Annotated in this window: 49 protein-coding genes (2 of these 49 cut by a window edge); 35 read left to right on the plus strand and 14 right to left on the minus strand. The window is 68.7% G+C overall.

All coding sequences use genetic code 11. The features are described 5' to 3' along the window. The 7 genes from EJL01_RS08945 to EJL01_RS08975 form a co-directional block, all read left to right on the plus strand. On the plus strand, nt 1–53 hold the end of the coding sequence (locus tag EJL01_RS08945) for a sensor histidine kinase (protein WP_125107187.1). The gene continues 1,177 nt to the left of window position 1, outside the view; only the last 53 of its 1,230 coding nucleotides appear in the window; the start codon falls outside the window, past its left edge; its stop codon occupies nt 51–53. Continuing rightward, nucleotides 50–721, plus strand: coding sequence for a response regulator (locus tag EJL01_RS08950; protein WP_125107188.1), 672 nt, complete (start codon nt 50–52; stop codon nt 719–721). The genes EJL01_RS08945 and EJL01_RS08950 overlap by 4 nt, the downstream gene beginning before the upstream one ends. 22 nt (nt 722–743) lie before the next feature. Then, nucleotides 744–1,715, plus strand: coding sequence for an AraC-like ligand-binding domain-containing protein (locus EJL01_RS08955; protein ID WP_125107189.1), 972 nt, complete (start codon nt 744–746; stop codon nt 1,713–1,715). 3 nt (nt 1,716–1,718) lie between these two features. Further along, on the plus strand, nt 1,719–2,651 hold the full coding sequence (locus EJL01_RS08960) for an AEC family transporter (protein WP_125107190.1): 933 nt from the start codon (nt 1,719–1,721) through the stop codon (nt 2,649–2,651). Nucleotides 2,652–2,802: 151 nt separating this feature from the next. After that, entirely contained in the window at nt 2,803–3,294 is a 492-nt protein-coding gene (locus EJL01_RS08965) for a beta-class carbonic anhydrase (RefSeq protein WP_125107191.1), read from the plus strand. Then, nucleotides 3,294–3,776, plus strand: coding sequence for a methylated-DNA--[protein]-cysteine S-methyltransferase (locus tag EJL01_RS08970; protein ID WP_125107192.1), 483 nt, complete (start codon nt 3,294–3,296; stop codon nt 3,774–3,776). Before EJL01_RS08965 ends, EJL01_RS08970 begins: the two co-directional genes overlap by 1 nt. 3 nt (nt 3,777–3,779) lie before the next feature. Continuing rightward, nucleotides 3,780–4,583: an alpha/beta hydrolase gene (locus EJL01_RS08975; protein WP_125107193.1), complete on the plus strand. Its 804-nt coding sequence runs from the start codon at nt 3,780–3,782 to the stop codon at nt 4,581–4,583. Here EJL01_RS08975 and dnaE read toward each other — a convergent pair. The 3 genes from dnaE to EJL01_RS08985 form a co-directional block, all read right to left on the minus strand. Further along, nucleotides 4,531–7,506 (minus strand): DNA polymerase III subunit alpha, encoded by a 2,976-nt coding sequence (gene dnaE, locus EJL01_RS08980; protein ID WP_241209152.1) that lies wholly within the window; start codon nt 7,504–7,506, stop codon nt 4,531–4,533. The genes EJL01_RS08975 and dnaE overlap by 53 nt on opposite strands. Nucleotides 7,507–7,594: 88 nt before the next feature. After that, the gene (locus EJL01_RS13280; RefSeq protein WP_241209153.1) at nt 7,595–7,972 is read right to left on the minus strand and encodes a PHP domain-containing protein; all 378 of its coding nucleotides are present in this window, start codon (nt 7,970–7,972) and stop codon (nt 7,595–7,597) included. Between the two features lie 13 nt (nt 7,973–7,985). Next, nucleotides 7,986–8,306, minus strand: a complete 321-nt coding sequence (locus tag EJL01_RS08985; RefSeq protein WP_125107194.1) for a DUF6504 family protein — start codon at nt 8,304–8,306, stop codon at nt 7,986–7,988. A gap of 467 nt (nt 8,307–8,773) precedes the next feature. On the opposite strand from EJL01_RS08985, the gene EJL01_RS08990 reads away from it, so the two are divergent. Genes EJL01_RS08990 through EJL01_RS09000 form a run of 3 tightly spaced genes read left to right on the plus strand, consistent with a single transcriptional unit; the run spans nt 8,774 to nt 11,861 of the window. Continuing rightward, nucleotides 8,774–9,610: a DUF4956 domain-containing protein gene (locus tag EJL01_RS08990; protein ID WP_125107195.1), complete on the plus strand. Its 837-nt coding sequence runs from the start codon at nt 8,774–8,776 to the stop codon at nt 9,608–9,610. A 5-nt stretch (nt 9,611–9,615) separates the two neighbouring features. Continuing rightward, nucleotides 9,616–10,350, plus strand: a complete 735-nt coding sequence (locus tag EJL01_RS08995; RefSeq protein ID WP_125107462.1) for a response regulator transcription factor — start codon at nt 9,616–9,618, stop codon at nt 10,348–10,350. Further along, nucleotides 10,347–11,861 (plus strand): sensor histidine kinase, encoded by a 1,515-nt coding sequence (locus EJL01_RS09000; RefSeq protein ID WP_125107196.1) that lies wholly within the window; start codon nt 10,347–10,349, stop codon nt 11,859–11,861. The genes EJL01_RS08995 and EJL01_RS09000 overlap by 4 nt, the downstream gene beginning before the upstream one ends. A gap of 54 nt (nt 11,862–11,915) precedes the next feature. Here EJL01_RS09000 and EJL01_RS09005 read toward each other — a convergent pair whose 3' ends face one another. Genes EJL01_RS09005 through EJL01_RS09015 form a run of 3 tightly spaced genes read right to left on the minus strand, consistent with a single transcriptional unit; the run spans nt 11,916 to nt 14,668 of the window. Then, nucleotides 11,916–13,211: an App1 family protein phosphatidate phosphatase gene (locus EJL01_RS09005; protein ID WP_241209154.1), complete on the minus strand. Its 1,296-nt coding sequence runs from the start codon at nt 13,209–13,211 to the stop codon at nt 11,916–11,918. Between the two features lie 37 nt (nt 13,212–13,248). Further along, on the minus strand, nt 13,249–13,986 hold the full coding sequence (locus EJL01_RS09010; protein ID WP_125107197.1) for an SOS response-associated peptidase: 738 nt from the start codon (nt 13,984–13,986) through the stop codon (nt 13,249–13,251). A 10-nt stretch (nt 13,987–13,996) separates the two neighbouring features. Beyond that, complete coding sequence (locus EJL01_RS09015) at nt 13,997–14,668, minus strand: DedA family protein (RefSeq protein WP_125107198.1); 672 nt, start codon at nt 14,666–14,668, stop codon at nt 13,997–13,999. A gap of 195 nt (nt 14,669–14,863) precedes the next feature. Here EJL01_RS09015 and EJL01_RS09020 point away from each other — a divergent pair, with 195 nt between their 5' ends. From EJL01_RS09020 to leuS, 6 genes are all read left to right on the plus strand, one after another. Next, the gene (locus tag EJL01_RS09020) at nt 14,864–16,291 is read left to right on the plus strand and encodes a cytochrome ubiquinol oxidase subunit I (RefSeq protein WP_125107199.1); all 1,428 of its coding nucleotides are present in this window, start codon (nt 14,864–14,866) and stop codon (nt 16,289–16,291) included. Continuing rightward, entirely contained in the window at nt 16,291–17,343 is a 1,053-nt protein-coding gene (gene cydB / locus EJL01_RS09025; RefSeq protein WP_125107200.1) for a cytochrome d ubiquinol oxidase subunit II, read from the plus strand. The genes EJL01_RS09020 and cydB overlap by 1 nt, the downstream gene beginning before the upstream one ends. Nucleotides 17,344–17,401: 58 nt before the next feature. Beyond that, nucleotides 17,402–17,926: a YbhB/YbcL family Raf kinase inhibitor-like protein gene (locus tag EJL01_RS09030; RefSeq protein WP_125107201.1), complete on the plus strand. Its 525-nt coding sequence runs from the start codon at nt 17,402–17,404 to the stop codon at nt 17,924–17,926. Nucleotides 17,927–18,073: 147 nt separating this feature from the next. Continuing rightward, on the plus strand, nt 18,074–19,831 hold the full coding sequence (cydD, locus tag EJL01_RS09035; RefSeq protein ID WP_125107202.1) for a thiol reductant ABC exporter subunit CydD: 1,758 nt from the start codon (nt 18,074–18,076) through the stop codon (nt 19,829–19,831). Further along, nucleotides 19,828–21,501 carry a thiol reductant ABC exporter subunit CydC gene (gene cydC, locus EJL01_RS09040; protein WP_125107203.1) on the plus strand — a complete coding sequence of 558 codons (1,674 nt, stop codon included), beginning with the start codon at nt 19,828–19,830 and terminating at the stop codon, nt 21,499–21,501. Before cydD ends, cydC begins: the two co-directional genes overlap by 4 nt. A gap of 54 nt (nt 21,502–21,555) precedes the next feature. Continuing rightward, on the plus strand, nt 21,556–24,066 hold the full coding sequence (leuS, locus tag EJL01_RS09045) for a leucine--tRNA ligase (protein WP_125107204.1): 2,511 nt from the start codon (nt 21,556–21,558) through the stop codon (nt 24,064–24,066). 123 nt (nt 24,067–24,189) lie between these two features. Here leuS and EJL01_RS09050 read toward each other — a convergent pair whose 3' ends face one another. Beyond that, on the minus strand, nt 24,190–24,558 hold the full coding sequence (locus tag EJL01_RS09050; protein WP_125107205.1) for a hypothetical protein: 369 nt from the start codon (nt 24,556–24,558) through the stop codon (nt 24,190–24,192). A gap of 270 nt (nt 24,559–24,828) precedes the next feature. Next, nucleotides 24,829–25,773, minus strand: coding sequence for an ROK family protein (locus EJL01_RS09055; RefSeq protein WP_125107206.1), 945 nt, complete (start codon nt 25,771–25,773; stop codon nt 24,829–24,831). 88 nt (nt 25,774–25,861) lie between these two features. On the opposite strand from EJL01_RS09055, the gene EJL01_RS09060 reads away from it, so the two are divergent. From EJL01_RS09060 to EJL01_RS09090, 7 genes are all read left to right on the plus strand, one after another. Further along, nucleotides 25,862–27,094, plus strand: a complete 1,233-nt coding sequence (locus EJL01_RS09060) for an ROK family transcriptional regulator (RefSeq protein WP_125107207.1) — start codon at nt 25,862–25,864, stop codon at nt 27,092–27,094. A gap of 98 nt (nt 27,095–27,192) precedes the next feature. Next, on the plus strand, nt 27,193–28,710 hold the full coding sequence (locus EJL01_RS09065) for a sugar ABC transporter ATP-binding protein (RefSeq protein WP_125107463.1): 1,518 nt from the start codon (nt 27,193–27,195) through the stop codon (nt 28,708–28,710). Beyond that, entirely contained in the window at nt 28,707–30,077 is a 1,371-nt protein-coding gene (mmsB, locus tag EJL01_RS09070) for a multiple monosaccharide ABC transporter permease (protein WP_431834726.1), read from the plus strand. The genes EJL01_RS09065 and mmsB overlap by 4 nt, the downstream gene beginning before the upstream one ends. A gap of 73 nt (nt 30,078–30,150) precedes the next feature. Further along, a complete protein-coding gene (locus tag EJL01_RS09075) occupies nt 30,151–31,263 on the plus strand; it encodes a substrate-binding domain-containing protein (RefSeq protein ID WP_125107208.1) in 1,113 nt (370 codons plus the stop codon). 309 nt (nt 31,264–31,572) lie between these two features. Beyond that, nucleotides 31,573–32,379 (plus strand): helix-hairpin-helix domain-containing protein, encoded by an 807-nt coding sequence (locus EJL01_RS09080; protein WP_241209155.1) that lies wholly within the window; start codon nt 31,573–31,575, stop codon nt 32,377–32,379. A gap of 8 nt (nt 32,380–32,387) precedes the next feature. Further along, a complete protein-coding gene (locus EJL01_RS09085; RefSeq protein ID WP_164509768.1) occupies nt 32,388–34,823 on the plus strand; it encodes a ComEC/Rec2 family competence protein in 2,436 nt (811 codons plus the stop codon). Continuing rightward, complete coding sequence (locus tag EJL01_RS09090) at nt 34,820–36,400, plus strand: amidohydrolase (protein ID WP_125107210.1); 1,581 nt, start codon at nt 34,820–34,822, stop codon at nt 36,398–36,400. Before EJL01_RS09085 ends, EJL01_RS09090 begins: the two co-directional genes overlap by 4 nt. An 8-nt stretch (nt 36,401–36,408) precedes the next feature. Here EJL01_RS09090 and EJL01_RS09095 read toward each other — a convergent pair whose 3' ends face one another. The 4 genes from EJL01_RS09095 to EJL01_RS09110 form a co-directional block, all read right to left on the minus strand. Continuing rightward, a complete protein-coding gene (locus EJL01_RS09095) occupies nt 36,409–37,797 on the minus strand; it encodes an NAD(P)/FAD-dependent oxidoreductase (RefSeq protein WP_125107211.1) in 1,389 nt (462 codons plus the stop codon). Nucleotides 37,798–38,014: 217 nt separating this feature from the next. After that, on the minus strand, nt 38,015–38,923 hold the full coding sequence (locus tag EJL01_RS09100; protein ID WP_125107212.1) for a beta/alpha barrel domain-containing protein: 909 nt from the start codon (nt 38,921–38,923) through the stop codon (nt 38,015–38,017). Continuing rightward, complete coding sequence (locus EJL01_RS09105; protein WP_125107213.1) at nt 38,920–40,137, minus strand: CaiB/BaiF CoA transferase family protein; 1,218 nt, start codon at nt 40,135–40,137, stop codon at nt 38,920–38,922. The genes EJL01_RS09100 and EJL01_RS09105 overlap by 4 nt, the downstream gene beginning before the upstream one ends. A 22-nt stretch (nt 40,138–40,159) precedes the next feature. Then, nucleotides 40,160–41,626 carry a GntP family permease gene (locus tag EJL01_RS09110; RefSeq protein WP_125107214.1) on the minus strand — a complete coding sequence of 489 codons (1,467 nt, stop codon included), beginning with the start codon at nt 41,624–41,626 and terminating at the stop codon, nt 40,160–40,162. A 103-nt stretch (nt 41,627–41,729) separates the two neighbouring features. On the opposite strand from EJL01_RS09110, the gene EJL01_RS09115 reads away from it, so the two are divergent. The 5 genes from EJL01_RS09115 to EJL01_RS09135 all read left to right on the plus strand — a co-directional run bounded on the left by EJL01_RS09115 (nt 41,730) and on the right by EJL01_RS09135 (nt 45,660). Beyond that, nucleotides 41,730–42,485 carry an IclR family transcriptional regulator gene (locus EJL01_RS09115; protein ID WP_125107215.1) on the plus strand — a complete coding sequence of 252 codons (756 nt, stop codon included), beginning with the start codon at nt 41,730–41,732 and terminating at the stop codon, nt 42,483–42,485. 215 nt (nt 42,486–42,700) lie between these two features. Beyond that, the gene (gene holA, locus EJL01_RS09120; protein ID WP_125107216.1) at nt 42,701–43,717 is read left to right on the plus strand and encodes a DNA polymerase III subunit delta; all 1,017 of its coding nucleotides are present in this window, start codon (nt 42,701–42,703) and stop codon (nt 43,715–43,717) included. 164 nt (nt 43,718–43,881) lie between these two features. Continuing rightward, on the plus strand, nt 43,882–45,048 hold the full coding sequence (locus tag EJL01_RS09125; protein ID WP_125107217.1) for a glutathione-independent formaldehyde dehydrogenase: 1,167 nt from the start codon (nt 43,882–43,884) through the stop codon (nt 45,046–45,048). Between the two features lies 1 nt (nt 45,049). Continuing rightward, on the plus strand, nt 45,050–45,361 hold the full coding sequence (locus EJL01_RS09130; protein WP_125107218.1) for a DJ-1/PfpI family protein: 312 nt from the start codon (nt 45,050–45,052) through the stop codon (nt 45,359–45,361). Then, nucleotides 45,358–45,660 carry a putative quinol monooxygenase gene (locus tag EJL01_RS09135; protein ID WP_125107219.1) on the plus strand — a complete coding sequence of 101 codons (303 nt, stop codon included), beginning with the start codon at nt 45,358–45,360 and terminating at the stop codon, nt 45,658–45,660. The genes EJL01_RS09130 and EJL01_RS09135 overlap by 4 nt, the downstream gene beginning before the upstream one ends. 246 nt (nt 45,661–45,906) lie before the next feature. Here the strand turns inward: EJL01_RS09135 and rpsT are convergent, their stop codons facing one another. Next, nucleotides 45,907–46,173, minus strand: coding sequence for a 30S ribosomal protein S20 (gene rpsT / locus EJL01_RS09140; protein ID WP_125107220.1), 267 nt, complete (start codon nt 46,171–46,173; stop codon nt 45,907–45,909). Between the two features lie 257 nt (nt 46,174–46,430). On the opposite strand from rpsT, the gene lepA reads away from it, so the two are divergent. Continuing rightward, nucleotides 46,431–48,281, plus strand: coding sequence for a translation elongation factor 4 (lepA, locus tag EJL01_RS09145; protein ID WP_125107221.1), 1,851 nt, complete (start codon nt 46,431–46,433; stop codon nt 48,279–48,281). 60 nt (nt 48,282–48,341) lie between these two features. After that, the gene (locus tag EJL01_RS09150; protein ID WP_125107222.1) at nt 48,342–49,853 is read left to right on the plus strand and encodes an Hsp70 family protein; all 1,512 of its coding nucleotides are present in this window, start codon (nt 48,342–48,344) and stop codon (nt 49,851–49,853) included. 31 nt (nt 49,854–49,884) lie between these two features. Here EJL01_RS09150 and trmB read toward each other — a convergent pair whose 3' ends face one another. Continuing rightward, nucleotides 49,885–50,817, minus strand: coding sequence for a tRNA (guanine(46)-N(7))-methyltransferase TrmB (gene trmB, locus EJL01_RS09155; RefSeq protein WP_125107223.1), 933 nt, complete (start codon nt 50,815–50,817; stop codon nt 49,885–49,887). 132 nt (nt 50,818–50,949) lie between these two features. Here trmB and dapA point away from each other — a divergent pair, with 132 nt between their 5' ends. The 5 genes from dapA to EJL01_RS09180 all read left to right on the plus strand — a co-directional run. After that, a complete protein-coding gene (gene dapA, locus EJL01_RS09160; RefSeq protein WP_125107224.1) occupies nt 50,950–51,924 on the plus strand; it encodes a 4-hydroxy-tetrahydrodipicolinate synthase in 975 nt (324 codons plus the stop codon). A 72-nt stretch (nt 51,925–51,996) separates the two neighbouring features. Continuing rightward, nucleotides 51,997–53,700: a ribonuclease J gene (locus EJL01_RS09165; RefSeq protein WP_193127933.1), complete on the plus strand. Its 1,704-nt coding sequence runs from the start codon at nt 51,997–51,999 to the stop codon at nt 53,698–53,700. Nucleotides 53,701–53,775: 75 nt separating this feature from the next. Continuing rightward, entirely contained in the window at nt 53,776–56,613 is a 2,838-nt protein-coding gene (locus tag EJL01_RS09170) for an FtsK/SpoIIIE family DNA translocase (protein ID WP_125107225.1), read from the plus strand. After that, a complete protein-coding gene (gene pgsA, locus EJL01_RS09175; protein ID WP_125107226.1) occupies nt 56,606–57,262 on the plus strand; it encodes a CDP-diacylglycerol--glycerol-3-phosphate 3-phosphatidyltransferase in 657 nt (218 codons plus the stop codon). Before EJL01_RS09170 ends, pgsA begins: the two co-directional genes overlap by 8 nt. After that, nucleotides 57,259–57,671, plus strand: partial view of a CinA family protein gene (locus tag EJL01_RS09180; RefSeq protein WP_241209156.1) — the 5' portion only. Its footprint extends 343 nt past the window's final position; only the first 413 of its 756 coding nucleotides appear in the window; its start codon is at nt 57,259–57,261; its stop codon lies beyond the right edge, outside the window. Before pgsA ends, EJL01_RS09180 begins: the two co-directional genes overlap by 4 nt.

Below are 57,671 nucleotides of genomic sequence, written 5' to 3' on the forward strand. Positions count from 1 at the left end.
AGGTGCTCGCGAGCATCCCCATCCCCGCCATTGCATCGAAGGGCCAAGCATGACCATCCGAGTTCTCATCGTTGACGACCAGTCGCTCGTGCGCGAGGGGCTCGCGCTCATCGCGGGGTCCGTCGACGACATCGAGGTGGTCGGCAAAGCCGAGAACGGCCGCGACGGCGTCAACCTCGGCCTCAAGCTGCGGCCCGACGTCGTGCTGATGGACGTGCGCATGCCGGTCATGGACGGCATCGAGGCGACCGCGCGACTGCTGCAACACTCGGGCGAGCGCTCCGAGCTCCGCGTGCTCGCGCTGACGACGTACGACTCCGAAGATTTCGCGGTGCGGATGCTCGCCGCCGGCGCCTCGGGCTTCCTCCTCAAGGACGCACCGGGGGAGGACCTGATCCGCGCGATTCGGACAGTGGCCGCCGGTAATGCGATTATTGATCCGAGCATGACGCGCACGCTGCTGCACCGACTCACCACCGAGCGGCCGCAGCAGACCGCGGCGGCCGACCGGGATGCCCTGGTCGCCCACCTGACGGACCGCGAGCGCGATGTGCTCGCGCAACTCGTGCAAGGCGTCTCGAATGCGCAAATCGCGAAGGAATTGTTCCTTGCGGAGGTCACCGTAAAGACCCACGTTGGTCGGATTCTCGACAAACTTGGGTTGCCAGATCGCGTGCACGTTGTGATTTGGGCCTACGAAAGCGGTTATATAGACAGGTAGTGCACGTGAGAAGGAAGCAGCAATGACGCAGAAATCGGTCACCGACCTCGAGGTCGTCGGCGTCGAAGAGTGGGGTCACATCATGACCCAGCTGCTGTTACCGATGGCCGTCACGGCGCCCGACCCCGAGAAGTATCGGGCGCGCATCCGCGCCGCGGTCGTCGGCGGCATTCGCTTCTTCACGATCACGTCGACCCCGCACTCCTCTGGCCGATCGTCGCGCCTGTTCGCTGAGGGTGGCGACCCCTTCTATGCCGTCGTCAATCAGATCGAGGGCCAGTCGCGCCTGCGACAGCTCGGCCGCGACTCGGTGCTCGAAGCGGGCGACTTTGCGATTTATGACACTGCGCTGCCATATGACCGCGACTTCGCCGATGGCACGTACATGGTGATCATGGTGCCGCAGCAGCTGCTCACGCTGCCGCCGCGCGCGTTCATCGAGATCGCCGGCATGAAGGTGCCCGCCGATGAGGGCATCGGCCGCGTCGCCGGCCCGATGCTCGCGGGCGTCGCGAAAGACATGTCGGTGCTGCTGGGCCACGGCGGGCTCGCGCTCGCCCACACCGTTGTCGACCTCATCGCGGCGGCCGTCGCCGAGCGCCTCGGCATTGAAGCGCCGACCCGCGCGAACGCGCAGCTCGCACAGCTCATGGAGGTGCGCGACTACATCATGGCGCACCTGTCCGACCACGACCTCACGCCGCAGACGATCGCCGACGCGCACTTCATCTCGGTGCGCACGCTGCACTCGCTGTTCAAGGAGCAGGGCAGCTCGGTGTCGACCTGGATTCGCGAGCGCCGCCTCGAGATGGCGCGCCGCGACCTCGTTGACCCGGCACTGACCGACGCGATTCGCGCTGTGGGCGAGCGCTGGGGCTTTGCCGACGCGACCCACTTTTCGAATGCGTTTAAGCTGGCATACGGTGTCTCACCGCGGCAATACCGCAAGACGGCACTCGACGAATTGCGGCGCAGCAGCATCGACAGGGAGTAGTGCGTGACGGGAGTACTTGAAGGCTTCAGCGTCATTGCCCTCATTATTCTCGTCGGATTCATCATGCAGCGCGTCGGTCTACTCGGTGACCGCGGCCGCGAAATGCTCAACAAGCTCGCGTTCAACGTCGCGACACCGGCCCTGCTGTTCGGCCTCATGTTCAGCGCCGACCTCAACGTGCTCTTCAGCGGCCAGTTTCTCGTCACCGCGATCTGCATGGTCATCATGGCGGTGCTGTTCGCTGTCGTGGCGATCATCTTCCGCTGGGGCACCGGCAACGCTGCGGTCGGGGCCCTCGCCTCGAGCTTCGTGAACTCGGGCAACCTCGGTATTCCGATTGCCGTCTACGTGCTCGGCGACGGCACGCTCGTCGCGCCCGTCATGCTCGTGCAGCAGCTCATCCTCGCGCCGGTCATGCTCTCGGTGCTCGACATCGCGGGTCGCGACCCGCAGGCGCCAACGCTGCGCTGGTGGCAGATGCTCTATCGCCCGTTCACGAACCCCGTCGTCATCGGCGCGCTGTCGGGCCTACTCCTGAACATCTTCTCGGTGCCCGTGCCGAACTTCCTGCTCGACCCGATCGAGCTCGTCGGTGGCATCAGCGTGCCCGCCGTGCTCATGGCGTTCGGCATGTCGCTCCACGACAACGCGATGCCCCTGCGCGGCCAGAATCGCTGGCAGGTGCTCACCGCGACGTTGCTCAAGTCGTTCGTGCACCCGGTGCTCGCGTGGCTCCTCGGCAAGTTTGTCTTCGGTCTCGACGACGCGATGGTCCTCGTCGTCGTCGTGACCGCCGCGCTGCCGGCCGCCCAGAACATCTACAACTACGCTGCGAACTACCACGTCGGTGAGTCGCTCGCGCGCGAGAGCATCCTGCTCACGACCATCCTGTCGGTGCCGGTGATTCTCGTCGTCACGCTGCTGCTGCACCCGTAGCGCGCGCCGCGCTCACGGCGAGAGGGCGGGCGGATGCGCTGGCCGGCCCGGCTCGCGGTGGCCCGGTTGCGCAGCCCTACCGGCCGCCAGCCGTCGCGTACGATTAGCCCGACTGGTCAATCGCGCCAGCGGCCACACGAAAGGGAGGCTCATGTCGGAAACCGACAAGATGCTCGAAGCAAACCGCGTCTATGGTGAGGGCTACCCGGGGCCGCGCGAACTTCGACCCAAGCGCAAGGTCGCCGTCGTCGCCTGCATGGACTCCCGCCTCCAGATCTTCCCGATGCTCGGCCTCGACCTCGGTGAGGCGCACATCATTCGTAACGCGGGCGGCGTGATCACCGACGACATGATCCGCTCGATCACGATCTCGCAGCGCATGCTCGGCACCGAAGAAGTCGTGCTCATTCACCACACGAACTGCGGTCTATCGACCTTCAGCGAGGACGAATTCGACGAATTGCTGATGCGTGAGACCGGCGCGCGGGCGCACTGGAAGGCCGAGTCGTTCAAGGACGTCGATGCCTCGGTGCGCGAGTCGATTCGGCGCATCATGCAGTCGCCGTTCATTCAGCATAAGAACGTGCGCGGCTTTGTCGCCGACGTCGACACCGGCCTGCTCCGTGAGGTCGAGGCTGGCTAGTGTTCGCAGCGCGGGTCGTCGACAGCCTCATCGGCGAGGTCGGGGTCGAGGCAACGGATGCGGGCATCTGCCGCGTCTGGCTACCCGGCTCGGCACCGCTCGGCTTCGGCCCGCACGTCGGCTCTGAGATCGCAGAGGCCCACCTCGAGCGCGGCGTCGCCCAGCTCGGGGAGTTTTTCGCTGGCGAGCGGGAGCGCTTCGAGGTCACCCTCGATTGGTCGCAGGCCTCCGACGGCTTCGGCGGCGAGGTGCAACGCGCGCTCGTCGACATTCCCTACGGCGAGACGTACAGCTACGGCGAGCTCGCCGACCGGCTCGGCCGCCCGCGCGCGGCCCGGGCGGTCGGCACCGCCTGCTCACATAACCCGCTGCCGCTGTTCGGCGGCTGCCACCGGGTGATCCGCTCGAACGGCGATGTCGGGCTCTACGGCGGCGGTGAGCATATGAAGCGCGCGCTCCTCGACCTCGAGGTGCGTGACTGAGGCGTGGCGAAACCCTGGCGGCAACGGCTGCGCTGGGCGCGGCTGAAGACGATTTCGGTCGTGGTCGACAGCGCGTTTTGGACGCTCCACCAGCTCGATGGGCTGCTCGGCATGGCCCCGCTGCTGACGTCGGCGGGCGTGCGCACCCGGTATTCGCCGCGGTCACGCGGCTGGCGTGACGGCGGCCCGGCCGTCGTCGTGCTCGCGGGTCTGTCGACGCCGTGGCGATACATGCGGCCGGTGCTCGACGCGCTGTCCGACCGCGGCTATCGCGTCATCGTGTTGCCGCAGCTCGGCTGGAACCTCAAGTCGGTCGCGTCGCTCGCCGCGATCGTCGAGCGGGCGCTGCTCGCGCATCCCGAGTACGGGCGGGTGCTGTTCGTCGGCCATTCGAAGGGCGGGCTCATCGCGAAGCAGGTGCTGCTCGACGACTTCGTGGGCGAGCACACGATCGGCGCCGTCGCGATTTCGTCGCCGTTCGCGGGCGCGAAGGCGGCTCGGTACATCCACGGCTCAAACCCGATCGCGCGCGAGATGATCGGCCTGCGCGCCGGCACGCCGATGCAGCTCGCGTTGTCGATGCGCGACGAGGTGGATGCGCGCATCACCTCGATCATGCCGCTCTACGACCAGATCGTCGGCTATCCGGGCGTGCTGCCGAACGGCCGCAACCGCACGGTGCGCGCGCTCGGTCACAATCTGCTGCTCGCCGACCGCCGCGTGCACGACATCATCGACCGCGAGCTACGGGCGATTATGGAACGCGATGCTGCGCGAGCAGCGAGTACTCCTCCCACGCTCGCTTGAGGTCGCGGGCCGACTCGGCCTGTACCGACACCCCACGCTCGCCGGTGCGTCGCACGGTGCCGTGGATGAGTAGCAGGGGGGTGCCGAAGAGCACGTCGCCGCTGCGCTCCTGTGCCTCGTCGAAGAACGCGGCGTCGGCGCAGCCCGTGCCGTCGTCGACCGAGATGAACACGACCCGCTTGCCGGTGCGCATCGGCGGGGTCTGCGTCGCGACGCGCACGCCCGCGACGATGACCTCGGCGCCGCCGCGCAGGCTCGCGAGCTGCTCGGCCGGCGTCACCCCGAGCTCGTCGAGCAACGGCCGGTAGCCGTCGATCACGTGCTCCGACAGGTCGAGCGCGAGCACCTCGAGTTCGGCCTGCACGCGCTCGCGCGAGTCGAGTTCGGGCGCCCCGCTCGCCTCGACCGCCGCGTGGGAGCCGTGGAGTTGCAGCGGCAGTTCGAGCGCATCCGGGCTGGTCTCTCGCGGTTTCGCGCGCGGCGCGCGGCGCACGGCCGCGAGCAACTCGCCGCGCGTGAGCGTCTGTGACTCGAGCGAGTCGAGCGCGCCGATGAGCGCGAGCCGCTCGGCGAGTGGCCGCGAGGGGCGGGCGCGGGCGATGAAGTCGCCGAGTGACTCGTAGGGGCGCTGCTGCAGAATGCGGTCGATCTCGGGGTCGGTGATGCCGCGGATGTCGCTCAGCGCGAGTCGGATGCCGAGGTCGCCTCGCCGCGTTGCCCATCCCGGCGGCGTCGCGCGCACTCGCTCGACGACGAACTCGCGTGTCGAGGCGTTGACGTCGATGGGGAGGATCGGCACTCCCATGCGCCGCGCGTCGCCGAGCAGCAGCCGCTTCGGGTACATGCCCGGGTCGTGGGTGAGGATGCCCGCGAAGAACTCGGCAGGGTAGTGGGTCTTCAGCCACGCGCTCTGCCAGGTGGGCAGCGCGAAGGCGGCCGCGTGGGCCTTACAGAAACCGAACGAGCCGAAGCCGCGCAGCACCTCCCAGATCGCGTCGATCTGCGCATCGGTGAAGCGTCGTCGCCCGCGCTCGTCGACGTTGCGCCGGGTCTTCGTGCGGAATAGCTCCTCGATGTCCTCGCCCTGTTTCTCCATGCGCCGCCGCAGCTCGTCGGCGTCGGCGAGCGAGATGCCCATGCAGGTGTGGAGGATGCGCAACACCTGCTCGTGGTAGACGACGACCCCGTACGTTTCGCGCAGGAACGGGCGGAACGAGGGGTGCAGCCAGTTCGGCGTCGCGAAGCCGTGTTTCACCTCGAGGAACGGGGTGACCATGTTGCCCTTCATCGGGCCGGGGCGGAACAGCGAGATGTCGGCGATGAGGTCGTCGTAGACGTCGGGCTGCATCTTGCCGATGAGCTCCCGCTGCCCGGGCGACTCGATCTGGAACATGCCGAGCGTGTGCGTCGTGCGGATCTGCTCGAACGTCGCCTCGTCGTCTTTCGGGATCTCGTCGAGTACGAGCTTGCCCTGCGCCGACACGTACGGGGTGTCGGGCGCAAGGCCGCCGCGCACCGCCGCCTGCGGCCCGTGCAACCGTTCGATCTCGCCAACCGAGTACGCGAGCGTTGACTGCATCCGCACGCCGAGCACGTCGAGCTTGAGCAGGCCGAGGTCGTCGATGTCGTCCTTGTCGAACTGGCTCATGGGCAGGCCGATGCCGCTCGGCTGCACCGGCGTTGTCGAGAGCAGGCTTGCGTTGCCGAGCAGCACGCCGCACGGATGCATCGAGAGATGTCGGGGGAGCCGGTCGAGCCGCTCGGCGAGGTCGATGAGTAGGTTGAGGTCGCGGTCGCCACGCGCCTGCGTCGCGAGCTGCGCGAGTTCGGGCTTCTGCTCGAGCACGGCCCGGAACTCGCCCGCATTGAACCGCCAGAGCGACTTCGCGATCTCGTCGACCCGGTGTTCGTCGAGGCCGAGCGCGAGGCCAGCGTCGCGGGCGGCGCCGCGCGCCCGGTAGGTCGAGTGCATCGAGAGCAGCGTCACCCGGCTCGAGCCGTACTTCGCGAAGATCGCGCGGTACACCTCGTGCCGGCGGGCCGACTCGACGTCGATATCGATGTCGGGCAGCGTCGAACGCTTGTGGCCGAGGAACCTCTCGAACAGGAGGTCGTGCTCGATCGGGTTCACGTTCGACACCCGCAGCAGGTAGTTCACGAGGCTTGAGGCACCTGAGCCGCGGGCCTGGGCGCGGATGCCGCGGTCGCGGATGAGTTCGGCGACGTCGGCGACCGTGAGGAAGTAGGTGGCGAAGCCGAAGCCTTCGATCGTGCCGAGCTCGTCGCGCAGCCGAACGTCGAGCACGCGCCGAGATTCACCGACGGCGTCGGGGAACCGCTCGCTGAGCGCCGCCTCGCAGCGCCGCCGGAGCACGAGGTTCGGGTCGTCGCGGATGCCGAGCGCCTCGGGCTCGGGGGTCTTCGGTTGCCGCCAGCGCACATCTTTGTCGGGGTCGAGCATGCAGCGTTCGGCGAGCTCGCTCGTGGTCGCGAGCAGGCGGTCGCGAGCGTGGCCGCCGAGCCCGGTGCGCGCGACGATGAGTTCGGCGAGGGCGTGCATTCGCTTCGCCGGCTTGAGCCAGGCTTGCCCGTTCGGCTGCACGGGCAGCTCGTCGAGGGGGCGCAGCGCGCCGGCCGCGTCGAGCACGTCGCCGGTGAGGGCGTCGTCGGGGTCGAGATAGCGCACCTGATTGGTGAGCACGGCGGGGATGCGCAGCTCGCTCGCGAGCTCGAGCATCGCGGCCGCGTGGCCGAGGGATGCGGAGGAGCCGGGCTCGGTGAGGTGGCAGACGAGCTCGACCGCGATGGCCCCGGGCAGTTGCTGCTGCCAGCGCTGCAGCCGCGCCCGCGCGACGACGTGGTCGCTGCGCACGAGCGCGCGCCCGACGTCGGAGTTCGGGCCGAGCAACACCGTGCCCTGCACCTCGTGCTCGCCGAGGAGGAACGGCGCGAACCGCGACGCCGGCAGCTTCGGCCGCCACTCGCGCGAGGGGGGCGTACCGCGCGGCGGCTTATGCGCCGCCGAGATGAGCCGGCTCAGGCTCGCCCAGCCGGCGCCGTCGAGCCCACCGTGCGCGAGGACCGTGACGCGGGGGAGGTTGGCGTCGGCGGGTGGTGTTTTGGGGGGGGGTGGCTGATGCCGGGGTGTGTTCGTGCTCCTGCCCGTGGCTCTCGGCGCGCGGCTGCGGCGCGAGCGCGAGGTCGACCCCGACGATCGGCGCGATGCCGGCGGCGATGCAGGCGCGGATGTGCCGCACCGCGCCGTAGAGCCCGTCGCGGTCGGTGAGCGCTGCGGCGGGCGCACCCCAGCTCGCCGCCCGGGCAACGAGTTGCTCGGGGGTGTTGGTGCCGTGGTGATTCGAGTGCGCCGAGGCCACGTGCAGGTGCACGAAATCAGGCATCTTATGCGAACAACCGTTCGTCAAGTTCGCCGCTCCATGCCTGCTCGAGCTGCCAGCTGCCGTCGCGCTGACGGCAGAGGTCGAAGCTCGTGTCGCCGGGCTGCAGCATGCCGCGCAGTGGCACGGCGTCGACCCGCCACATCTCACGTTCGAGGGGAGTGTTTGACCCGCGGGTGGCGCGGTCTGTCGTCTGCCACCAGGCCTCGCGGGCCAGCCAGGGTTCGGGTGCGCTGATGATGCCGTAGGTGCTGCCGCGCCAAAAAAATCGCACGGGCGCACCGCTCGGCGAGAGTTCAACGTCGACGGGTTCGCCGATGAGCATGGGTCCTCCAAGGGTGAGTGTTTCAAACATCTGTTCGATTCACCGTACGAGTAGCCTACGACACGAGCTCCCGACCCGCTAGCCGATTCTGCGCCGCTCCCGCGCCCATGCGCGGCTCCCTTTTCACACCCGCCCCACCCGTCACATCCGCCCCGCTCATCCGCGCTGCGCGGCCCCGCCCATCCGCGCTGCGTGCCCCGCCCATCCGCCGCATCCGCGAAAGCTCCGACGCAGTTTTCTACGAACGATGCACCCACAACCGCAGCCCTCGTAGAAAACCGCATCACACGCGTGGGCGGATGCGCGGGGTGGCAGCGCGGGGATCGCGGGCACGGGCACGAGTCGGGCAACACCGGATGCGCACCTAAGCGAGCCATGCGCTCGGCATAGCTCGCGCATAGCTTCACGCCGCTTACTAAGAGCGTCGCACGACAGCGGCACCCCCAAATCCGAGGGAAGGACTCACCATGATCGCGCTGCTACTTCTCACCGCGAACCTTGCTGCCATTGGCGTGCTGAGCTTCGCCCTGTTCACCCGTCGTCGGCACCGCACCGAGCTCATCCTGCCGCTGCTCAGCGTGAACGTCCTCGCCTTCGCTGCCACCACCCTCCTCACGGTCTCGTCGCTCGCCGCGGGCGCCGAGGTCATCGCCGCACTCGCGGCGACCCTCGCCGGCCTCCTCGGCTTCGTGCACCTTCAGTTCACAACGCTGAGCACCCGCGACGTGCTCTACGCCTCGGCCGCCGTCGTCATCGGCTTCGCCGCCGGACTCACCACGGTCGTGCCGTTCGCGCAGCTCGCCGCGGTGCTCGTGACCGTCGCTGCTACTGGTCTGCTCGACTGGGCCCTCGCGATCGCAACCCGCTCATCCCGCGCGAAGGCGGATGCGCAGGCTGAGGCCGAGCCCGCATCCGCAGTCGTCGTTGGTACGTCCGTCACCGCCCAGGCATTCGCCCGAGTCGCCTACGCGGCCGCAACCCCCGCACCCGCCGCCGCAAGCTTCGCAAGCGCCGCGCCCGCGTACGGAACCGCAACCCCCGCATCAGCGGGCAGGGCATTCGCAACCACAGACGCCGCAGCCGCAGCGACCCCCGCAGCCGCAGCATCCTCCGTAACCCCCGCATCCGACCCGATCTTCGACGCGCCCTTCGACGACGCCGAGCCCATCACGCTGCCGCTCGACTTCATCCCCGAGCCCGACCCGGTCGTCGACTACGAGCCGGCAGCCCCGAAGCCGCGCCAGAAGAAGCCGGTCGTGCCGGTGTTCCTCCCGCCCATCACCGCGCCCGAGCAGGTTAAATAATGACCATGGCTCTAACCGGCGCACGCCCACAGCTCATCCGCCCTGACGGCACCCCCGCCAGGGCGGTGGTTGCCGATGACGAGGAATACCTCGCCGACCTGCTGCGGATGACCCTTGCCGCCGAGGGCCTCGAGGTGCGCGTCGTCGCGACCGGCCGCCAGGCGCTCGACGCGATCACTGAGTTCTCGCCCGACATCGTCGTGCTCGACATCATGATGCCCGGCCTCGACGGCATGGAGGTCATGCGTCGGGTGCGCGAGCGCGGCAACTCGGTGCCGATCCTGTTCCTCACGGCGAAGGATGCGGTCGAGGATCGGATCGCAGGCATCGGTGAGGGTGGCGACGACTACGTGACGAAGCCGTTCAGTCTCGAGGAGGTCGTCGTGCGCGTGCGCGCCCTGCTGCGCCGCAACCTCGGCGCGATCGAGGCCGAGGCCGAGTCAGTGCTGCGCCTCGCCGACCTCGAGCTCAACGAGCAGACTCACGACGTGACGCGAGCGGGCGAGCGCATCACCCTCACCGGCACCGAGTTCGAACTGCTGCGCTACCTCATGCAGAATCAACGCCGCGTGCTCTCGAAGGCGCAGCTGCTCGACGAAGTGTGGGGCTACGACTTCGGCGGCAAGACGAGCGTCGTCGAGCTCTACATCTCGTACCTGCGCAAGAAGATCGACGCGGGTCGCCCGCCGCTCATCCACACCCTGCGGGGCGTCGGCTACACGATCCGCGAAGAGGCATGACCCGCCAGCCGCGCACCCTGCGCCGGCGGCTCGTCGTGAGCATCGTCGGCATCGTCGCGCTGTTCGCGATCGCGGTCGGCGTGCTCTCGATCACGGTGCTCTATCGCAGCCTGAGTGATCGCCTCGACGACCGGCTCGACCAGCTGCTGCGCGCGCCGTTCATCACGAGCATCGACCAGTCTGGCCAGCAGCCCGAGACCGACCCGCTCGATCAGGCGGGCCAGCAGCTCGACACGATCGTCGTGCAATTGCTCAGCACGGGCTCGGGCAGCGGCACGGTGCTCAAGGCGAAGTACACCGACGGCTCGGGCGATACTGCCGATCTCACGACCGCGCAGCTGCAGCAGGTGCTGCAGGCGGTCGCCGACTCCGAGCCGGGCACGCCCGAGACCGTCGATGTCGATGACATCGGCGTCGTGCGAGTGAAGGCAGACTCGATGCCGTCCGGCGTCATCGCGGTCGTCGGGGTGCCGACGGATGAGGTGCTCGCGACGACCTGGCTGCTCGCGGCGATCTACACGCTCGTCGCGGCCGTCGCCATAGCGCTCGTCGGGGCCGGTGCGTCAGCGCTCGTGGCGCGACAGCTGCGCCCGCTCGAGCGGGTCGCCGACACCGCGGTGCGCGTCTCGCAGAAGGAACTTGCGGCTGGCGAGGTCACGATTCCCGAGCGCGTGCCGGCCGAAGACACCGACCCGGGCACCGAGGTCGGCCGCGTCGGCGCATCCCTGAACCGCCTGCTCGTCAGCGTCGAGGATGCGCTCGGCGCCCGCGAGGCGAGCGAGGCAAAGCTGCGCCAGTTCGTTGCCGATGCGAGCCACGAGCTGCGCACCCCGCTCGCCGCCGTGCGCGGCTACGCCGAGCTTGCCGCCCGCGAGCCCGAGCGTCTCAGCGAGCAGCAGCGCACGAGTCTCGACCGCATCCAGGGCTCTTCGCAGCGCATGTCGTCGCTCGTCGAGGACCTGCTGCTGCTCGCGCGACTCGATGCCGGCCAGCAGCCGACGCACGTGCGGCTCGACGCGAACGAGGTCGTCTTGGGCTGCTTCGAGGATGCCGCGGTCGCGTATCCCGACCACGAGTGGCGGCTCGACGCCGAGGCAGAGTCGCTCGAGGTGATCGGCGACCGCACGGCGCTCGCGCAGGTGCTCGGCAATCTGCTACGCAACGCCGCGGTGCACACGGATGCGGGCACACGGGTGACGCTCGCGACGTCGTTCGCCGACGGCGCGACCGGCCCGCGCACCGACAGCGGCCGCTGGGTGCGGCTCACGGTGACCGACACTGGCGGTGGCATCGACCCCGACGTCGCCCCGCACATCTTCGAGCGCTTCGTGCGCGGGGATGCGTCGCGCACCCGCGCATCCGGCCAGGGATCGAGCGGCCTCGGCCTCGCGATTTCGCAGGCGATCGTGCAGGCGCACGGCGGCTCGCTCGAGGTCGCGAGTCGGCCCGGCCACACCGTGTTCACGGTGCTGTTGCCGGCGGCGCCGGCGGCTGCGGCGCCTGCGTCTTGACGCGGTTTTCTACGATCGCTGCGGTTGTAACCGCGTCATTCGTAGAAAACTGCATCAAAGGGCGGGCGGATGCGCTGCTACGGCAGCGCGCAGAACTCGCGCACCAGCAGCAGCACCAGCACCAGCGACCAAGCGCCGCCTAGACCTCACCCTCGCGCCGCACGAGCGGCCGCGCGAGGCGCTTGTCGGCAAGTGACCTTGAGAGATCGACCAACTCGGCGGCCTGCTCGTCGTAGTCGAGGATCCCGTACTTCGCGAGCTCCTGCACGAGCGCGGCACCGTTCGGGCCGTGCACCCACGGCACCCGCACGCGCCGACGCCACCGCGCCGAACTGCCCGCCCGCCACCCGCGAGCACCGACTCGGTGTTCGACAGCTGGCGAATCACGACGGCGAGCACGTGGTCGGGATACTCGGCGGCAAACTCGCCGTAAATCGACTCGTCGTGCTGACCGTCGTCGCCAATGAGTATCCACTTCACGTGCGGCAGCGTCTCGACGAGCAGTCGCAGGCTCGTGCGCTTGTGCTCGGTGCCCGAGCGAAACAGTCGTTTCGTCGTTGGGCCCCAGTCGGTGAGCAGCAGCGGCCCGTAGGGGTAGAGGTTGCGGCTGAGAAAGCGGCTCAGCGTCGGCGCGACATTCCAGGACCCCGTCGAGAGATAAATAAACGGGGTCGACCCGGCGCCGAACTTCTCGATGAGTCGCTGGTAGAGCACGTTCATGCCGGGCACCGCCATGCGGGCATGCTCGTCGAGGACGAATGTGTTCCAGGCCGCGAGCAGCGGACGCGGCAGCGAGGTCACCATGACGGTGTCGTCAATATCCGAGATGATGCCCACCTGCTGATCGTCCGGCGCGACGATCACCTGCGACGTCGACAACTGATCGTCGACGGTCTCGAAGACGACGTCGTGCGATCCCGGCTCGAGCTGTACGTCGAAGGTGCCGTCGAGCACGCCGCCGCGATCGGCCTTGAGGTCGAACTCGTGCCCCTCAATTCGCACCTTCACGGTCGAATTCGGCACCGCGACGCGCACGAAGCTGCGCCAGCCGCGCACCGAACGCTCTTTGCTGCGACGCAGCCGCAGCAGCACGAACCGCCGCATCAGCCCATACCGTCGCACCGCCTCGGGCACCATCTGCACGCGCCCGAGCACGCGCACCTGCCTCGTCGAACCGTAGCCGGTGTAGGCCTCGACCTGCTCGACATCGCCGCGTCGTCGCGCCCGCCGCATCCGCCATTGCTTGAACGAGTCCTCCATGCGAAACGCATTGCTTACGGCGAGTTCGACGAACGGAATGCGCTCCAGCATGGAGCGTCGCGTGCGGGGTTGCTTCGCGGCTGGAGTCACTGCGACATCCTTGCACGCCCACGCAAACGAGCGAAACTCACTCGGCGGACTCCGCCGCGGCCTCGGGCTTGACCTCGTCGATCAGGTGTTCGTCGTTCTCCCGCACGTTGCCGACGCGCTTGCCGACGGGCCGCAACTGCAGCGTCTCCGATACCGCGAGCGCACGGTCGGCGAAGTCGGTGACGAGCTCGCCGTTGCCGGCCACCGCCGGGTCGAGCCACTCGTCGACGTCGCCGCGGTCGAGAAACACTGGCGTGCGGTCGTGCAGCCACTGCAGCTTGTCGGTCGCAGACGCCCGCGTGAGGATCGTCGCCGACAGCAGCCAGGCATCCTCGCCTTCGGCCACGTCGGGGCGCTTCCACCACTCGTAGAGGGCGGCGAACAGGAGTGAGCTCTCGCCGGGCGGATGCACGTAGAACGGTTGCTTGCTGCCGTCGGCCCGCGTGTGCCACTCGTAGTACCCGTCGACGGGAATCACGGCGCGGCGCTGCTTCACCGCGGCCCGGAATGTGGGCTTCGACGCTGCCGTCTCGCTACGGGCATTGAAGGCACGCACGGCGACCGATTCATCCTTTGCCCAACTCGGCACGAGCCCCCATTTCGCGGTTTCGAGGCGCCGCACGGGCTCGTCGGCGGGCGCGTCGACGACCACGCGAATGCGCGTGGTTGGGGCCACGTTGTAGGAGGTACCGGGTGCGTCGTCGCTGACCCGTTCGATGTCGAGCTCGGCGGTGAGCTCGCCGGTGGCGCGAGCCACCACAAATCTGCCGCACATGGCGCCGAGCTTAGGGCACCGTGCTTGGGTCGGGCTTCGTGTCGGCCGCGAGCTGGGTGGCGACTCGCTTCGAGAGCCACCGCTTGGCGAGCCACATCACGAGCACGAACACGGCGATGATCGCGGCGAAGATGAACCCGGCCCAGTGCAGTTGCGTGCTGAGCTGCTGGAAGCTCGACGTGGCGAAGGCGCCGACCGAGACGTAGGCGACCGCCCAGAGCAGGCAGGCGGGCAGAGTCCATGCCATGAACTTGCGGTAGCGCATCCGTGCCATGCCGGCCGTGACCGGCACGAGCGAGTGGAACACCGGCAAGAACCGCGAGACAAACACCGCGAGCCCGCCGCGCTGCGCGAGCAGGGTCTCGGCCTGCGCCCAATTCTCGAGGCCGATGCGCCGACCGAGCCACGAGCGTTTCAGCGTTGGCCCAAGCCAGCGGCCGAGCGCGTAGCCGATCGATTCGCCGGCGAGTGCGCCGAGCACGGCTGCGATGACGATGAGCCCCCAGCGCTCGAAGCTCGTGACGCTCGTCGCGGTGACGAGCAACGTCGCATCGCCCGGCACGAGGAAGCCGACAAAGAGGCTCGTCTCGAGCAGCAGGCCAAGAAATGCGATGCCAGCAACGAGCCACAGGTTCATGCCCTGCACCGTGTCGATGACGGTGTTGAGCAGGTCGGCGAGCATCTCGACAGCCTAGGCAACAAGCATGAGAACGAGGTGTGGATGCGCCCGCTCTGCCGCGCTACAACGCTCGAGTTCGAGATTCTCGAGGTCGAGATATCTAAACGTTTGCTGACGAATTGCTCTACAATTTGTAGTTGTTCGGCACGGCGTCTCCGAACGTCACTTTCCCACTCATGTTGATTGTAGGGAGCGCTTGTGGAAGCACTATTGGATCCGCTCATTCTGTCGCGTTGGCAGTTCGGTCTCACGACGCTGTACCACTTCCTATTCGTGCCGATCACGCTCGGCGTGGTGCTCTGCGTCGCGATCTGGCAGACCGCGTGGCTGCGCACCGGCAAGGTGCAGTACCTGCAGCTGACGAAGTTCTTCGGCAACATCTTCCTCATCAACTTCGCGATGGGCATCGTCACCGGCATCGTGCAGGAGTTCCAGTTCGGCATGAACTGGTCGAACTACTCGCGCTTCGTCGGCGACATCTTCGGCGCCCCGCTCGCCTTCGAGGGCCTCGTCGCCTTCTTCATGGAGGCGACCTTCATCGGCCTGTGGATCTTCGGGTGGGACAAGCTCAAGCCGGGTCTGCACCTGCTCACCATCTGGATGACCGTGCTCGGCACCTGGATCTCGGCCTACTTCATCCTCGCCGCGAACGCGTTCATGCAGAACCCGGTCGGCTTCGAGTTCAACCCCGACACCGGCCGTGCCGAACTCGTCGACTTCATGGCCGTGCTCACGAACCCGGTCGCGCTGACGCAGCTGCCGCACACGCTCGCCGCCTCGGTGATGCTCGCCGGCACGATCATCGTCGGCGTCGCGGCCTGGCACCTGCGCAAGGGCCAGCACTTCGACGTGTTCCGCCCTGCCATGCGATTCGGGCTCTGGACCGTGCTCATCTCGGGCTTCGCCGTCATGCTCTCGGGCCACGAGCTCGGCCTCGCAATGACCGCAACGCAGCCGATGAAGATGGCGGCGGCCGAGGCGATGTGGAACACCTCGTCGGGCGCCGACGCCTCGTTCTCGCTCTTCTCGATCGGAACCCCCGACGGCACCGAGGAGGTGTGGTCGCTGCGAGTGCCCTACGTCTCCGCCTTCCTTGCGACGAACAGCTTCAGCGGCACGGTCGAGGGCATCAACGACCTCCAGGCGCAGTATCAGGAGCTCTATGGCGCCGACCAGATCTATTACCCGGTCATCTGGGTCACCTACTGGTCGTTCCGCTGGATGATGTTCTTCGGCATGGCGTCGATGGCCATCGCGCTCGTGGGCCTTTGGGTGACACGCAAGAACTACGCGACAAAGAACTGGCACTACCAGATCGCGATCTGGACGGCGACGTTCCCGCTCTGGGGCATCCTCATCGGCTGGGTCTTCACCGAAATGGGCCGACAACCGTGGCTCGTGTTCGGGCTCATGCCCACCGAGGCCGGCGTCTCGCCGAACGTGTCGGGGCTGAGCGTGCTCATCTCGCTCATCGCCTTCACACTCATCTACGGCATCCTCGCCATCGTCGAGGTGAAGCTGATCCTGCGCGCGGCGCAGTCCGACCCCATCCAGGTGCCCGGCGTGAATGACGAGGGCATCGTCGAGAACGTCGAGGACGTCAAGGTGAAAGCGAGCGTCTACTAATGGAACTTCAGGTCGTTTTCTTCTGGATTATCGCCTTCATGTTCATCGGGTATTTCGTACTCGATGGCTTCGACTTCGGCGTTGGCATCGCGCTGCCGATCATCGGCAAGGACGACACCGACCGGCGCATCCTCATCAACACAATCGGCCCGATCTGGGACTTGAACGAGACCTGGGTGATCGTCGCTGGCGCGCTCATGTTCGCCGCGTTCCCCGAGTGGTACGCGACCGTGTTCTCGGGTGCCTACCTCGTGCTGCTGCTGATTCTGCTTGCGCTCATCCTGCGCGGCGTCTCGTTCGAGTACCGGCACCAGGGCAAGGGCGTGCGGTGGACGCGCAGCTTCGACTGGATGATCTTCATCGGCTCGGCCCTGCCCGCGCTGCTCTGGGGCGCGGCGTTCGCGAACATCGTGCGCGGCATGCCCATGGAGTCGGTGCAGCAGACAGTCGGTGACCTCAACTTCGAGTTCCACTTCAACTACACCGGCACGCTGCTCGACCTGCTCAACCCCTACGCGCTGCTCGGTGGGCTGACGACGCTTGCGCTGTTCAGCTACCACGGCCTCACCTTCATTACGCGCAAGACGGATGGGGAACTCCGGGAGCGCGCGCACCGCGCGGCTACCTGGGTCGGCGTCGCGGTCGCGGTGCTCGCGCTCGCGTTCCTCGGCTGGACCGTTGCCGCGTACTTCTCGGTCGCCGGGCTCATCCTCTCTCTCGTGGCGGTCGTGTCGTTCCTGGCGTCGTGGGTGGCCAACCTGCTGCGCCGCGACTCTGCCGCGTTCGCGCTCGGCTGCGCCACGGTGATCACCGCGGTGTGGTCGCTGTTCGCGGCGCTGTTCCCAGTGCTCATGCGCAACCTCGCGGGCGGCGACGACCTCACGATCTGGAACGGCTCGGCGAGCGACATGACGCTCTCGATCATGTTCTGGTCGTTCGTCGTGATCATGCCGCTCGTGCTCGGCTACCAGGGGTGGAGCTTCTGGACGTTCCGCAAGCGGCTGCGGCGCACCGACTTCGAGTCGCACGCCGAGGCGCCCGCGATCGCCTGAGCCGGTTGCGCTCAGGCGGCCGCGGGAGGATGTTCGCAGCCAATTTCAGGAGGTAGCAATGGCTGACAACGTCTACGGTTCAACTCCCGAGGTGCCCGCGCTCGCGGTGTCGTCGCCCGATTTCGCCGACGGCGACCGCCTGCCGGATGCGCAGGTGAGTGCCGGCGTGCTCGCGACGGGCGAGGACCGCTCGCCCGCGCTCGAGTGGGGCCCCGCGCCCGAGGGCACGCAGAGCTTCGCGGTGACGTGCTGGGACCCGGATGCGCCGACCGGCTCGGGCTTCTGGCACTGGGCCGTCTACAACATCCCAGCCGACGTGACGTCGCTGCCGGCTGGCGCCGGTGCCGCCGACTCGGATGCGCTGCCGAGCGCCGCGCGCAGCGTGCGCAACGACGGCGGCGTGTTCAACTTCGTCGGCGCGGCCCCGCCCGTCGGTCACGGCGACCACCGCTACATCTTTGCGGTGCACGCGCTCGACACGACGCTCGACCTCGGCGAGGGCGCGTCGCCGGCAGCGCTCGGCTTCAACATGTTCGGCCACACCCTCGCGCGCGGCCTCATCACCGCCACCTGGAACCGCTAGCCGCAGGCAGTTGAGTGGTCAGTTTTTGTAGTTCTGGCACCGCCAGAACTACAAAAACTGACCACTCAACTGCCCTCAGTACCGAGAGGAGATGGGGTGGTCGTGTGGGGCCGGCGCGCAGGTGCGATCGGGTAATCTGAGGGCACCGTGAAGCCCCTTGATCCGCGCCTGCTTCGATACGCCAAATCGTCGCGAGCCTTTCTCGTCATCGGCGTGCTGCTGGGGCTATTCCAGACCGCCGCGATGGTCGGCGTCGCGTGGGCCATCGCCCGCGGCGTAACCGGCGCGATCGCCGGCGAACCCCTCGCCGAGCTTGCCTGGGCGCTTTGGCTGCTCGTCGGCTGCGTCGTCGTGCGCGGCCTCGCGCAGTGGGGCATGGAGTGGGCCGGCGCCCGCGCCGCCGCCACCGCGAAGTCGGAGCTCCGCGGCCATGTCGTCTCGGCGCTCGCGCGACTCGGCGGGCGCTCGGGCGTCTCGAGCGCCGAAGCAACGACGCTCTCAACGCACGGACTCGAGGCGCTCGACTCCTACTTCGCGAAGTACCTGCCGCAGTTGCTGCTCACCGCCATCGCGATGCCGCTGCTCGTCGTCGTCACCTTCTTTGCCGACCCGGTGTCGGCCATCACCGAGATCATTACGATCCCGATCATCCCGCTGTTCATGATCCTCATCGGCCTCGCGACGCAGCGCGTGCAGCGCGCCCAGCTCGACTCGCTGACGCGCCTCGCGAACGCGTTCCTCGAGATTGTTGAGGGCCTGTCGACGCTGAAGATCTTCGGCCGCGCGCGTCGCCAGCGCGACCGCATCCGCGAGGTCACCGATGACTACCGCCGCTCGACCATGAAGGTGCTGCGGGTCACGTTCCTCTCGGGCTTCGCGCTCGAGCTGTTCGCGTCGCTCTCGGTCGCGCTCGTGGCCGTGCAGATCGGCATTCGCCTCATCGACAACGAGATGTCGCTCTTCGTTGGCCTGTTCGCGCTGATCCTCGCGCCCGAGGTGTTCGCGCCGCTGCGGCAGGTCGGCGCCCAGTTCCACGCCGCCTCCGAGGGAGTCGAGGTGTCACAGCGCGTCTTCGAGCTCGTCGAACGCGCCGACGCGGAGGCCAGCGCAGCGCCCGCCCACGCCACCAACCTGCCCGCATCCGCGTCCGCATCTGCGGCGCCCGCAGACGGAAGCACCGTGACCTCGACCGCCGCGCCCACAACTACCAGGGCGGCGGCGACCAACACCACAACCACACCGCCGACCACCAGCAGCCCCACCCCGCGGCCCCAAGCCGAGCTGCGCATCCGTGACGCGCGGGTGCGCTACGGCGACCGCGAGATCCTCGCGGGCCTCGACTTCACGGCGAAGCCCGGCGAGATCACGGCGATCGCGGGGGAGTCGGGCGCCGGCAAGTCGACGCTGCTCGACCTCATCCGCGGCGAACATGCTGCCGACCGCGCGCTCGGCGCCACCCCCATCCCCGACGCCGAGGCCGCGACGCATGTCGCCTGGATGGGCCAGTCCGCCGGCCTGATCGAGGGCACGGTGCGCGACAACGTCGCACTCGGCCAGCCCGCGCTCGCGCCCGAGGCAGTCCAGGCCGCGCTCACGCGCGCCGGCGCGACCGGCATCAGCGCTGAGCTCGAACTCGGCGTCGGCGGCGACGGCCTCTCGGGCGGCCAGGCGCAGCGCGTCTCGCTCGCCCGCACGATTGCCCGCGCCGAGGGCCGCGACTGCCCGATCGTGCTGCTCGACGAGCCGACCTCAGCCCTCGATGCCGAGCGCGAGCAGCGCGTTATCGAGGCGATGCGCGGGCTCGCCGACGAGGGCCGCATCGTCATCGTCGTGAGCCACCGCCGGCCGGTGCTCGCCGCAGCCGACCGCACCGTCACCCTCGCGGCCGCGGAGGTGCACGCATGAGCATCGCCGAACGACTTGTCCCCGGCCTCGGCGCCGATGAGGCCCGTGTGCTCGACGCCGCGCTGCCCGCGCCGCGCCGCATCTGGCCGGCCATCGCCTGGGGAATCCTCTGGGGCCTCAGCGTCGTACTGCTGCTCGCGACGAGCGCCTACCTCATCACCCGCGCGTCGCTCATCATTCACATCCTCTGGCTCGGCTGGGCGATCGTCGCGGTGCGCGCCTTCGCGCTCGGCCGCGCCGTGTTCCGCTACCTCCGGCAGCTCATGGGCCACGACGCGTCGTTCCGGCAGCTCGCCGAACTGCGCGTCGACCTGCTCGACCGACTCATCCCGCTCGCGCCCGCGGGCCTGCGCACGACCCGCCGCGGCGACCTGCTCGCGCGCCTCGTCGACGACGTCGACGAGTTGCAGTTCTATCCGCTCCGCGTCGTCGAGCCGCTCGTCTCGTCGCTCGCCGTCGCCGTGCTCGCGGTCATCGGCGTCGGCCTCGTCTCGTGGCCCGCGGCGCTGACGCTGCTCGCGTGCCTCGTTGCCGCGCTGCTCGTTGCGACGGGCGCGCAGCTGCGCATCGCGGGCCAGGCAGACCGCGCCGTCGCGCCCCTGCGCAGCGCCCTGAGCGACCGCATCCACGACACCGTGACGAACCTCGCCACCCTGCGCGCCTACGGCGCCCTCGACGCGCAGCTCGCGAAGGTGCGCGACGCCGACGCGCAGCTGCGCCGCGCCCTCGTGCGCCGCTCGGTCGGTGAGGGCGTCGTCACGGGCACCGTCACCGTTTTCGCCGGGCTCGCGACCGCCGGCGCGCTGTTCTGGGGCATCGACCCGACGGTGCGCGGCGAGCTCGCGCCCGAGCTGCTCACCCTCACCGCGCTCGTGCCGCTCGCGCTGTTCGAGGTGTTCGCGCAGGTGCCGCAGGCCATCGCCGCGTGGCGCCGCGTGCGGGTCTCGGCGCAGCGTGTCGCCTCGGCCGCGCCGGCCGAGGTGCCCGCCGAGCTGCCGCAGGAGTTCGAGGGCGGCGCCGAGCTACCCGACGGTCCCCTCGACCTCGAGCTGCGCGGCGCATCCGTGCTCTGGCCGGGCGCGAGCGAGCCGGTGCTCGACGGCCTCGACCTGCGCATCCCGGCCGGCAGCCGCCTGCTCGTGACGGGGGAATCCGGCGCCGGCAAGACCACGTTCGCGAACGCGCTCGTGCGGTTCCTCGACTACCGCGGCAGCTACACGATCGGCGGTGTCGAGGCGCGCGAGCTCTCGCCCGACGCGGTGCGCCGCGGCATCGGCCTCATCGAGCAGCGCGCGCACCTCTTTGATGAGTCGATTCGCCAGAACCTGCTGTTCGCGAACACCGAGGCGACGGATGCGCAGCTCACGGCCGCGCTCGAGCGCGTCGGCCTCGGCGCGTGGGTGCGCGAGCGCGGCGGCCTGGATGCGCCGGTCGGCGAACGCGGCACGCTCGTGTCGGGCGGGCAGGCCCAGCGCATCGCGCTCGCCCGCGCGCTGCTCGCCGACTTCCGGGTGCTGATTCTCGACGAACCGACCGCGAACGTCGACCCCGGCCGGGCCGACGCGCTCGTCGCCGACCTGCTCGGCGCGGCCGCCGCCGACCGCACCGTGATTCTCATTTCGCACACCCCGGTTGACCCCGCGCTCGTCACCGCCACACTTCGGCTCTAGCGGCGGCTTAGAATAGGGAGCTTGTAGGCTCCGGCACATTCGAAAGAGGACGCAGTGACCACTGAGGTGACCCGCGAAGACGAGTACGACTTCCGTCGTCTCGAGGCAAAATGGCGACCCATCTGGGACGACCTTGCCCTATTCGACGTGGACCGCGCCGACGCCGAGCTTCCCCGCAAGTACGTGCTCGACATGTTCCCGTACCCCTCGGGCGACCTGCACATGGGCCACGCCGAGCAGTACGCCCTCGGCGACGCCTGCGCGCGCTACTGGCGCCACCGCGGCTTCAACGTGCTGCACCCGGTCGGCTGGGACTCGTTCGGCCTGCCTGCCGAGAACGCCGCGATCAAGAACGGCGGCGACCCGCGCGACTGGACGTACGCGAACATCGCGCAGCAGGCCGAGTCGATGCAGCGCTACGGCGTGAGCTTCGACTGGTCGCGCGTGCTGCGCACCTCCGACGAGGAGTACTACCGCTGGAACCAGTGGCTGTTCCTCAAGATGTATGAGAAGGGTCTCGCGTACCGCAAGTTCTCGGCGGTGAACTGGTGCCCGAACGACCAGACGGTGCTCGCGAACGAGCAGGTGCTCGCCGACGGCACGTGTGAGCGCTGCGGCGCCGTGGTCGAGAAGAAGAAGCTCAACCAGTGGTACTTCCGCATCACCGAGTACGCCGACCGCCTGCTTGACGACCTCGACCAGCTCGAGGGTCACTGGCCGCACAAGGTGCTCGTCATGCAGCGCAACTGGATCGGCCGCTCCGAGGGTGCCGATGTCGAGTTTGAGATCGAGGGCCGCAGTGAGCCGGTGACGGTGTTCACGACGCGTCCCGACACGCTCTACGGTGCGACCTTCATGGTCGTCGCGCCCGACAGCGACCTCGCGGCCGAGCTCGTCGCGGGCGCCTCCGCCGAGGTGCGCATGAAGTTCCAGGACTACCTCGAGACGACGCAGAAGCTCAGCGCGATCGACCGCGCGAACGCCGAACGCCCGAAGACGGGCCTGTTCATCGAGCGCTACGGCGTCAACCCGCTCAACGGCGAACGCCTGCCGATCTGGGTGGGCGACTACGTGCTCGCCGACTACGGCCACGGCGCGATCATGGCCGTGCCGGCGCACGACCAGCGCGACCTCGACTTCGCGCGCGAATTCGACCTGCCGGTGCGCGTTGTCGTGCGCCCCGACGAGGCCGAGGGTGAGCTCGACCCGAAGGCGAGCGGCGAGGCCCTCGCGGGCGACGGCGAACTCGTGAACTCCGGCGAGCTCGACGGCCTGCGCAAGGTCGAGGCGATCGCCCGCGCGATCGAGATTCTCGGCGAGCGCGGCACGGGCCGCGCCGCGAAGAACTTCCGCCTGCGCGACTGGCTCATCTCGCGCCAGCGCTACTGGGGCACGCCCATCCCGATCATGTACGACGAGGACGGCACCGAGATTCCGGTGCCCGCCGAGCAGCTGCCGGTGCGCCTGCCCGACGGCGCGGGCCTCGACCTCAAGCCGAAGGGCAAGTCGCCGCTCGCCGCCGCCGAGGGCTGGGTGCAGACGACGACGCCCGACGGGCGTGCGGCCACGCGCGACTCCGACACGATGGACACCTTCGTCGACTCGTCGTGGTACTTCCTGCGCTTCGTGTCGCCGAACAACGCCGACGCGATCCTCGACCCCGAGCAGCTGCGCAAGTGGGCGCCGGTTGACCAGTACATCGGCGGCGTCGAGCACGCGATCCTGCACCTGCTCTACGCCCGTTTCATCACGAAGGTGCTCTACGACCTCGGCATCGTGCCGTTCGAGGAGCCCTTCACTGCGCTGCTCAACCAGGGCATGGTGATCATGAACGGCGCAAAGATGTCGAAGTCGAAGGGCAACTCGGTGAAGCTCGGCGACGAGCTGAACAGCCACGGCGTGGATGCGGTGCGCACGACCATGCTGTTCGCCTCGCCGCCCGAAGATGACGTCGACTGGGCCGACGTGTCGCTCGCCGGTTCGGGCAAGTTCCTCGCGCGCGCCTGGCGCATCTCGGGCGAGGTCACCTCGCCGGCCGGGGTGGACTTTGGCGAGGGTGACCTCGACACGCGCCGCGCCGTCGCCCGCTTCTGGGACGACGTGCGCCAGCTCGGCGAGGGCTTCAAGTACAACGTCGTTATCGCGCGCCTGATGGAGCTCACGAACACGATCCGCAAGGCGATCGACCAGGGCCCCGGCGCCGCCGACCCGGCCGTGCGCGAGGGTGCCGAGGCGATCGCGCTCGTGCTCGACCTGTTCGCGCCCTACGTCGCCTCCGACATGTGGGAGCGGCTCGGCCACGCGGCCGACACCCGCGACGGTGCCCTCGCGCACATCGCCTGGCCCGAGGCTGACCCGGCGCTGCTCGTGGCCGACACCGTCACCGCGATCGTGCAGGTCAACGGCAAGCTGCGCGACAAGCTCGAGGTGTCGCCCGACATTACGGATGCGGAGCTCGAGCAGCTCGCGCGCGACGCCAAGGGCGCCCAGCGTGCGATCGGCGACGCGACCATCCGCAAGGTGATCGTCAAGGCGCCGAAGTTCGTGAACATCGTCGCGAAGTAGGCGCAGCGGCGTCGCACCTACGACGCCGCGTCCCACCCCATAGGTGTTGCGTTTAGCCCCAAGGTTCGGCGAAATCAGCCGCGAAATGGGGCCAAACGCAACACCTATGGCGTTGGAGCTTCGTTAACCGTTCACGATTGTGGCGAGTACATCGACATCAGATTTGTCGTCGCCGACGACGATCCAGTCGTCGCCATACACAATCTCGTCGCCGTCCTGGTAGAACATGAGGTCTCCGCCCTGCACCTCGTCGGAGGAGTCGAACACGATGAATAGGGTCTCCTGGTCGTCGGCATTGCGGCAAGTGGTGATGGTCGTGACCCGCTCGTCATTTGGCGCCGTCGCAGTGCATCGATACCCCGCGTCGGCCGCAGCTTCGATGAAGTCGTCCTGGCTGATTGCCGTCGATGACGCGCAACCAGCGAGCAGCGTGAGCGCGCCGACGGCTGCGATTGATGAGAGGAGTCCGCGTGACGATTGGTTTGAATACATACGGTCGAACTCCTACTTGCGGCAGCTTCGGCGGTCTGTGTCGACGCTAGCTTTTTTTGTGGCCGAGTCCATGGCTGGTTGCGGAATCCGTGAGAAGTCAGTTCAGGAAGGAACAACTGGACTGCCCGCTCGCCGCCCGCCCGCGGTGCTGCACACATAGGTGTTGCGTTGAGGCCCAAGTTTCGGCGAAATCAGCCGCGAAATGGGGCCAAGCGCAACACCTATGGATTGATGGGGTGGGATGGGCCCCGTGTCGGCGAGCAGGCAGGCTTAGGCGAGCAGCTCGGGGTGGAGCAGCTGGGCGGCGGCACCGACGAGCGGTGCCTCGTCGCCGAGGCCCACGCGCACGACCCGTAGCGCTCGGCCGAACTCGTTGACGGATGCGGTGTGCGCGGCTCGCTCGACGCGCGCCGGGTAGTCCTCGGTCACGTGCGCAAAGCCGCCGCCCATGACGGCGAGCTCGGTGTTGAGCAGGTTTGCGCAGCTCGCGAGGCCGCGCCCGAGCGCCTGCACCGACCGCTCGACCGCGGCGAGGGCGATCTCGTCGCCCGCGGCGTGCGCGGCGGCGAGATCCTCGCCGGTCGAGCCTGACCAGCCGTGCGCGCGCGCCCAGGCGACCGTGTGCATCCCCGAGGCCTGGCCCTCGACCGTCGCGCGCTCGGGATGCTCGGGGTCGACGACGTCGACGACCATCTGCCCGAGGTGGCCGGCATTGCCGCTCGCGCCGGCGACGACGCGGCCGTCGGTGACGACGCAGCCGCCGATGCCGGTCGAGACGACGAAGATCACGGCGTTGCGCACACCCTGCGCGGCGCCCTGCCAGAGCTCGGCGAGGCCGAGCGAGGTGCCGTCGAGTCTGAGGCTCACGCGCTGCAGGCCGCTCGCCTCGCGCGCGGTGCGCACGACGGGGAACGCGCGCACGCCCGGTAGGTTGATGGGGCTCACGGTGCCGGCGCCGAGGTCGAGCGGCCCGGCCGAGCCGATGCCGACGCCGACCACATCGTCGAACGCGGGGTGCGCGCTTGCCTGGGCCACGGCATCCCGCAGCGCCGAGTCGAAGCCCTCGGCGGAGTTCGCGGCCGCGCCGGTCGCGACGCGCACGCGCGAGTCGGGCAGCAGCGCGCCCTCGGCCGTGACGATGCCCGCCTCGATTTTCGTGCCGCCAATGTCGATGGCGAGCACACTGCCGCGCTCGGTCGGGGCAGTCGATGACATCCGCGAGCCTCTTCCTTGAAGTTCGAGTGAATTCGGTCAGTTGTGTTCATGTCTTGACAGCAACGACCGCAGGAACCACTATAGCCACATGCGTTCCGGCCATCGACGTCCAGGTTCAACCGCCGCCCTGCGGGTGAGCAATGAGCGCGCCATCTTGCGCGAGCTCATCAGTGCGGGCCCGGCCACGCAATCCGAACTTGCCCGGCGAACGCAGCTCTCGAATGCGAGTGTCTCGTCGATCGTGCGCACCCTGCGCGAGCGGGGGATGGTCGACACGAGCGACACCGTCTCGTCGGGTCGCAAAGCCACCCTCGTCACGCCGCGCATCGCGAGCCGACGCGTCGCCGTCGGGGTCGATATCGGCCGCAGCCACGTCGGCCTCGTGCTCGCGACGCCGGGCCTCGAACTCGTCGCCGAACGACGGGTGTCGATGCCCTCCGGCAGCGCGGCCGAGGAGTCGCTGCGCCGGGTGCGCGAGCTGCTCAGCGCATCCCTCGCCGAGTACGAACGCGACGATGACGACGTCGCCGCGATCGTCGTCGCAATCCCCGGCCCCATCGACGGCGCGAGCGGCCAGGTGCTCGACGGGACGATCCTGCCCGAGTGGCTCGGGCGTACCGCGAGCGACGTCGAACGCGCCCTCGGCATGCCCGTGCAATTCGCGAACGACGCCGATGCTGGCGCGCTTGCCGAGCGCACCTGGGGCGCCGCGATCGACGAGCGCGACTACATGTTCGTCAAGGTCGGCACAGGCATCGGCGCGGGCATCGTCGTCGGCGGCTCGCTCTACACGGGCGGCTTCGGCATCGCGGGCGAGCTCGGCCACTCGACGGTCGACTCGTCGGGCAGCCACTGCCGCTGCGGCAACCGCGGCTGCCTCGAAACCGTCGCCTCGACCCCGGTCGTGCTGCAGCACCTCACCGAGGCGCTCGGCCGCGAGGTGAAGCGGGATGAGCTGGTCAAGCTCGCGAACGAACGTCACCGCGCGACGGTGCGCGTGCTGCAGGATGCGGGCACCGCGCTCGGCCAGTCGATCGCGTCAGCGGTGAACCTGCTCGGGCCCCGGCTCGTCGTCGTCGGCGGGCCGCTCAGCGAGACCGGCGACGTGTTCATCGAGGCGATTCGCGATGGCTTCGCGCGGTTTGCGATTCCCTCGGTGGCCGAGCGCACTCGGGTCGAGCTCTCGACGCTCGGCGAGGGCGGCGGCGCGCGCGGCGCGGCGGCAATCGCGTTCGAACGCGCCGACGAACTGGCCTACCTCGTGCAATCCGACGGCACGAGTTTGCATTCAGGAGTTGACAGCAACAAACCACGGCCGTAGGTTTTTTCATTGAACGCATCACGCCGACGTGCTGCGAAACATCCCTAACACTGCACGAGGAGGTGCCGGTGTCCACGAGTCAGGCGAACCTGCTCGAAATGGTGAATATCACCAAGGAGTTCCCAGGTGTCAAGGCGCTCGAGAACGTGAATCTTCGCGTTCGCGAGGGCGAGATCCACGCGATCTGCGGCGAGAACGGCGCGGGCAAGTCGACGCTCATGAAGGTGCTGTCGGGCGTCTACCCGGCCGGCACCTACACGGGCGACATCGTCTTCCAGGGTGAGGTGCGGCGGTTCAACAACATCGCCGCGAGCGAGGCCGCCGGCATCGTGATCATCCACCAGGAGCTCGCGCTCATTCCCGAGCTGTCGATCACCGAGAACATCTACCTCGGCCACGAGCTGCGCCGCGGCATCGCGATCGACTGGGACACGGCGCGCCGTCGCACCATCGACCTGCTGCACCGCGTCGGGCTGAACGAAGACCCCGACACCCCGATCAAGTACCTCGGTGTCGGCAAGCAGCAGCTCGTCGAGATCGCGAAGGCGCTCGAGAAGGACGTGAAGCTGCTCATCCTCGACGAGCCCACCGCGGCGCTCAACGACAACGACTCGCAGGCGCTGCTCGAGCTGCTCGAGGAACTCAAGGCGGGCGGCATGACGTCGATCATGATCTCGCACAAGCTCGGCGAGATCGAGCAGATCTCCGACACCATCACGATCATCCGCGACGGCCACAGCATCGAGTCGCTCGTCGTCGACGGCACGATCGACGAAGACCGCATCATCCGCGGCATGGTCGGCCGCACGCTCGGCAATCGGTTCCCCGAGCACGAGCCCACCATCGGCGACGTGCTGTTCGAGGTGCGCGACTGGACGGTGCAGCACCCCGTCGATCCCACGCGCCTCGTCGCGAAGTCGTCGAACTTCACGGTGCGCGCGGGCGAGGTCGTCGGCTTCGCGGGCCTCATGGGCGCCGGCCGCACTGAGCTCGCGATGAGCATCTTCGGCCAGGCCTACGGCAACAAGCTCGAGGGCGAGGCGTTCATGCACGGCAAGCCCGTGAAGCTGCGCACCGTCAAGGAGGCGATCAGCGCGGGCATCGCCTACGTGAGTGAGGACCGCAAGTCGCTCGGCCTCAACCTGCTCGACCCGATCAAGACCTCGGTCGTGAGCGCGAAGCTTTCGCGCATCTCGCACGGCCCGGTCGTCGACGACCTCGCCGAGGCGAAGTACGCCGAGCAGTACCGGCAAGAGCTGCGGATGCGCGCCCCCTCGGTCGAGGTCGGGGTCGACACGCTCTCGGGCGGCAACCAGCAGAAGGTCGTGCTCGCGAAGTGGATGTTCACCGAGCCCGAGCTGCTCATCCTCGACGAGCCCACCCGCGGCATCGACGTCGGCGCGAAGGCCGAGATCTACCAGATCATCCGCCGCCTCGCCGACTCGGGCAAGGCGATCGTGCTCATCTCGTCCGAGCTGCCCGAACTCATCGGCATGGCCGACCGCATCTACACGATTTTTGAGGGCGAAATCACGAGCGAACTCGACGCCAAGGGCGTCGACCAAGAAGAGCTCATGCGCCACATGGCACCAGTAAAGAAAGGCACTCCGGCATGATGGCCGACAACTCGACCGAAAAGCGCGGATTCCGATTCGGCGACGTCTGGCAGATCTTCGGCCAGCGCGGTTCGCTGAAGAAGCTCGGCATCCTTTTCGCGCTCGTCGCGATCATCCTCATCTTCCAGGTGTGGACCGGTGGTACGACACTCTCGCCGGGTAACGCGATCAATCTCGTGCAGGCGTACTCGTTCATCCTGCTGCTCTCGGTGGGCATGGTGATGGTGATCATCGCCGGCCACATCGACCTGTCGGTCGGCTCGGTCGCCGCGTTCGTCGGCATCGTGGTCGCGACGTCGATGCGCGACTGGGGCCTGCCCTGGTGGGGCGGCATCCTCCTCGGTATCCTCCTCGGCGCCGCGATCGGCGCGTTCCAGGGCTTCTGGGTGGCCTACGTCGGCGTCCCCGCGTTCATCGTGACGCTCGCCGGCATGCTCATCTGGCGTGGCGCGCAGCAGTGGGTCGGCCAGGCGCAGACGGTGGCCGTGCCCGACGAGTTCAAGCAGGCGCTCTACGGCTTCATGCCCGAGGTCGGCCCCTACACCGGCTTCAACAACCTCACGCTGCTGCTCGGCGCGATCATCATCGCGGCGATCATCTACAGCCAGGTGCGCAACCGCGCGAAGCGCAAGAACATGGAGGCGGTGCTCGAGCCGAGCTGGGTGACGGTCACCCGCACGGCGATCCTCGTCGCGATCGTGATCTACGCGACCCTGCTGTTCGCCTCCGGCCGACTCGGCACGAGCTTCCCGATCTCGGGCATCATCCTCGCCGTGCTGATCATGTTCTACGCGTTCATCACCTCGCGCACCCGCACCGGCCGCCACATCTACGCCGTCGGCGGTAACCGCCGCGCCGCGCAGCTGTCGGGCGTGAACGACCGCCGCACCGACTTCTTCGTCATGATGAACATGTCGACGCTCGCCGGTATCGCCGGGATGCTCTGGGCGGCCCGCGCTGGCGCGGCCGGCCCCGCCGACGGCACGGGCTGGGAGCTCGACGCCATCGCCGGTGTGTTCATCGGTGGCGCCGCGGTCGCCGGTGGTGTCGGTACCGTCATGGGCTCGGTCATTGGTGGTCTCGTCATGGCCGTGCTGAACAACGGCCTGCAGCTCATCGGTGTCTCGACCGACCGCATGCAGATCATCAAGGGCCTCGTGCTGCTCGTCGCCGTCGGTATCGACGTCATGAACAAGCGCGCCGGCGGCCCGTCGATTATCGGCACGATGATGGCGAAGATGAAGGCGAAACAGGCGGCCGTCGAGCTCGAGGCGACGACGGGCGAGGCACAACCCGCCGACCCGGCCGACCCGCTCGCCGCCAAATCCGACTCAGTTGCCGCATCCGACCCGAAGTCCACCACCTAACTCAACAACTCCATCCCGCACATCCTCGACAACGACCGTCGAGGTTGGACACCCTGAGAAGAAGGAAAACCCCATGAAGAAGAAACTGTTTGGCGCCGTCGCGCTGGCAGCGGTGGCGGGCTTGCTGCTCGCCGGCTGCAGCACAGGCCGTGGTGGCGACCCGGCCTCATCGGGCGACTCGACCGACGCACCCGCCGCGGCCATCGACGCAGATGCCCGCATCGGTGTGGCGCTGCCCGACAAGACCAGTGAGAACTGGGTGCTCGCCGGTGACCTGTTCGTCGACGGGCTGCAGGAGGCTGGCTTCACCGACGACGTCCAGTACGCCGGCTCGGCCTCGGCCGTGCAGGACCAGCAGGCGCAGATCGAGACGATGATTCAGAACGGTGCGCAGGTGATCGTCATCGGTGCCGCTGACACGTCGCAGCTTGGTTCGCAGCTGCAGGCCGCGAAGGACGCTGGCATCACCGTCATCGCCTACGACCGCCTGATTCAGGACACCCCGAACGTCGACTACTACATCGCCTTCGACAACTACAAGGTTGGCGAGCTGCAGGGCCAGGCCCTGGTGGACGGCATGAAGGAGCGCTTCGGCGAGCAGGACTCGTACAACATCGAGCTGTTCTCGGGTTCGCCCGATGACTCGAACGCCCCGGTGTTCTTCGAGGGCGCGATGAGCGTGCTCCAGCCGCTCATCGACGACGGCACGCTCAACGTGGTTTCGGGTCAGACCGAGATCGCGCAGACGGCGACGCAGGACTGGCTGGCTGAGAACGCGCAGGAGCGCATGGACAACCTGATCCAGCAGAACTACTCGGACGGCACCGAGCTGCACGGCGTGCTCTCGCCGAACGACACCCTCGCTCGCGCGATCCTCGCCTCGGCGAGCGACGCCGGCCTCGAGACTCCGGTTGTGACCGGTCAGGACTCGGAGGTTGAGTCGGTGAAGTCGATCATGGCGGGCCAGCAGTACTCGACGATCAGCAAGGACACGCGCAAGCTCGTGGCCGACACGATCGAGCTCATCCAGCAGCTCCAGCAGGGTGAGACCCCCACGACCGAGCCGATGGACAACGGCAGCAGCGAGGTGCCGTCAGTTCTGCTCGACCCGGTTATCGTGACGAAGGACAACGCCGCCGAGGTGTACGCCGACGATCCGAACCTGGCACCGCTCACCGAGGGCTAATTTTCAGCCTGGGCTTAGCGGCCTGACTCCCGCAGCGCCTGTGGAAACGCGAGTTTCCACAGGCGCTGCTTCGTTGGCGGTCGGGGGCCGGATGCGCTGGCTAGCCTGCCGCGCGTGCACCCCGAATCTCCTTCCGCAGCCCCGGTTCCCGACGACGAGTGGCTCCGCGTGCCTTGGGCGGGGCTTGAGGAGTTCGCGCCGCCGGGGGAGCCGCCCGAGGACGCATATCTGGATGAGCCGGACTGGGGTTGCGGGCGGGAGGCGAGGGCGCCCCGCGGGCAAGCGTTTGACGGGCTGGCACGCGAAGCCGTGCCCCGTGCGCACCCCGAATCACGCGGCACGGGCGGTCGCGCGTGTGCTCGCGTCGGCGACACACAAGGCGAGCGTGATGCCGCAGAGGAGCGCACCGAGCAAGCGAACAAAGCCGCCGCGCTCCTCGCCGACGACGAGCTCGACCAACTCTTTGCCGCGCCGCAGCGGCCCCGGTGGAAGCTTGGCCTCGGTGCCGTGGTCGTGCTCGCGCTCGTCGTCTGCGCGATCGTCGTGCTCGCGATCGCGCTGCAACCGCGGGCGAACGCGATCCCCGACCTCGACGAGCTCGGCGACGGAGCGACGCCCGCGGCCACGGGCGGTGCTGCGCCCGGGGTCGTGGCCGAGCCCGGCGCATCCGAGGCCGGCACCGTGCTCGTGCACGTCGCCGGCGCCGTCAACGCGCCCGGCGTCTACGAGCTCGCGGCCGGCGACCGCGTGATCGACGCGATCGAGGCCGCGGGCGGCGTCACCGACGCGGCCGACGCCGAGCAGCTCAACTTCGCGCGGCCGCTCGTCGATGGTGAGCAGATCTACGTGCCCGAGCCGGGCGAGGCGCCGCCAGCGGGCAGCTCGGACGACGGCGGCGGTTCGACGGGTGGCGGCAGCTCGAGTGGACTCATCAACCTCAACACCGCGAGCGCGACTGAGCTCGAAACGTTGCCGCGCATCGGCCCGGCGATGTCGCAGCGCATCATCGATTACCGCGAGCAGAACGGCGGCTTCACGAGTATCGACCAGCTCAAGGATGTCGCAGGCATCGGCGACGCGACCTTCGACGGGCTCAAGGAGCTTGTCACCGTATGAGTGACGCGGTGAGTTCCGCCGCGGAGGGGCCCGCGCGCGACGGCCCCGCGCCGCCCGACTACCGCCTGCTCGCGCCCGCCGCGATCGGGTGGCTCGCGGCCTGGTGCGCGACGCAGTGGTCGGCTGCTGCATGGCCGATCGCGATCGCGCTTGCGGTGACCTCGGCGCTGGCGCTCACGTGGGGCTGGCGGGGTGGGATGCGCTGGCGCGGGCTCGCCGCGACGCTCGCGCTCGCGGCGGTCGCCGGTGTGCTCACCGCCGGGCTCGCCGCGGTGACAGCCGCGGGGCGCATCCCCGCGGAACTCGTGGCGGCGCTCGAGCGCGACACCACGCTCACCCTCGATGTCGTGACGACGAGCCCGCCGCGTGAGGGCGTGCGCGGCTACTTCTACTCGGCGAGCGCGACCTCGCTCGACGGGGCACCGCTGCTGCTGTTCACCCCGCCCGAGCTCGCCGCGCAGCCGATCGGCACGGGGCTGCGACTCGACGCGAAGGTGGTCGCGGCTGAGGACGGCGACGACGTCGTGGCGCTCGCGTTCGGCCGCGGCGAGGTCGAGGTGACGGGCCAGCCGCATCCGGTGCTGCAGCTCTCGAACGGCGTGCGCGAGCGCTTCGTCGAGATCGCGGGCGGCCTGCCCGCGCCGGGCGCGATGCTTGTGCCCGGCCTCGCGGTGGGCGATGAGTCGCTCGTCGATGACGACCTCGACACGGCGATGAAGGTGAGCTCGTTGAGTCACTTAACCGCGGTCAGCGGATCGAATATCGCCATCATCGTTGCCGCGCTTATCGGCATTGGGCGGCTTGCGGGCTGGCCTCGGGCGGTACGCGCCGCCGCCGCGAGCGCGGGCCTCGCCGCGTTCGTGCTGCTCGTGACGCCGCAGGGTTCGGTGATTCGGGCGAGTGCGATGGCGCTCATCGTCATTGCGCTGGATGCGCTCGCGCGGCCGATCGCGGGGGTGCCGGTGCTCGCGCTCGCGGTGCTCGTGCTGCTCTCGGCCGACCCGTGGCTGAGTCACGACTACGGCTTTGCGCTGTCGACCGCGGCGACGGCGGGCCTGCTGATCGGCACCGGGCCGCTCGCCGGGTGGCTCTCGCAATGGTTGCCGCCGCCGATCGCCCTGCTCATCGCGGTGCCGCTCGTCGCGCAGCTCGCGTGCCAGCCCATCCTGCTGTTGCTCGAGCCGAGCCTGCCGCTCTACGGCGTCGTCGCGAACCTGCTCGCCGCCCCGGCGGCGCCGCTCGCGACGATCGTCGGCCTCGTCGCGTGCCTCGTCGGGCTCGTGCTGCCGCCGCTCGGGGTCGCGCTCGCGTGGGTGAGTTGGCTACCCGCGCAGTGGATCGGGCTCATCGCCGAAACGGTGACGGTGCTGCCGGCGGCGTCGGTGCCGTGGCTCGGGGGAGGGGTGGGCGCGCTCGCCTTCATGTGCACCTGCGTCGGCGTCGTCATCGTCGTGCGGCGCGGGAGGGGCGTGCGGTGGCGTCGACTGCAGCGAGCGACGTCGGTCGTGCTCGTGGTGGCGCTGCTTGTGGTGGTCGCGGGAGCGGTCGGGCGTCTCGCGGTGCGCCTGCGCGACCTGCCCGAGACGTGGCGGCTCGTCGCCTGCGACATCGGGCAGGGCGACGCGCTGCTCCTGCGCGCGGGCGACGCGATCGTGCTCGTCGACACTGGCGACGATCCGGCAGCGCTCGCGGCCTGCCTCGACGAGTTCGGAGTCACGCGGCTCGACGTGCTGCTCGTGAGCCACTTCGACCGCGACCACGTCGGCGCCGCGGGCGAGCTGTCGGTGCCCGTCGGCGAGGTGTGGCTGCCCGACACCGAGGAGGCGCGGGGCGAATCGCTCACCGTGCGGCTCGAGGCCGCGGACATCCCGGTGCGTTTCGTCGGCGCCGGCGACACGCTCGCGCTCGGGGATGTCGTGGTCACGGCACTCGGCCCGCGCCGCGGCGACGGGGGAGCGCCGTCGACGCTCGAGGGCAACGACTCAAGCCTCGTGGTGCGGGTCGACCCGGCCGAGAGCTGCCGCGCGTCGTGCCTGCGCATCCTGTTTCTTGGCGACCTCGGTGAGGATGCGCAGGCGCAGCTCGACCTCGACCTCGTGCCGGTCGACGTCGTGAAGATGTCGCATCACGGCTCGAGCGACCAACTCGCCGAACTCTACGAGCGCACCGGGGCGCGGCTCGCGCTCATCTCGGTCGGCGCCGACAACGGCTACGGGCACCCGACCGATGCCGCGCTGTCGCTGCTGCGCGCGGCGGGCATCCCGTGGCTGCGCACCGACGAGGCGGGCTCGATCGCGGTGTTCGAGGTCGACGGGGTCGTCAGCGCGTGGACGGCTCGCCGCGCCACACCCCGGTCTCCACGATGTCGCGGACCATGCGGGTGGATGTTCAGGAAGCCACAGCGCCCGGCTAGCCTGAGACGCGAGAAAGTGAGGCGCCCATGACCACGACGCTGTTCCGCCATCCGCGCATCCACACCCTGGCCGCCGAGGCGCCCATCGACGGCGCGATCGTCGCCCGCGACGGGCGCATCGTGTTCGTCGGTGAGGCGGATGCGGCGCGTGAGTTCGCGGGGCCCGACGCCGACGTCGTGGAGCTGCCGGGCGCCGCGGTGCTGCCCGCCTTCCACGACGCGCACATCCACTCCGGCGCGCGCGTGCTCGAGCGGCTCGGGCCTGACCTGCGCGACACCGAGTCGTACGCCGAGACCCTCGAGCTCCTGCGAGAGTGGGCGGAGGAACATCCGGGTGACGCCTGGGTCATGGGCGGCGCGTGGAACGCGAACCCGTGGAACGACGGCGCACCCGACCGCCGCGACCTCGACGAAATCTTCGGCGCGCGGCCGGTACTGCTGAGCACGATCGACGGCCATGCCGTGTGGGCGAACACCGCCGCGCTTGAGCTCGCCGGCGTGACCGACGCCACGGCCGACCCTGACGGCGGCCGCATCGTGCGCGACGACGCGGGCCGCGCGACGGGCCTGCTGCTCGAGGGTGCCGCTGACCTTGTCGGCGAGCACATCGCCAGCGTGACGCCCGGGCAGCTTGCCGACCTGCTCGACGAGCAGCAGGCCGAGCTGCTCGCGATGGGCCTCGTGCAGCTCACCGACATCGACGATCTCGAGGTGGGCGACGCGTACCTGCAACTGCAGCGCGAGGGGCGCCTGCGCATCCGCGTGCACAAGATGCTCCGCGACGCGGAACTCGAGGGCGCGATCGCCGACGGCTGGCGCAGCTACGACGGCGACGAACGGCTCACCCGCGGCGCGGTGAAGCTGTTTTCGGACGGCGCGCTCGGCCCGCACACCGCCCACCTCCACGAGGACTTCGAGGGTGAGCCCGGCAACTCCGGCATCGCCGTGACCGACGACGCCGAACTGCGCGCGCTGACCCGGCGCGCGGTCGACGCCGGCATCGCCGTCGCGGTGCACGCGATCGGCGACCGCGCGAACACCCGCGTGCTCGACGTATTCGAGGAGGTCGCGGATGCGGCGCGGGCCGCCGGCCTGCGCCTGCGGCTCGAGCACGCGCAGCACCTCAAGCCGCGCGACATTGACCGCATCGCCAGGCTCGGGGTGGTCGCGTCGATGCAGCCGACGCACTGCACCACCGACTATCCGCTCAGCGTGCAGCTGCTCGGCGGTCGCGCGACGCAGCACTATCCGTGGCGCAGCCTGCTCGACCGCGGCGTGACGCTCGCGTTCGGTTCGGATGCCCCGGTGGAGCCCGCGAACCCGTTCTTCGCGATTCACGCCGCGGTCACGCGACAGCGTCGCGACGGCGAGCCCGCCGGAGGCCGCGAGCCCGAGGAGCGCATCTCGGTGCGAGAGGCGCTGCTCGCGCATTCGCTCGGCAGCGCATTCGCTGCCGGACTCGAGCACGAAACCGGCACACTCGAGGTGGGCAAGTTCTGTGACTTCATCGCCGTCGACGCCGACCCATTCGACGCCGACCCGTCGACCCTCTGGCGCACGCAGGTCGAGGCAACCATCGTCGCGGGCGAGGTCGCCTTCCGCCGCTGACCGGCCGGCTACGGCAGGGGGATCGCGCCGCGCAGCGTTGCCAGATCGTCAACGGGCTCGGATGCGGTGCGCTCGACGAGCTCGCGGGCGAGCTTCACCGAGTCCCACACGTTCCAGAGCAGCACACCGCGCACGTGGCCCGCGTCATCGACGTAGTAGACCACGCCGGTTGTGAGGTCGGGGGAGCCGTCGTCGCCGGTCGCATAGTCCTCGACCACGGTATGGCGGGTGTCGAGCTCGCCGACGGCCTCGTAGCCGTAGTCGTACATGTCCGACCAGAAGAACGGGGTGGTGCGGTACGGCTTGCCCGCGCCCGCCATGTTGCGGCCGGCGAGCTTGCCCTGGGTCTCGGCGGCGTTGGCGTGCTCGACCCGGCGCTCACCGAGCCGGGCATCGGGGTAGCGGGCGGCGTCGCCGGCCGCGAAGACGTCGGCCGCGGATGCGCGCAGCTGCTCGTCGACGATGATGCCGTCGTGCACCGTGAGCCCGGCCGCTTCGGCGAGCGAGGTGCGCGGGGTCACGCCGACGCCGACCACGACGGCATCGGCCGGGAGCTCGGAGCCGTCCTCGAGCGCGACGGTGACGCCGTCATCCGTCTCGCGCACGCCCTTGAGTCGCCCGGTGATGACCTCGGCGTCGTGCTTGCCGTACTCGGCGGTGACCGCCTCGGCGAGCGCGGCGGGAAGCTGGTGCGCGAGCGCCGGCACGACACTCGCGACGAGCGTGACACGCACGTCGTTCACCGAGAGGACGGCCGCGACCTCGCTGCCCACGAAGCCGCCGCCGACCACGACGATGTGGGCGCCCGGCGCCGCGAGCTCGCGCAGGCGCCGGTAGTCGCTCACGGTGCGGTACTCGATCACGCGCGGTCCGGGCTCGATGCCGTCGACCACGCGCGGCTCGGCGCCCGTTGCGAGCAGCAGCGTGCCGTAGCCGACGCGGCGGCCATCGGCGAGCTCGATCTCGTGCGCCTCCGGGTGGATTGCCGCGACCTCGACGCCGAGGTGGATGCGCGTGCCCGCGTCGGGCGCCGACTCCGAGCCCTCGGCGCCCGAGATCATGAGCGAGGCCTCGAGCGTCGCGTCGGCGTCAACCCAGAGCGTCTTCGAGAGGTCGGGACGATAGATGGGCGCCGCGACATCGGCCCCGAACATGCCGATCGTCGTGTCGGGCGATTCCGCCCGGATGCCCGCAATGGCCGAGGCGCCCGCCATGCCGGCGCCGACAATGACGTGGTCGTAGCGCGCGGCAACCTCGTCGGTGTGGACACCTATCGCGGTCGCGTCGAGGCGCGAGGCCACGCTGTCGCCTGACGCTGCATCGGCGGACCGAGCGTCCGGCGCACCCGCTGCGCCTGCGCTATCGAAGTCTGCTGCGGTGCTTGCTTGCTCGGTCATGACGCTCCCTTGTGCGAATCCCGTCACACCGGCGCCCGACGCGTCGGCGACGGAGCCGAACGAGCGGCCCCGCTACCCCGCATCCTAGGCAGGCGGGCCCGACCGGCCCTGGACGCGCATCCGGCCCATGGGCGTCGCGTTGGGCCCCAAACCGCGACCGAAATCGGCCGAAAACGGGCCCAAACGCAACGCCTATGCGTGGGGAGTGTCAGTGCGGCTAGCGCAGCGTCCAGGGGAAGGCTTGCGCCTTCTCGCTGAGCGCGCCGCCGAGCACCCGCGCGCGGTCGCCCTCGCCGAGCGTCGACGTGATCTCCTGCCCGAGTCCGACGAGCGTCGCAAACGACTCGGGCGTCGCCCACGAAGGCCGCAGACCGAACGCGAGGTCCTCAGTCGCGGTGTTGCCCGACGCGCCGGGCGCGAACGGGCAGCCGCCGAGGCCGCCGAGCGCCCCATCCAGCGTCACCGCGCCAGCCTCGACCGCCGCCAACGAGTTCGCGACCCCGAGCCCCCACGTGTCGTGCCCGTGAAACACGACCGGCAGCCCGCGTCGCTCGACCGCGAGCGCCACTCGCCGCCGCACCTCGGCGGGGTCGGCTTGCCCGAGCGTGTCGGCGATCACGACGTGGGTCGCGCCCTCGGTGCGCGCATCGCCGAGAATCCACTCGAGCCGCTCGATCGGCACGACGCCCTCGAACGGGCACGTGAACGAGGTCGCGATGCAGAGCTGCACCTGGCCGTCCGGGCCGGCGGCGGCAATCGCCTCCGGCATCGCGGCGAGCGACGTCTCGGTGTCGCGGCCGATGTTCGCGCGGTTGTGCGAATCGGATGCGCTGAAACAGTACTGAAAGCGCGTCGCGCCCGCCGCGCGGGCGCGCTCGATGTGGCGGGGCGTGGCCACCCAGATCCAGCAGCGCGACAGCTCTTGAGGCGTGAGCTGCGCGACAACGTCGAGGGTGTCGGCGACGGCGGGCACGAGGTCGGGCCGTGCCATCGAGCCGATCTCGAGCTCCTCGACGCCGAGGGCGAGCAGCTCGCGCACGAGCGCGACTTTCCGCTCGGTCGGCAGCGGCTTGCCAGTGAGCTGCAGGCCGTCGCGCAGCGTCACGTCACGAATCGTCGGGGTCATCGAATTTCCTCCTCAAGTGCGGCACGTCGTGCCGCATCCCAGCCGAGCCACTCCTCGAGCACCTCGCTCGTGTGTGCGCCGAGGTCGGGGCCCGGATGCGACACCGGCAGCGAGCGCTCGCCGAGCACGGGCACGATGCCGGGCATCGCGACGCCCTCGCGCAGCCCGGCGCCGTCGTGAATGTCGAAGCGCTGAATCATGTCGCGCGCCGCGAACTGTGGGTCGACCGCGACGTCCTCGGCGGTCGAGATCGGGCCCGCGGGCACGCCGACCTCGTCGAGGATGCGCAGGGCCTCGGCCGCGGTGCGCTGGCCGGTCCACACGCCGATCGCGGCGTCGAGCTCGTCGCGGCGCGCCCAGCGGCCCTCGTTTGAGGCAAGCGTCGGGTCGTCGCCGAGGTCAGGGCGCTCAATGATCTGCATGTAGCGCTTGAAGATGCCGTCGCCGTTGCCAGCGATGACGATCGACTTGCCGTCGCGGCAGAGGTACGCATTCGACGGCGCGATGCCCTCCATGCGCCCGCCCGTGCGCTGGCGGCGTGTACCGTAGGCCGACCAGTCGGCGACGAGCGACTCGGTGAGCGAGAGCACTGCCTCGTTGAGGCCGACGTCGACGAGGCGACCGGCGCTCGCGGGGCGCCCCCGCTCGCGCTCGAGCAGGCGCATCACAGCGCCGAACGCGGCGTAGATGCCCGCGACCGTGTCGCCAATCGAGAAGCCGGTGCGTGCCGGCGGACGGTCGGGGTCGCCGATCATCTCGCGCATCCCGCCGTAGGCCTCGGCAACGGCCGCGAAGCCGGGCTGGGGCGACATCGGGCCGGTCTGCCCGAACGCCGAGATGCGCACAATGACGAGCCCCGGGTTCGCCTCGGCGAGCACGGTGGGCGACATGCCCCACTTCTCGAGCGTGCCCGGGCGGAAGTTCTCGACGAGCACGTCAGCCTCGCGCGCGAGCCCAAGCACCGCATCCCGCCCGTGCGGCGAGCGCAGGTCGAGCTCGATCGAGCGCTTGCCGCGGTTGATCGTGCGGTAGAGCATCGACGTGTCGCCGGCCTCGAGGCGCCATCGGCGCAGCTCGTCGCCGGTGCGGGGTCGCTCGACCTTGACGACGTCGGCGCCGAAGTCGGCGAGGATCTTGCCGGTGGTCGGCGCGGCAATGTAGTTGCCGAGCTCGAGCACCTTGAAGCCGCTCAGCGGCAGGGATGTGTCGGTCATGGCGGGGACTCCTTCGCGACGATTAGAGGAAGACGGAGAGCACGAGCACGCAGCACAGCGCGACGACCGACGACACCGAGACGCCGACGGTGACGCTCTTCAGCGCACCGCGCACCGACTGGCCGAGGAACGACTGCAGCAGCCAGAACGTGTTCGAGGTGACGTGCACCAGGAACAGCGCGCCGGCGCCGGCCGCGAGGCCGATGAGCACGGGGTTGATACCGAGTTGCACGGCGACCGGTGCGAGGATGCCCGCAGCGGTCATCGCCGAAAGCGTCACCGAACCGACGGCGACGTGGAGGATCGCGGCGATCGCCCACACGAGCAGGATGGGAGCGAAGGCGCTCGCGCCGAAGTAGCCGGTGAGCAGGTCGCCGAGCGGGGTCGCCGCGATGACGCCGGCGAGCGCGCCACCGACACCGGTGAGCGCGAAGATCTGGCCCGCATCCTTGAAGCCGTGCACGAGGGTGCGCTCGAGCTCGTCCTTCGGCAGCGCCCAGCGGCAGATGAGCGCGGTGCCGATCACGCCGAGCAGCAGGGCGATCGCGGGCGCGCCGAGGAACTGGATGGCCGGGATCTCGACCTCGAGGATGTCGAGGATTGCACCGGTCGCGATAAGCAGCAGCGAGAAGATGAGCGGGCCGAACTGGGCGAGCAGCGGCATCGTGCGCGAGCGGTCGGCGATCGCGGGGTCGAGCTCGTCGACGTCGAAACCGGTCGTGGTGTCGGCGGGGTAGTCGACGCTGCCGCGACCAGTCGCGACGGGCACGGCACGGGTGGCCCCAGCAACCGAGCGGGCGTGCTCGTGCGCGACCTCTTCGACGACGGTCTCGTCGTCGATCATCGCGAGCTCGTCCTTTTCTGGGTTCCAGAAGCCGGCCTTCATGACGATGGTCATGATGAGCGTTGTGATGAGCACGGTCGGCACCACCACGACGAAGCCCCAGAGCATCATCTGGCCGATCGGAATGCCGAGGGCGGCCGCGATCATCACGGCACCGATACCCGGCACCATCAGCGCGATGCCGGTCTCGAGGCTCACTGCGAAGACGGTGCTCATGATGCCAACGCCGGCCTTGCCGAGGCGCGGAGCGATGCGGCGGGCGAGGGGCGCGGCGATGACGATCATGACGTCGACGAAGATCGTCTGTAGGTACGTGGCGAAGGAGACGGCGATCGCGTACGGCACGCCCTTCGGCCCGAACACTCGCAGCAACGTCTCGACAAGCCGGGAGACAGCGCCGAGGCGGTTGAGCATCGAGCCGATGAGCACGCCCCATGCGATGAGGAGGCCGGCCTCAGCCATGGTTTCGCCGAAGCCGGTCGCCATGGTTTCGACGGTGCCGGATGCGCCGAGCCCGCCGCCGAGGCCGATGGCGGCCGCGCCGATCGCGAGGGCGATGACCGGGTTGACATGGAAACGCACGATGAGCAGCACGACGCCGACGATCGCGACGCCGACCACCGCAAAGATGGACCATTCGGGCATGAGGGAGACCTCTCCGTTGAGGTAGCAGATTCGGGACGTCTCACATCGTAGAGCGATTCCCGCCATGTGGAAACTTCGGGTGCGCGCTGGCTAGGCTGGTGGCATGCAGGAAGCACCGCTGTTGGTGCTCGAGAAGATCACCGCGATCCTCGACGCCTTTTCATTGCGCAACGATGCGCTCACCGCCGCCGACATTCGTCGCGCGACGGGCATCCCGAATTCGACGGCGCACCGCCTGCTCGGCAACCTCGTCGCGAACGGCTTTCTCGACCGCGACGGCGACCTCTATTCGATCGGCTCGCGCATGGCCTACTGGGCCGGCCCGGCCGTGCGCCGCCTCGACATCGTCGACCTGCTCGCGCCCGCGCTCACCGCGCTGCGCGACGAGACCGAAGAGACCGCCGTGTTCTTTCGGGCCGAGGGCCTGTCGCGCGTCTGCATCGGCGTCGTCGAAACCCGGCACGGCCTGCGCCGCGAGATGCGCCTCGGGCGCATCATGCCGCTGCACGTCGGCTCGAGTGCGCGCGTGCTGCTCGCCTGGACGCCGGGCCTGCTCGACGAGGTGCTCGCGCATCCGCTCGAGTCGCTGACGAGCGAGACGATCATCGACCCGGATGCGCTGCGCCGCGTCGTCGACGAAACGCGCGCGCAGGGCGTCGCGATCACGACGGGGGAGCGCGTCGAGGGCGCGAGCGGTATCGCGGCGCCGGTGTTCGACCGCAACGCGACGCTCGTGGGGGCGCTCGGCATCATGGGGCCGACGCTGCGCCTCGACGCGGGCCGCCTCGCCGAGCTCGTCGACCCGGTCGTGCTCGCCGCCGACCGGCTTACCCAGTCGATGGCCGGCCGCGCGCCGTAGCCGCGGCCGCGCCGGCCTCGCCCGCGCCGGCCTCGCCCGCCCCACGGTGTCCCCGACATCCCAGTTTTCGCGCGAAAAGTGGGACATTGGGGACACTAAGCGGCCCGAAAGCGGATGCGCGGGGCGCGGCAGCGTGTGGCGTCACCCAGCGTGTGGACAGGGGCGCGGTGGCCAGCGCGTGCCGACTAGCATGGGCAGTCGGCAGAAGGAGCGCGATGGCACAGCGAAAAGGCGCGGCGAAGACGAAGTCGCAGAAGGCGACGCTCGTTCCGTGGCGCGAGGTGCGCCCCGCGCCCATCGTGCTCGTCAGCGGCGCTGAGGACTTCTTCGCGCGCGAGGCGACCTTGCTGCTCCGCACCCACCTGCGCACCGAAGACCCCTCGCTCGAGGTGCACGAGTTCAACGCGAAAGAGTATGTGCCCGGCGACCTCAGCACCGTGGTCACCCCGTCGCTCTTCAACGAACCCCGCCTTGTCGTCGTCGACCAGGTGCACGAGGCCGTCGAGGGCTTTATCGAGGAGGCGCTGAGCTTCGTCGCCGCGCCCGTCGACGATACGACCCTCGTGCTGCGCCACAAGTCGGGCAATCGCGGTAAGAAGCTGTTGGATGCGGTGCGCGCGAGCGAGTTCGCGATCGAGGTCTCGTGTCAGCCGCTCAAGGCGAACGACCTCTACGGCTTCCTCCGCGACGAGTTCCGCATGCAGCAGCGACGCGTCGACAACGACGCCGCGCAGGCGCTCATCGCTGCGTTCAACACGAGCCTCGAGGAGCTCGCAGCGGCCGCGCGGCAGCTCATGAGCATTGCGCCCGACACCGACATCACCGCCGAGATCGTCAACCGCTATTACGGCGGTCGCGTCGAAACCACGGGCTTCAAGATCGCCGACTCGACGATCGCCGGGCGCCTCGCCGACGCCCTGATGCTCGTGCGTGCCGGCTTCGACACTGGGCTCAACCCGGTGCCGATCGTCTCGGCGATCGCGATGAAGCTGCGCATGATGGCGAAAGTGTCGGGCCTTGGCGGCTCGGATGCGCAGCTCGCCGGGCAGGTCGGCGCGGCTCCCTGGCAGGTTGGGCAGGCGCGGCGTGAGCTGCGCGGCTGGAGCGATCCCGAGCTCGGGCGCGCGATTCGCCTCACCGCCGAAACGGACTTCATGGTGAAAGGCGGCTCGCGCGACGCTGAGTTTGCGGTCGAGCGTCTCGTGCGCCGCATCGCGACCCGCGACCTCTAGTCGCGCTCCCGGTGGGGCACCCGCGGCCGAGGCTCGCCCCACCGTCTCCTCAGGCAACTCCGATGGCCTATGGATCGTAGGGGTGTTTCATCGCAAACGGCGGGCCAGCGTCATGCAGGCCCCGCCAGAAGACTATCGAGAAGTATCAACGAATCGGAGTAGTCATGAAAGCAGTTGTGTACGAAGGACCGCGTCAGGTCAGCACGAAGGACGTCCCGGACGCGAAGATCGAGCGGCCCACCGATGTGCTGGTCCGCATCACGACGACGAACATTTGCGGGTCGGACCTGCACATGTATGAGGGGCGAACCTCGTTCGAGGAAGGCCGCACGTTCGGTCACGAGAACATGGGGGAGGTCGTTGAGGTCGGTAATGGCGTAGAGAAGGTCAAGGTCGGCGATCGAGTTGTGCTGCCGTTCAACATCTCGTGCGGATTCTGTAAGAACTGCGAACGCGGACTGACCAACTACTGTCTCACCACTCAGCCCGAACCATCATTCGCCGGTGCGGCTTATGGGTTCGCCGACATGGGTCCCTATGGCGGTGGTCAAGCGGAATTGCTCCGTGTGCCGTTCGGCGACCACAACGCGCTGCGCCTGGGCGAGGATGCGCAGGAGCGGGAGAACGACTATGTCATGCTCTCCGATATCTTCCCCACCGGCTATCACGCCACCGAGATGGCTGGCGTGGTCCCCGGCGACAGTGTGGTGATCGCTGGTGCGGGTCCGGTCGGGCTGATGGCCGCCCTGTCCGCGATGATCAAGGGCGCCGCAAAGGTGATGGTGGTTGATCGCCACCCTGACCGTCTCGCACTGGCCGAGGAGATCGGCGCGATTGCTATCGACGACTCCAAGGTCGACCCCGTCCAAGCCGTTCTCGACGAGACGATGGGGCTCGGAGCTGACCGTGGCTGCGAATGCGTTGGCTACCAGGCCCACGATCCTCAAGGCAACGAGGACACTGCCGCCACCCTGAATATGCTCATCAACTCGGTCCGCTTCACCGGGGGGATCGGCACCGTGGGCGTGTTTGTCCCCCAGGATCCCGGGGGCAAGGATGAGCTCGCCAAACAGGGCAAGGCGGCTATTGATTTCGGCACGCATTGGTTCAAGGGCCAGACCATGGGGAGCGGTCAGTGCCCGGTCAAGCGGTACAACCGGCAACTGCGGGACTTGATCGCGGCTGGCAAGGCGAAGCCGTCGTGGATCGTTTCCCACGAGATCTCGCTGGACGAGGCGGCTGATGCGTATAAGAACTTCGACGCCAGGTCCAAGGGGTGGACGAAGGTCCTCATCAAGCCCGGCATGTCGACAGAAACGAAGGCGAGCTGATATGACCGAGACGCTACAAGGCCGGAAAGTCGCGATCCTCGCCGCCGACGGTGTCGAGCGAGTCGAGCTTGAGAAGCCTCGCGAGGCACTGGAGCGGGCGGGTGCCCAGACCGAAGTCCTGTCGATCCATGACGGTGAAATTCAGGCACGTGAGAACGATCTGGATGCGGCAGGCACGTTCACCGTTGACCAGGACGTCGTGGTCGACGGAAACTTGATCACCAGCCGCTCGCCCGAGGACCTGCCTGCGTTCTGCGATACGTTCGTGTCCTCATTCGCAAAAAACTCGACCCACGGAGAGGTGATGTCATGAGTGTGACAAAGGGATTGCTCGTCAAGCTGGAGGCTCTGCCCGGCAAGGAAGACGAGGTCGAGGAATTCCTCGGCATCGGGCGCGGGCTCGTCGACGAGGAACCGGCCACCGTCGCATGGTTCGCGGTCCGTTTCGGCCCGTCCTCGTTCGGGATCTTCGACGTGTTCCCCGATGACGCTGGCCGCGACGCACACCTGTCCGGCGCAGTTGCGGCTGCTCTCGGCGAGCAGACCGGAAAACTGTTCAGCGAGCCCACGATCGAGAAGTTGGAAGTCCTGGGTTCGAAACTTCCTGCCTGAGGCCACAACCTCGTCGAGCGTCACCGGCACCTCACCATCCTTGGCTGCCAAGTCAATGCGGTGAGGTGCCGGTGACGGCGAGTGGGTGTCCGACGCGCGTCTCGGCTTCGCCCACCAGTACCCCCACCTCGGCCACGACCAGCTTCTCTTCGTCCTCGAACCGCCTAGCGCGGGGATGGGCAGCCCCCGGAAACGACGAACGCCCCGCAACACAGCGGGGCGTTCGAGAAGCCGGGGTGAAGGCGACTAGGCCTCGACGCCGTTCACGAGCTTCGCGATGGCCGACTTGCGGTTCGCGGCCTGGTTCTTGTGAATGACGCCCTTCGAAACAGCCTTGTCGAGCTTCTTCGTAGCGTAAGCAAGGGCGGTAGCGGCCTGCTCCTGGTTGCCGGTAGCGACGGCCTCACGCACGCGACGAATCGCGGTGCGCAGCTCCGACTTGTAGGCACGGTTGCGCTCGGTCGCCTTGCGGTTGGTGCCGATGCGCTTGATCTGCGACTTGATGTTTGCCACGTAACTACTTTCGTGAAGAGAATGAATGGATTCGCCTCGAGCGGGTAGAGGGGCCGCCGTCAGCATCGCGTCGAGTGGGGTACGCGTAAGCCAGCGCCCAACTTTACCAGGAATCCACCCTCACCGCGCCCCTAACTTTCTCGAGCGCGCAGCGCCTCGGGAGGCGCCGCCGGGCACGGGCCGCGGGCCCGCCCCGCTAAACGAACCACCCGACGACGCGCATCCGCACCCAAGAGCATGGGACAATGGCCGGTACCATGCCGAATCAGCCTGAGATCCTGCAGCCGCTCGCGACGCCCGCCGAGCGCATCCGCAACTTTTGCATCATTGCGCACATCGACCACGGTAAGTCCACGCTGGCCGACCGCATGCTGCAGCTGACCGGCTCGGTCGAGGACCGCGTGATGCGCGCCCAATACCTCGACAAGATGGACCTCGAGCGCGAGCGCGGCATCACGATCAAGTCGCAGGCCGTGCGCATGCCGTGGCACACCTCCGAAACCGGCGACTTCATCCTCAACATGATCGACACCCCGGGCCACGTCGACTTCTCGTACGAGGTGTCGCGCTCGCTCGCGGCGTGCGAGGGTGCGATCTTGCTCGTCGATGCCGCACAGGGCATCGAGGCGCAGACCCTTGCGAACCTCTACCTCGCGATGGAAAACGATCTCGAGATCATCCCAGTGCTCAACAAGATCGACCTGCCGGCGGCCGACCCTGAGCGCGTCTCGCTCGAAATCTCGAATCTCATCGGCGGCGATCCGGCCGACGTCCTCCGCGTCTCGGGCAAGACCGGCGCGGGCGTGACCGAGCTGCTCGACCGCATCGTCGAGCGCATCCCGGCGCCGGCGGGTGACAAGGATGCGGCCCCGCGCGGGCTCATCTTCGACTCGGTCTACGACACCTACCGCGGCGTTATCACCTACGTGCGCATGGTCGACGGGTCGATTCGTGCCGGCGAGAAGATCAAGATGATCTCGACCGGCGCGACCCATGACCTGCTCGAACTGGGCGTCTCGGCGCCCGAGCCGAAGCAGGCGAAGGGGCTCTCGGTCGGCGAGGTCGGATACCTCATCACCGGCGTGAAAGATGTGCGCCTGTCGAAGGTCGGCGACACCGTCACCGCCACGAAGAACCCCGCGAGCGAGGGCCTGCCCGGCTACGTCGACCCGAAGCCGATGGTGTTCTCGGGCCTCTACCCGATCGAGGCCGGCGACTACACCGACCTGCGCGAGGCGCTCGACAAGCTCAAGCTCGAGGATGCGGCGCTGAGTTACGAGCCCGAGACTTCGGTTGCGCTCGGCTTCGGCTTCCGCGTTGGCTTTCTCGGCCTGCTCCACCTCGAGATCATCACCGAGCGTCTCCAGCGAGAGTTCGACATTGACCTCATCACGACGGCACCGTCGGTGACCTACGACGTCGTGACCGAGGACGGCGAGACGCACCACGTGACGAACCCCTCGGAGTTCCCCGAAGGCAAGATCAACGAGGTGCGCGAGCCGATGGTGAAGGCGTCGATCCTCGTGCCGAAGGACTACATTGGCAAGGTCATGGAGCTCTGCGAGCAGCGCCGCGGCCGCCTCGAGTCGATGGACTACCTCTCGGAGGAGCGTGTCGATCTACGCTACGTGCTGCCGCTCGGCGAGATCGTCTTCGACTTCTTCGACCAGCTCAAGTCGCGCACGCAGGGCTACGCCTCGCTCGACTACGAGCCCATTGGCGATCAGGCCGACGACCTCGTCAAGGTCGACATTCTGCTGCAGGGCGAGAAGGTCGACGCGTTCAGCGCGATCGTGCACCGCGACGCGGCCTATAGCTACGGCACGATGATGGCCGAGCGCCTGCGCAAGCTCATTCCGCGCCAGCAGTTTGAGGTGCCGATTCAGGCCGCCATCGGCGCGCGCATCATCGCCCGCGAAACGATCCGCGCGATCCGCAAGGACGTGCTTGCCAAGTGCTACGGCGGCGACATCAGCCGCAAGCGCAAGCTGCTCGAGAAGCAGAAGGAAGGCAAGAAGCGCATGAAGATGGTCGGCCGCGTCGAGGTGCCGCAGAACGCGTTCATCGCTGCGCTGTCGGGCGACGTCGAGGAGTCGAAGAAGAAGTAGCGAGGGCGCGACCCGGCGACGCAGGGTCGCGCGTCACGCGTGCTTGGTACGGTCTGCCGCATGCGACTCGGCATCGATTTCGGCACCACGCGCACCCTCGTCGCCCTCGTCGACCGCGGGAACTACCCGGTGGTCGGCGTGGAAGACGGCCTCGGCGACCCGCACGAACACATCCCCTCGGTCGTCGCGCTCGCGGGCGACCGCATGGTCTGCGGCTGGGATGCGCTGGCCCAGCCCGGCGCGCACGCCCGCTCGTTCAAGCGCCTGCTTGGCACGGCGGATGCGTCGGCCGGCACCCCGGTGCCGATCGGCGACGAGACCCGCCCGCTCGGCGAGGTGCTCGGCGTGTTCGCCGCGCACGTCGTCGAGCAGCTGCGCCAGCATCCGCTTGTGCGTGACCGTGAGGCGGCGGGTGACCGCGAGCTCGAGGCGGTGGTCGGTGTGCCGGCGAATGCGGGTAACGCGCAACGCCTGCTCACGCTCGACGCCTTCGCCCGCGCGGGCGTGCACGTGCTCGCGCTCGTCAACGAGCCGAGCGCGGCCGCGTTCGAGTACAGTCACCGGCACGCACGCACCCTGAACTCGCGGCGCACGGACGTGGTCATCTACGACCTCGGTGGCGGCACGTTCGACGCCTCGCTTGTGCGCATCGACGGCGCCGAGCACGAGGTGCGCATGACTTCGGGCGACCCACACCTCGGCGGCGACGACTTCGACGAGCGGCTCGTCGGCCTCGCGCTCGGCACGGGGGAGGACCTCTCGACCCTCCCGAATGCCGAGCGCGAGCGGTTACTCGAGGAGGCCCGCACTGCGAAGGAGCGGCTCACCCCGCAGACTCGTCGCCTGCTGCTCGAGCGGGGTGACGACGATGTCATCGTGCTGGTCTCCGACTTCAACGAGGCGGCGACGCCGCTCGTTGAGCGCACGATCGCAGTGATGGCGCCGAACATGGCCGCCTCGGGCGCCGAGTCCGGCGACCTCAGCGACTCCGACATCGCCGGCATCTACCTCGTCGGCGGAGCGAGCGCGCTGCCGCTCGTGCCCCGCCTGCTGCGCGAGCGCTTCGGCCGGCGCGTGCACCGTTCGCCGTACCCGGCCGCATCGACCGCGATCGGCCTGGCGATCGCCGCCGACGCGAAGTCCGACTACTGGCTGCGCGACCGCTCATCGCGGGGCATCGGCGTGTTTCGCGAGCGCGAGGGCGGCCGCGCAGTCGACTTCGACGTGCTCGTCGAGGCGGGCGACGCCGTGGCCGGTGCGACGACGACGCGCGAGTACCGGGCCGCGCACAACGTCGGCTGGTTCCGCTTCGTCGAATTCACCCGCGGCGCCTCGGGCGTCGGCAACCTCACGACGCTCGCCGAGGTGCTCGTGCCGTTCACCGATGAGCTCGCTGCGCAGGACCGCGCGGCAGACGGCGCGCTTGCGCGAGTGCCGGTCGAGCGCCGCGAGGGCGGCCCGCTCGTGCGCGAGGAGGTGTCGATCGATGCGAACGGCATCGTCACGATCACCCACGACATCCCGGAGCTCGGGCTGCGCAAAGCCTCGCGGTTGCGCAGCGACGCAAGCTAGCGAACCGGCTCGAAGTTCGGCAGGCCCGAAGCTAGACGCGCACCCCGACGATGTCGTGTGGTGGGCGCCCCGCCAGCTCGCCGCGCTCCTCGAAGTGCGTGAGCAGCCGCCCCTCGTAGCGGGGTGCGAAGCCGCCGCGCTCGGGCTCGCGGTCGGCCGGATCCGGTCGCTCGCCGGCGTGTGGGTTCGTGAAGAACTCCGAAGCCTCGATGACGTCGCGCATCTGCCAGGCGTAGTTCTCCCAATCGGTCGCGAGGCGCCACGTACCGCCCGGCTCGAGCACGCCGGCAATCGTCGCGGCGAAGAGCTCGTTCACGAGGCGGCGCTTGTGGTGGCGCGCCTTGCGCCAGGGGTCGGGGAAGAAGGTCCACACCTCGTGCGCGAGCGGGTTCGCCGAATTCGGATGCGCGGGGTCGCGGTGCCCGGTCGTGCGCCCGGTGCCGTCGACGCCGACGCCGTAGCCGCCCTGAACATCCTCGTCGACCTGCGCCACTTCGAGGCCGAACACGATCGGCAGCGCCTGCGCCGCATCCGCTTCGATGACCCGCACGTTCTCGACGCCCGCACGGGCGAAGTTGCCGACGCAGCGTGCTGCGCCTGGGTGCCACGCCTCGAAGGCGAGGAAGTTCCAGTCGGGGTGCTGCAGGGCCGCGTGGGTCAGCTGCTCGCCGTTGCCGGGGCCGATCTCGACGACAAGGGGCGCCTCGCGGCCGAACTCGGCGTCGAGGTTGATGCGCGCATCCGCGGCGATCGTGGCGATCGTCGGGCCGGCCGGGAAGTCGATGAGGTAGCGCGGGCCGTGCTGCTCAAGCACCTCGTCGAAGTCGCGCGACATCCGGTTGTGGCCGCGCATCGAGAATGAGCGCACGCGAAACTTCGCGCGCGAGTTCGCCGACGACTTGCCGGTGCCGGCGTTCTCAGCGGTCTCGGGCGTCGATTCGGTGGCGTCAGGCTGTTCTGGCATGACACCTATTGTCGCGGTAACACGCACGGGCGCGAACCCGGCACGGCGAGCCGCCCCACCACACCCGACCCCGCCGCATGTTTCCGGGGGCGGACTCGGCCAGAGACCACCGCACGCGGTACCCTGGATGCCGTGACTGCAGTAAATCCCTTCGGCCAGGTTCTCGTCGCCCTCATTACCCCAATGGACCACGACGGGGAAGTTGCATGGGACGACGTCGAGCGCCTCGTCGACCACCTCGTATCTCACGGTGCCGACGGCATCGTCGTCTCCGGCACGACCGGCGAGACCTCGACGCTCACCGACGCCGAGAAACTGCAGCTCATCAAGGTCACGAAGTCGGTGGCGAACGGCCGCGCAAAGGTGATTCAGGGCGGCCCCTCGAACGAGACCGCCCACGCGATCCAGCTCGCAAAGCAGTCGGCCCAGGCCGGCGCCGACGCCGTCATGGCGGTCACGCCCTACTACAACAAGCCGACGCAGGCGGGCCTGCTCACGCACTTCCGCATGGTTGCCGACGCGACCGACCTGCCGATGATCGTCTACGACATCCCCGGCCGCGCGGGTGTGCCGGTGAAGCGTGAGACCATTCAGCGCCTGGCGAAGCACCCGAATATCCTCGCGGTGAAGGATGCCAAGGGCGACCTCGCCGAGGTGTCGCAGGTGCTCAACGAGACCGACCTGCTCTATTACGCAGGCGACGACGCCATGGCGCTGCCCGAGCTCGCGATCGGTGCGACCGGCCTCATCGGGGTGACCGCGAACATCGCGCCGCAGCCGTACCGCACCATCATCGACGCCGTAAACCGCGGCGACCTGGCCACGGCGACCGCCGAGCACAAGCTCCTCGAACCACTCGCCCGCGCGACGATGACGCACATCCCCGGCACCGTCTCGACCAAGTACATCCTTCACGGCCTTGGCCGCATCTCGACGCCCCGCGTCCGCCTGCCCCTCGTCGGGCCGGAGGAGTGGGAGGCCGAGATGATCGAGAACGACATCGCCAAGGTGCAGGGCCTCCACGGCATCGACTTTTCCAACTTCCGCCCGGATCGCAACGCCGCCGCCGGTGGCGCTCTGCCGAAGATTGCGGGCACGACGCGCTAGGCGTCATCCCACTGCGACCGCGCCCGCCGGGCCATCCCGCGCATCCTGCGGTTGCCAAACCGACAGGTAACTATGTCAAACGAAATAACCGAATCAATTCCGGTGCAGCTGCCCCCGCTCGCCCGAGACACGATGCGAATCATCCCGCATGGCGGCCTCGGTGAGGTCGGTCGCAACATGACGTCGTTCGAGCTCAACGGCAAGATCTTCATCATCGACGTCGGCGTGCTCTTCCCCGAATCGACGCAGCCCGGCGTTGACCTGATCCTGCCCGACATCGAGATCATCCTCGACCGCCTCGACGACGTCGTGGGCATCTTCCTCACGCACGGCCACGAAGACCACATTGGGGGTGTGCCGTACCTGCTCAAGCGCAAGCCCGACATTCCCCTCATCGGCTCGCCACTTACCCTCGCGCTCGTCGAGGCGAAGCTCAAGGAACACCGCATCACGCCGTACACGCTGACGGTGCACGAGGGCGACGTCGAGGAGTTCGGCCCGTTCCGTGCGGAGTTCTGGGCCGTGAACCACTCGATTCCCGACTCGCTCGGCGTGCACGTCACGTCGAAGGCCGGCAGCTTCATCCACACGGCCGACCTCAAGATGGACCCGACGCCGATGGATGGGCGGCTCACCGACATGCGCGCCCTCAGCCGCTTCGGTGAGCAGGGCGTCGACCTGTTCCTCTGCGACTCGACGAACGCCGAGGTTGCGGGCCACTCGGGCTCCGAGATGTCGGTCGCCCCGGCGATCAACGAGGCCGTGCGCACGAGCACGGGCCGCGTCATCGTTTCGAGCTTCGCGAGCCACATTCACCGCGTGCAGCACGTCATTAACGCTGCTGCCGCGAACAACCGCAAGATTGCACTCGTCGGCCGCTCGATGGTGCGCAACATGGGCATCGCCCTCGACCTCGGGTACCTGCACGCGCCCAAGGGCGTCATCATCGACTACAAGAAGGCGCTCGACCTGCCGCGCGACCGCGTCGTGTTCGTCTGCACCGGCTCGCAGGGCGAGACGCTCGCCGTGCTCAACCGCATCGCGCAGGGCGACCACGCGATCGAGGTGGGGGCGGGCGACCGTGTCGTGCTTGCCTCGAGCCTCGTGCCGGGCAACGAGGTGCCCGTGTCGAACATGATCAACAACCTCATGAAGGCTGGGGCCGACGTAGTGCACAAGGGCAACGCCCGCGTGCACGTTTCGGGTCACGGCTTCGCCGACGAGCTCCTCGCCGCGTACAACGTCATCAAGCCGAAGTACGCCATGCCGGTTCACGGCGAGTTCCGCCACCTCACCGCGAACGCGAACATCGCGGTGAAGTCCGGCGTCGAGCGCGACCACACGATCGTCACCGAGAATGGCGGCGTCATCGACCTCGCGGGCGGCGTGCCGAAGAAGGTCGGGGAGGTACCGGTCGGTTTCGTCTACGTCGACGGCAAGACCGTCGGCACCGTCACGGAGGACGACCTCAAGGACCGTCTCGTGCTCTCCTCCGAGGGCTTCATCTCGATCTACACCGTGATCGACCCGGCCACCGGCAAGATCATCGCGGGTCCCGAGTTCCACGCTCGCGCCTTCGCGCCCGACGACCGCGTGTTTGAGCCGCTCGTGCCGCAGGTGCGCAAGGCGCTCGAGGATGCGCTCGACGACGGTGTGCGCGACACGTACCGCCTCTCGCAGGCGGTACGCCGCGTCGTCGGCCGCTGGGCCGGCACGAAGCAGCGTCGCCGCCCGATGATCGTGCCCGTCGTCACCTTCGCGAACACCGGCGAATAACCCTCGAAGGGCAATTCTTGGCCACTCCGTGGTAGTGCCGGGGCGTAGTTGCGCCTCGGCACTACCCTGGTAGTTATGCCGAATACTGCCTCCAACCGTGGGAAGAAGGGGTCCGGGTCCAACTCCACCCGCTCCCGCGGCACCGCGAAAAACGACACCAAGGTCCAGTTCACCAACGAGGAACTGGGGCTCGGCGCGCGCGCCTGGAACGGTTTTGCCCACAGCATGGGCGGGGCCGCCCGGGCGCTCGGACGCGACACCCTCGCGAAAGAAGACCGCCGCGACACCTTCCCGACCGCCCTCGTGCTGCTCGGCATCATCGGCGGCGTCACGCTCTGGTTCTTCCCCGGCAACGTCATCGCCGAGAACCTCAACGCCTTCAGCTTCGGCGGACTGTTCGGCCTCGTTGCCTACGCGATGCCGGTTGTGCTCGTTGGCCTCGCGCTCTGGCTCTACCGGCACCCCGCATCCGTCTACGACAACGGGCGAGTGTTCACGGGGCTCGCGATGGCACTGTTCAGCGCCGCCGGCATCTGCCACCTCCATGCGGGCCAGCCGCAGCCGGCCGAGGGCATGCCCTCGCTCGCCCGCGCCGGTGGCATCTTCGGCTGGATGGTCGGCGGCTCGCTCGGCTTCATCATCACGATCATCGGCGCGACGATCGTGCTCGCGCTTATCTTCGTACTCTCGCTCTTCGTACTGACGAAGACGCCGCCGAGACAGCTGCCGTCGCGCATCGTCGAGGGCTGGAACTGGCTCGTCGGCGCCGAACGCTCGGCCGAGGCGAAGGGGCAGGATGTCCCCGCAGCGCAGGAGGAACCAGCCCGCAAGCCCGCCGACGACGACGTGCCGTGGTGGCGCCGTAACGACACCGGGCGCGAAGAAGACCCGGCCTACGACACGCCGCTCGTCGACCCGAGCAACCGCGAGGGCAGCGACGCGACGAAGGTGCTCGACACCGAGGCGAAGGGCCGTAAGGGCCGCAAGCGCCGTCGCCGCGACGACGAGACCGAGGTGCTCGGCCTCGACGTGTTCGATGAGGTGCAGGCGCCCACCGACGGCTCGGCGCCGCAGGACTTCGGCGTGCCCGCCCCGCTCGAGAACCCGACCGAGGTGCTGCCGCCGATGCGCGGCGACACCGCGCCGATCCCTGAGACTCCGAAGCGCACTGCGCCCGCCGCTGCCGCCGCAGCTGCACCCTCGGCTCCAGCGCCGGCCGCGTCGAGCGAGCCGAGCGAGGCCGACGCGCTCGCGGCGGTCGAAGAGGACGAGACAGCGAACTGGGACACCCGGGCCGAGCCGAGCGACGAGCAGGTGGCCTATCAGCTGCCGGCCACGCGCATCCTCGAACGCGGCGAGGCGCCGAAGTCGAAGACCGAGGCGAACGAGTCGACCATTGAGGCGCTCAACCAGACCTTCAAGTCGTTCAACGTCGACGCCCAAGTGACCGGCTTCTCGCGCGGCCCGACCGTGACGCGCTATGAGGTCGAGGTCGCGCCCGGCACGAAGGTCGAGAAGGTCACGAACCTCTCGAAGAACATCGCCTACGCCGTGCGCTCGAACCAGGTGCGCATCCTCTCGCCGATTCCCGGCAAGTCGGCGATCGGTATCGAGATTCCGAACACCGACCGCGAGACGGTGCAGCTCGGCGACGTGCTCGCCTCGCAGAAAGCGCTCAAAGCGCACCACCCGATGACGATTGGCGTGGGCAAAGACGTCGAGGGCGGCTTCGTGCTCGCGAACCTCGCGAAGATGCCCCACCTGCTCGTCGCCGGTTCGACCGGTTCCGGTAAGTCGAGCTTCGTGAACTCGATGATCGTCTCGCTGCTCATGCGATCGAAGCCCACCGAGGTGCGCATGGTGCTCGTCGACCCGAAGCGCGTCGAGCTCACGCCATACCAGGGCGTGCCGCACCTCATCACCCCCATCATCACGAACCCGAAGAAGGCCGCCGAGGCGCTCCAGTGGGTCGTGAAGGAGATGGAGATGCGCTACGACGACCTTGAGAACTTCGGGTTCCGGCACATCGACGACTTCAACGCGGCGATCCGCGCGGGGCAGGTCGAAGTACCCGAGGGGTCGAAGCGCAAGCTCAAGCCCTACCCGTACCTCCTCGTCGTCGTCGACGAGCTCGCCGAGCTCATGATGGCCGCGCCACGCGACGTCGAGGACTCCATCGTGCGCATCACGCAGCTCGCGCGCGCCGCGGGCATCCACCTCGTGCTCGCGACGCAGCGCCCCTCGGTCGACGTCGTCACCGGCCTCATCAAGGCGAACGTGCCCTCGCGCCTTGCCTTCGCCGTGACGAGCTCGACCGACTCCCGAGTGATCCTCGACCAGACCGGTGCCGAGACGCTGATCGGTCAGGGTGACGCGCTGTTCTCGCCGCAGGGCTCGAAGCCGATTCGCGTGCAGGGCGCGTGGGTGAGTGACAAGGAGATTCACCAGGTCGTCACGCACGTGAAGTCCGAGGCGAAGCCCGAGTACCGCGCCGACGTCACGGCGCCAGCCGAGAAGCGCGAGATCGACTCCGACATCGGTGATGACCTCGAGCCGCTGCTCGCGGCCGCCGAGCTCGTCATCACCTCGCAGTTTGGCTCGACCTCGATGCTGCAGCGCAAGCTCCGCGTCGGCTTCGCGAAGGCCGGGAGACTCATGGACCTGCTCGAGTCGCGCGAGATCGTCGGCCCTTCTGAGGGCTCGAAGGCGCGTGACGTGCTCGTCGCTCCGGATCAGCTCGCCGAAGTGCTCGCGATGCTGCGCGGTGACGGTCCGCCGCCGGCGGCGCCCTCGGGCGACGACGATGACGCCGACCCGTACGGCGACGACCCGATCGAGGCGAAGTACGAGGGCCTTGAAGAGGTCGAGTCCTCCGAATCCGAAGACGCATGGGAGCTGACCGGTCGTGACTGACCCCCGCAACGCCGCCGAGCGGCCCCGCATCTGGCGACGCGGCGACGGGCCGGTGAGCCCCTGGGCGGTGCCCAACCTCATCACGATGGTGCGCATCCTCTTCGTGCCCGCGTTCGTGTGGGTGATGCTCGCGGATGCGGGCGAGCACGGCGCCCTGCGCTGGGTTGCGCTTGCGCTGTTCGTCGTCGGCATCAGCTCGGATGCGGTCGATGGCCACCTCGCGCGCAGCCGCAACCTCATCTCCGACCTCGGCAAGCTGCTCGACCCGATCGCCGACAAGGCGCTCACCGGGGCGGCACTGATTCTGCTCAGCGTGCTCGCCGAGCTGCCATGGTGGGTGACGATCCTCATCCTCGTGCGCGAGCTCGGCATCACCGTCTGGCGACTCATCGAGGCCCGTCGTATCGTGCTGCCCGCCGGTCGCGGCGGCAAGCTCAAGACCGTCATGCAGGCGGTTGCGATCTCGCTCGCGATCGCGCCGTTCCCGGCGCTGCTCGGCGACTGGATGCACTGGGTGAACGGCGCGTTTATGTCGGCCGCGTTCGTTCTCACCATCTGGTCGGGAATCGACTACCTCGTGCGGGCATACTGGCCAAAGAAGCACGACGGTGGCGCACCGTCGGCCACGACAGTGGGGGAGCAGGCATGAGTGATTCATCCTCGAGAGACGATGCGACCCAGCCAGTCGACACCGAGCAGGCCGGCTACTGGGAGGCCGAGGTGATCGACCCGATCAACGTTGAGGGCGGCGCGCAGGCCGTGCCACTGCCCGAGGGTGCCGAGGCTGAGGCGGCCGCTGCCGCGCCTGCTGGCGACGCCCCGGTCGACGACGCGATGCCGCCACTGCCCGCGGTGCCCGCCGAGATTAACGTGATCCCGGCGCAGACCGCTGAACTCGGGCAGGTGCTTATCGAGGCGGGCCTCACGATTTCGGTCGCCGAGTCGCTCACCGGTGGTGAGCTCGCGGCCGAGCTCGTGCGCGTGCCGGGCATCTCGGCGTCGTTCCAGGGCGGCACCGTCGCCTATCAGTTCGCGGCGAAGCGCGAGCTGCTCGGCGT

This window comes from Gulosibacter massiliensis (assembly GCF_900626105.1).
GTDB classification, from domain to species: domain Bacteria; phylum Actinomycetota; class Actinomycetes; order Actinomycetales; family Microbacteriaceae; genus Gulosibacter; species Gulosibacter sediminis.

Coding starts and splice junctions, on each gene's coding strand:
- EJL01_RS08950 (WP_125107188.1), top strand. CDS start 50: ATGACCATCCGAGTTCTCATCGTTGACGACCAGTCGCTCGTGCGCGAG.
- EJL01_RS08955 (WP_125107189.1), top strand. CDS start 744: ATGACGCAGAAATCGGTCACCGACCTCGAGGTCGTCGGCGTCGAAGAG.
- EJL01_RS08965 (WP_125107191.1), top strand. CDS start 2,803: ATGTCGGAAACCGACAAGATGCTCGAAGCAAACCGCGTCTATGGTGAG.
- EJL01_RS08985 (WP_125107194.1), bottom strand. CDS start 8,306: ATGCTCATCGGCGAACCCGTCGACGTTGAACTCTCGCCGAGCGGTGCG.
- EJL01_RS08990 (WP_125107195.1), top strand. CDS start 8,774: ATGATCGCGCTGCTACTTCTCACCGCGAACCTTGCTGCCATTGGCGTG.
- EJL01_RS08995 (WP_125107462.1), top strand. CDS start 9,616: ATGGCTCTAACCGGCGCACGCCCACAGCTCATCCGCCCTGACGGCACC.
- EJL01_RS09000 (WP_125107196.1), top strand. CDS start 10,347: ATGACCCGCCAGCCGCGCACCCTGCGCCGGCGGCTCGTCGTGAGCATC.
- EJL01_RS09010 (WP_125107197.1), bottom strand. CDS start 13,986: ATGTGCGGCAGATTTGTGGTGGCTCGCGCCACCGGCGAGCTCACCGCC.
- EJL01_RS09015 (WP_125107198.1), bottom strand. CDS start 14,668: ATGCTCGCCGACCTGCTCAACACCGTCATCGACACGGTGCAGGGCATG.
- cydB (WP_125107200.1), top strand. CDS start 16,291: ATGGAACTTCAGGTCGTTTTCTTCTGGATTATCGCCTTCATGTTCATC.
- EJL01_RS09030 (WP_125107201.1), top strand. CDS start 17,402: ATGGCTGACAACGTCTACGGTTCAACTCCCGAGGTGCCCGCGCTCGCG.
- cydC (WP_125107203.1), top strand. CDS start 19,828: ATGAGCATCGCCGAACGACTTGTCCCCGGCCTCGGCGCCGATGAGGCC.
- EJL01_RS09050 (WP_125107205.1), bottom strand. CDS start 24,558: ATGTATTCAAACCAATCGTCACGCGGACTCCTCTCATCAATCGCAGCC.
- EJL01_RS09055 (WP_125107206.1), bottom strand. CDS start 25,773: ATGTCATCGACTGCCCCGACCGAGCGCGGCAGTGTGCTCGCCATCGAC.
- EJL01_RS09060 (WP_125107207.1), top strand. CDS start 25,862: ATGCGTTCCGGCCATCGACGTCCAGGTTCAACCGCCGCCCTGCGGGTG.
- EJL01_RS09065 (WP_125107463.1), top strand. CDS start 27,193: ATGGTGAATATCACCAAGGAGTTCCCAGGTGTCAAGGCGCTCGAGAAC.
- mmsB (WP_431834726.1), top strand. CDS start 28,707: ATGATGGCCGACAACTCGACCGAAAAGCGCGGATTCCGATTCGGCGAC.
- EJL01_RS09075 (WP_125107208.1), top strand. CDS start 30,151: ATGAAGAAGAAACTGTTTGGCGCCGTCGCGCTGGCAGCGGTGGCGGGC.
- EJL01_RS09090 (WP_125107210.1), top strand. CDS start 34,820: ATGACCACGACGCTGTTCCGCCATCCGCGCATCCACACCCTGGCCGCC.
- EJL01_RS09095 (WP_125107211.1), bottom strand. CDS start 37,797: ATGACCGAGCAAGCAAGCACCGCAGCAGACTTCGATAGCGCAGGCGCA.
- EJL01_RS09100 (WP_125107212.1), bottom strand. CDS start 38,923: ATGACCCCGACGATTCGTGACGTGACGCTGCGCGACGGCCTGCAGCTC.
- EJL01_RS09105 (WP_125107213.1), bottom strand. CDS start 40,137: ATGACCGACACATCCCTGCCGCTGAGCGGCTTCAAGGTGCTCGAGCTC.
- EJL01_RS09110 (WP_125107214.1), bottom strand. CDS start 41,626: ATGCCCGAATGGTCCATCTTTGCGGTGGTCGGCGTCGCGATCGTCGGC.
- EJL01_RS09115 (WP_125107215.1), top strand. CDS start 41,730: ATGCAGGAAGCACCGCTGTTGGTGCTCGAGAAGATCACCGCGATCCTC.
- holA (WP_125107216.1), top strand. CDS start 42,701: ATGGCACAGCGAAAAGGCGCGGCGAAGACGAAGTCGCAGAAGGCGACG.
- EJL01_RS09125 (WP_125107217.1), top strand. CDS start 43,882: ATGAAAGCAGTTGTGTACGAAGGACCGCGTCAGGTCAGCACGAAGGAC.
- EJL01_RS09130 (WP_125107218.1), top strand. CDS start 45,050: ATGACCGAGACGCTACAAGGCCGGAAAGTCGCGATCCTCGCCGCCGAC.
- EJL01_RS09135 (WP_125107219.1), top strand. CDS start 45,358: ATGAGTGTGACAAAGGGATTGCTCGTCAAGCTGGAGGCTCTGCCCGGC.
- lepA (WP_125107221.1), top strand. CDS start 46,431: ATGCCGAATCAGCCTGAGATCCTGCAGCCGCTCGCGACGCCCGCCGAG.
- EJL01_RS09150 (WP_125107222.1), top strand. CDS start 48,342: ATGCGACTCGGCATCGATTTCGGCACCACGCGCACCCTCGTCGCCCTC.
- trmB (WP_125107223.1), bottom strand. CDS start 50,817: ATGCCAGAACAGCCTGACGCCACCGAATCGACGCCCGAGACCGCTGAG.
- EJL01_RS09165 (WP_193127933.1), top strand. CDS start 51,997: ATGTCAAACGAAATAACCGAATCAATTCCGGTGCAGCTGCCCCCGCTC.
- EJL01_RS09170 (WP_125107225.1), top strand. CDS start 53,776: ATGCCGAATACTGCCTCCAACCGTGGGAAGAAGGGGTCCGGGTCCAAC.